53 protein-coding genes, 2 tRNA genes and 1 pseudogene (2 of these 56 only partly in view) are annotated in these 56,438 nt (G+C 63.9%); 29 read left to right on the top strand and 27 right to left on the bottom strand.

Going from position 1 to position 56,438, the window contains the following annotated elements:
* The 5 genes from tsaE to trxA form a co-directional block, all read left to right on the top strand.
* Positions 1 to 192, top strand: the 3' portion of a protein-coding gene (tsaE, locus tag E8Q40_RS01625) for a tRNA (adenosine(37)-N6)-threonylcarbamoyltransferase complex ATPase subunit type 1 TsaE (RefSeq protein WP_137042747.1). The gene continues 1,359 nt to the left of window position 1, outside the view; 192 of the gene's 1,551 nt are visible here — the last part of the coding sequence; the start codon falls outside the window, past its left edge; the stop codon is at positions 190 to 192.
* Complete coding sequence (locus E8Q40_RS01620; RefSeq protein ID WP_137042746.1) at positions 189 to 914, top strand: nucleotidyltransferase family protein; 726 nt, start codon at positions 189 to 191, stop codon at positions 912 to 914. Before tsaE ends, E8Q40_RS01620 begins: the two co-directional genes overlap by 4 nt.
* A 53-nt stretch (positions 915 to 967) precedes the next feature.
* Entirely contained in the window at positions 968 to 4,021 is a 3,054-nt protein-coding gene (gene addB, locus E8Q40_RS01615; RefSeq protein ID WP_137042745.1) for a double-strand break repair protein AddB, read from the top strand.
* Positions 4,018 to 7,482 (top strand): double-strand break repair helicase AddA, encoded by a 3,465-nt coding sequence (gene addA / locus E8Q40_RS01610; protein WP_137042744.1) that lies wholly within the window; start codon positions 4,018 to 4,020, stop codon positions 7,480 to 7,482. The genes addB and addA overlap by 4 nt, the downstream gene beginning before the upstream one ends.
* A gap of 88 nt (positions 7,483 to 7,570) precedes the next feature.
* Positions 7,571 to 7,891 (top strand): thioredoxin, encoded by a 321-nt coding sequence (gene trxA, locus E8Q40_RS01605; protein WP_137042743.1) that lies wholly within the window; start codon positions 7,571 to 7,573, stop codon positions 7,889 to 7,891.
* A 241-nt stretch (positions 7,892 to 8,132) separates the two neighbouring features.
* On the opposite strand, the gene E8Q40_RS01600 is transcribed toward trxA, so the two are convergent.
* From E8Q40_RS01600 to aroA, 11 genes are all read right to left on the bottom strand, one after another.
* Positions 8,133 to 9,455, bottom strand: a complete 1,323-nt coding sequence (locus E8Q40_RS01600; RefSeq protein ID WP_246662978.1) for a folylpolyglutamate synthase/dihydrofolate synthase family protein — start codon at positions 9,453 to 9,455, stop codon at positions 8,133 to 8,135.
* A gap of 122 nt (positions 9,456 to 9,577) precedes the next feature.
* Entirely contained in the window at positions 9,578 to 10,462 is an 885-nt protein-coding gene (gene accD, locus E8Q40_RS01595; RefSeq protein ID WP_137042741.1) for an acetyl-CoA carboxylase, carboxyltransferase subunit beta, read from the bottom strand.
* 156 nt (positions 10,463 to 10,618) lie between these two features.
* The gene (trpA, locus tag E8Q40_RS01590) at positions 10,619 to 11,458 is read right to left on the bottom strand and encodes a tryptophan synthase subunit alpha (RefSeq protein WP_137042740.1); all 840 of its coding nucleotides are present in this window, start codon (positions 11,456 to 11,458) and stop codon (positions 10,619 to 10,621) included.
* The gene (trpB, locus tag E8Q40_RS01585; RefSeq protein ID WP_137042739.1) at positions 11,455 to 12,678 is read right to left on the bottom strand and encodes a tryptophan synthase subunit beta; all 1,224 of its coding nucleotides are present in this window, start codon (positions 12,676 to 12,678) and stop codon (positions 11,455 to 11,457) included. Before trpB ends, trpA begins: the two co-directional genes overlap by 4 nt.
* Positions 12,675 to 13,343, bottom strand: a complete 669-nt coding sequence (locus tag E8Q40_RS01580) for a phosphoribosylanthranilate isomerase (protein ID WP_137042738.1) — start codon at positions 13,341 to 13,343, stop codon at positions 12,675 to 12,677. Before E8Q40_RS01580 ends, trpB begins: the two co-directional genes overlap by 4 nt.
* A gap of 56 nt (positions 13,344 to 13,399) precedes the next feature.
* The gene (locus E8Q40_RS01575; protein WP_137042737.1) at positions 13,400 to 13,813 is read right to left on the bottom strand and encodes a lipopolysaccharide assembly protein LapA domain-containing protein; all 414 of its coding nucleotides are present in this window, start codon (positions 13,811 to 13,813) and stop codon (positions 13,400 to 13,402) included.
* A gap of 161 nt (positions 13,814 to 13,974) precedes the next feature.
* Positions 13,975 to 14,292: an integration host factor subunit beta gene (gene ihfB / locus E8Q40_RS01570; RefSeq protein WP_137042736.1), complete on the bottom strand. Its 318-nt coding sequence runs from the start codon at positions 14,290 to 14,292 to the stop codon at positions 13,975 to 13,977.
* 25 nt (positions 14,293 to 14,317) lie between these two features.
* Complete coding sequence (sppA, locus tag E8Q40_RS01565; protein WP_137042735.1) at positions 14,318 to 15,292, bottom strand: signal peptide peptidase SppA; 975 nt, start codon at positions 15,290 to 15,292, stop codon at positions 14,318 to 14,320.
* A gap of 129 nt (positions 15,293 to 15,421) precedes the next feature.
* Positions 15,422 to 17,134, bottom strand: a complete 1,713-nt coding sequence (rpsA, locus tag E8Q40_RS01560; RefSeq protein WP_137042734.1) for a 30S ribosomal protein S1 — start codon at positions 17,132 to 17,134, stop codon at positions 15,422 to 15,424.
* A 394-nt stretch (positions 17,135 to 17,528) separates the two neighbouring features.
* Positions 17,529 to 18,152, bottom strand: coding sequence for a (d)CMP kinase (gene cmk, locus E8Q40_RS01555; protein WP_137042733.1), 624 nt, complete (start codon positions 18,150 to 18,152; stop codon positions 17,529 to 17,531).
* A complete protein-coding gene (aroA, locus tag E8Q40_RS01550) occupies positions 18,149 to 19,489 on the bottom strand; it encodes a 3-phosphoshikimate 1-carboxyvinyltransferase (RefSeq protein WP_137042732.1) in 1,341 nt (446 codons plus the stop codon). Before aroA ends, cmk begins: the two co-directional genes overlap by 4 nt.
* Positions 19,490 to 19,690: 201 nt before the next feature.
* Here aroA and E8Q40_RS01545 point away from each other — a divergent pair, with 201 nt between their 5' ends.
* From E8Q40_RS01545 to E8Q40_RS01510, 8 genes are all read left to right on the top strand, one after another.
* Positions 19,691 to 20,098: a TIGR02300 family protein gene (locus E8Q40_RS01545; RefSeq protein WP_137042731.1), complete on the top strand. Its 408-nt coding sequence runs from the start codon at positions 19,691 to 19,693 to the stop codon at positions 20,096 to 20,098.
* Between the two features lie 84 nt (positions 20,099 to 20,182).
* Positions 20,183 to 20,258, top strand: a tRNA-Ala gene (locus E8Q40_RS01540).
* 185 nt (positions 20,259 to 20,443) lie between these two features.
* A complete protein-coding gene (locus E8Q40_RS01535; RefSeq protein ID WP_137042730.1) occupies positions 20,444 to 22,054 on the top strand; it encodes an ABC transporter substrate-binding protein in 1,611 nt (536 codons plus the stop codon).
* A 49-nt stretch (positions 22,055 to 22,103) separates the two neighbouring features.
* A complete protein-coding gene (locus tag E8Q40_RS01530; RefSeq protein ID WP_137042729.1) occupies positions 22,104 to 23,114 on the top strand; it encodes an ABC transporter permease subunit in 1,011 nt (336 codons plus the stop codon).
* Entirely contained in the window at positions 23,111 to 24,022 is a 912-nt protein-coding gene (locus E8Q40_RS01525; protein ID WP_137042728.1) for an ABC transporter permease subunit, read from the top strand. Before E8Q40_RS01530 ends, E8Q40_RS01525 begins: the two co-directional genes overlap by 4 nt.
* Positions 24,023 to 24,027: 5 nt before the next feature.
* Entirely contained in the window at positions 24,028 to 25,053 is a 1,026-nt protein-coding gene (locus E8Q40_RS01520; RefSeq protein WP_137046533.1) for an ABC transporter ATP-binding protein, read from the top strand.
* Positions 25,050 to 26,021, top strand: coding sequence for a dipeptide ABC transporter ATP-binding protein (locus E8Q40_RS01515; protein WP_137042727.1), 972 nt, complete (start codon positions 25,050 to 25,052; stop codon positions 26,019 to 26,021). Before E8Q40_RS01520 ends, E8Q40_RS01515 begins: the two co-directional genes overlap by 4 nt.
* A 39-nt stretch (positions 26,022 to 26,060) precedes the next feature.
* Entirely contained in the window at positions 26,061 to 27,032 is a 972-nt protein-coding gene (locus E8Q40_RS01510) for an amidohydrolase family protein (RefSeq protein ID WP_137046532.1), read from the top strand.
* On the opposite strand, the gene E8Q40_RS22160 is transcribed toward E8Q40_RS01510, so the two are convergent.
* Positions 27,033 to 28,313: a cell wall hydrolase gene (locus E8Q40_RS22160; RefSeq protein WP_246662977.1), complete on the bottom strand. Its 1,281-nt coding sequence runs from the start codon at positions 28,311 to 28,313 to the stop codon at positions 27,033 to 27,035.
* Between the two features lie 685 nt (positions 28,314 to 28,998).
* On the opposite strand from E8Q40_RS22160, the gene E8Q40_RS01500 reads away from it, so the two are divergent.
* Both E8Q40_RS01500 and E8Q40_RS01495 read left to right on the top strand, forming a co-directional pair.
* Positions 28,999 to 29,424, top strand: coding sequence for an Hsp20 family protein (locus tag E8Q40_RS01500; protein ID WP_115516154.1), 426 nt, complete (start codon positions 28,999 to 29,001; stop codon positions 29,422 to 29,424).
* A gap of 70 nt (positions 29,425 to 29,494) precedes the next feature.
* Positions 29,495 to 29,773, top strand: coding sequence for a DUF1150 domain-containing protein (locus E8Q40_RS01495; RefSeq protein WP_137042726.1), 279 nt, complete (start codon positions 29,495 to 29,497; stop codon positions 29,771 to 29,773).
* A 69-nt stretch (positions 29,774 to 29,842) separates the two neighbouring features.
* Here E8Q40_RS01495 and E8Q40_RS01490 read toward each other — a convergent pair whose 3' ends face one another.
* The 9 genes and pseudogenes from E8Q40_RS01490 to E8Q40_RS01450 all read right to left on the bottom strand — a co-directional run bounded on the left by E8Q40_RS01490 (position 29,843) and on the right by E8Q40_RS01450 (position 36,592).
* Positions 29,843 to 30,118: an endonuclease domain-containing protein gene (locus tag E8Q40_RS01490; RefSeq protein WP_370455222.1), complete on the bottom strand. Its 276-nt coding sequence runs from the start codon at positions 30,116 to 30,118 to the stop codon at positions 29,843 to 29,845.
* A gap of 140 nt (positions 30,119 to 30,258) precedes the next feature.
* The gene (ptsN, locus tag E8Q40_RS01485) at positions 30,259 to 30,720 is read right to left on the bottom strand and encodes a PTS IIA-like nitrogen regulatory protein PtsN (RefSeq protein ID WP_137042724.1); all 462 of its coding nucleotides are present in this window, start codon (positions 30,718 to 30,720) and stop codon (positions 30,259 to 30,261) included.
* Positions 30,721 to 30,876: 156 nt separating this feature from the next.
* Positions 30,877 to 31,179 (bottom strand): annotated as a pseudogene (gene hpf, locus E8Q40_RS01480) (ribosome hibernation-promoting factor, HPF/YfiA family); the annotation flags it as partial.
* A 216-nt stretch (positions 31,180 to 31,395) separates the two neighbouring features.
* Positions 31,396 to 32,970, bottom strand: a complete 1,575-nt coding sequence (rpoN, locus tag E8Q40_RS01475; RefSeq protein ID WP_137042722.1) for an RNA polymerase factor sigma-54 — start codon at positions 32,968 to 32,970, stop codon at positions 31,396 to 31,398.
* Between the two features lie 138 nt (positions 32,971 to 33,108).
* Positions 33,109 to 34,011, bottom strand: a complete 903-nt coding sequence (gene lptB / locus E8Q40_RS01470; RefSeq protein WP_137042721.1) for an LPS export ABC transporter ATP-binding protein — start codon at positions 34,009 to 34,011, stop codon at positions 33,109 to 33,111.
* 169 nt (positions 34,012 to 34,180) lie between these two features.
* Positions 34,181 to 34,882, bottom strand: a complete 702-nt coding sequence (locus E8Q40_RS01465) for an LptA/OstA family protein (RefSeq protein ID WP_137042720.1) — start codon at positions 34,880 to 34,882, stop codon at positions 34,181 to 34,183.
* Positions 34,879 to 35,592 (bottom strand): LPS export ABC transporter periplasmic protein LptC, encoded by a 714-nt coding sequence (gene lptC, locus E8Q40_RS01460; RefSeq protein ID WP_137042719.1) that lies wholly within the window; start codon positions 35,590 to 35,592, stop codon positions 34,879 to 34,881. Before lptC ends, E8Q40_RS01465 begins: the two co-directional genes overlap by 4 nt.
* Before the next feature lie 141 nt (positions 35,593 to 35,733).
* Entirely contained in the window at positions 35,734 to 36,360 is a 627-nt protein-coding gene (locus tag E8Q40_RS01455) for a ribonuclease D (RefSeq protein ID WP_137042718.1), read from the bottom strand.
* 147 nt (positions 36,361 to 36,507) lie between these two features.
* Positions 36,508 to 36,592 (bottom strand) — tRNA-Leu (locus E8Q40_RS01450).
* A gap of 173 nt (positions 36,593 to 36,765) precedes the next feature.
* On the opposite strand from E8Q40_RS01450, the gene E8Q40_RS01445 reads away from it, so the two are divergent.
* Entirely contained in the window at positions 36,766 to 37,743 is a 978-nt protein-coding gene (locus tag E8Q40_RS01445) for a complex I NDUFA9 subunit family protein (RefSeq protein WP_137042717.1), read from the top strand.
* 78 nt (positions 37,744 to 37,821) lie between these two features.
* On the top strand, positions 37,822 to 38,985 hold the full coding sequence (locus E8Q40_RS01440; protein WP_137042716.1) for an alpha-hydroxy acid oxidase: 1,164 nt from the start codon (positions 37,822 to 37,824) through the stop codon (positions 38,983 to 38,985).
* Positions 38,986 to 39,085: 100 nt separating this feature from the next.
* On the opposite strand, the gene E8Q40_RS01430 is transcribed toward E8Q40_RS01440, so the two are convergent.
* Positions 39,086 to 39,925, bottom strand: a complete 840-nt coding sequence (locus tag E8Q40_RS01430; RefSeq protein WP_137042714.1) for an undecaprenyl-diphosphate phosphatase — start codon at positions 39,923 to 39,925, stop codon at positions 39,086 to 39,088.
* A 232-nt stretch (positions 39,926 to 40,157) separates the two neighbouring features.
* On the opposite strand from E8Q40_RS01430, the gene E8Q40_RS01425 reads away from it, so the two are divergent.
* Both E8Q40_RS01425 and queG read left to right on the top strand, forming a co-directional pair.
* Positions 40,158 to 40,850, top strand: a complete 693-nt coding sequence (locus E8Q40_RS01425; protein WP_137042713.1) for a glutathione S-transferase family protein — start codon at positions 40,158 to 40,160, stop codon at positions 40,848 to 40,850.
* Positions 40,851 to 41,023: 173 nt separating this feature from the next.
* Positions 41,024 to 42,133 carry a tRNA epoxyqueuosine(34) reductase QueG gene (gene queG / locus E8Q40_RS01420; protein WP_246663136.1) on the top strand — a complete coding sequence of 370 codons (1,110 nt, stop codon included), beginning with the start codon at positions 41,024 to 41,026 and terminating at the stop codon, positions 42,131 to 42,133.
* A 135-nt stretch (positions 42,134 to 42,268) separates the two neighbouring features.
* On the opposite strand, the gene E8Q40_RS01415 is transcribed toward queG, so the two are convergent.
* Complete coding sequence (locus E8Q40_RS01415) at positions 42,269 to 43,063, bottom strand: carboxylesterase (RefSeq protein WP_137042712.1); 795 nt, start codon at positions 43,061 to 43,063, stop codon at positions 42,269 to 42,271.
* A gap of 45 nt (positions 43,064 to 43,108) precedes the next feature.
* Here E8Q40_RS01415 and E8Q40_RS01410 point away from each other — a divergent pair, with 45 nt between their 5' ends.
* From E8Q40_RS01410 to infC, 3 genes are all read left to right on the top strand, one after another.
* A complete protein-coding gene (locus E8Q40_RS01410; protein ID WP_168197713.1) occupies positions 43,109 to 44,365 on the top strand; it encodes a glycosyltransferase in 1,257 nt (418 codons plus the stop codon).
* Positions 44,366 to 44,398: 33 nt separating this feature from the next.
* Entirely contained in the window at positions 44,399 to 45,688 is a 1,290-nt protein-coding gene (locus E8Q40_RS01405; protein ID WP_246662976.1) for a glycosyltransferase, read from the top strand.
* A 181-nt stretch (positions 45,689 to 45,869) separates the two neighbouring features.
* Positions 45,870 to 46,412, top strand: coding sequence for a translation initiation factor IF-3 (infC, locus tag E8Q40_RS01400; protein ID WP_205995767.1), 543 nt, complete (start codon positions 45,870 to 45,872; stop codon positions 46,410 to 46,412).
* Between the two features lie 187 nt (positions 46,413 to 46,599).
* Here the strand turns inward: infC and E8Q40_RS01395 are convergent, their stop codons facing one another.
* Positions 46,600 to 46,965, bottom strand: coding sequence for a hypothetical protein (locus E8Q40_RS01395; RefSeq protein WP_137042709.1), 366 nt, complete (start codon positions 46,963 to 46,965; stop codon positions 46,600 to 46,602).
* A 124-nt stretch (positions 46,966 to 47,089) separates the two neighbouring features.
* Complete coding sequence (locus E8Q40_RS01390; RefSeq protein ID WP_137042708.1) at positions 47,090 to 48,052, bottom strand: class I SAM-dependent methyltransferase; 963 nt, start codon at positions 48,050 to 48,052, stop codon at positions 47,090 to 47,092.
* A 373-nt stretch (positions 48,053 to 48,425) separates the two neighbouring features.
* Here E8Q40_RS01390 and rpmI point away from each other — a divergent pair, with 373 nt between their 5' ends.
* The 5 genes from rpmI (at position 48,426) to pheT (ending at position 53,214) form a co-directional block, all read left to right on the top strand.
* A complete protein-coding gene (gene rpmI, locus E8Q40_RS01385) occupies positions 48,426 to 48,626 on the top strand; it encodes a 50S ribosomal protein L35 (RefSeq protein WP_137042707.1) in 201 nt (66 codons plus the stop codon).
* A 59-nt stretch (positions 48,627 to 48,685) separates the two neighbouring features.
* A complete protein-coding gene (gene rplT, locus E8Q40_RS01380; RefSeq protein WP_137042706.1) occupies positions 48,686 to 49,060 on the top strand; it encodes a 50S ribosomal protein L20 in 375 nt (124 codons plus the stop codon).
* A 157-nt stretch (positions 49,061 to 49,217) separates the two neighbouring features.
* Positions 49,218 to 50,300, top strand: coding sequence for a phenylalanine--tRNA ligase subunit alpha (gene pheS, locus E8Q40_RS01375; RefSeq protein ID WP_137042705.1), 1,083 nt, complete (start codon positions 49,218 to 49,220; stop codon positions 50,298 to 50,300).
* Positions 50,300 to 50,809 (top strand): hypothetical protein, encoded by a 510-nt coding sequence (locus E8Q40_RS01370; protein WP_137042704.1) that lies wholly within the window; start codon positions 50,300 to 50,302, stop codon positions 50,807 to 50,809. Before pheS ends, E8Q40_RS01370 begins: the two co-directional genes overlap by 1 nt.
* Positions 50,806 to 53,214, top strand: a complete 2,409-nt coding sequence (pheT, locus tag E8Q40_RS01365; protein WP_137042703.1) for a phenylalanine--tRNA ligase subunit beta — start codon at positions 50,806 to 50,808, stop codon at positions 53,212 to 53,214. The genes E8Q40_RS01370 and pheT overlap by 4 nt, the downstream gene beginning before the upstream one ends.
* Before the next feature lie 114 nt (positions 53,215 to 53,328).
* Here the strand turns inward: pheT and E8Q40_RS01360 are convergent, their stop codons facing one another.
* The gene (locus E8Q40_RS01360; RefSeq protein ID WP_137042702.1) at positions 53,329 to 54,012 is read right to left on the bottom strand and encodes an adenine nucleotide alpha hydrolase; all 684 of its coding nucleotides are present in this window, start codon (positions 54,010 to 54,012) and stop codon (positions 53,329 to 53,331) included.
* A gap of 246 nt (positions 54,013 to 54,258) precedes the next feature.
* Here E8Q40_RS01360 and E8Q40_RS01355 point away from each other — a divergent pair, with 246 nt between their 5' ends.
* Together E8Q40_RS01355 and E8Q40_RS01350 are read left to right on the top strand one after the other, a co-directional pair.
* Complete coding sequence (locus E8Q40_RS01355) at positions 54,259 to 55,065, top strand: YiiX/YebB-like N1pC/P60 family cysteine hydrolase (protein WP_137042701.1); 807 nt, start codon at positions 54,259 to 54,261, stop codon at positions 55,063 to 55,065.
* 104 nt (positions 55,066 to 55,169) lie between these two features.
* On the top strand, positions 55,170 to 55,898 hold the full coding sequence (locus tag E8Q40_RS01350) for a sulfate transporter family protein (protein WP_137042700.1): 729 nt from the start codon (positions 55,170 to 55,172) through the stop codon (positions 55,896 to 55,898).
* Between the two features lie 78 nt (positions 55,899 to 55,976).
* On the opposite strand, the gene nth is transcribed toward E8Q40_RS01350, so the two are convergent.
* On the bottom strand, positions 55,977 to 56,438 hold the 3' portion of the coding sequence (nth, locus tag E8Q40_RS01345; protein ID WP_246662975.1) for an endonuclease III. It continues 336 nt past the right edge of the window; only the last 462 of its 798 coding nucleotides appear in the window; the start codon falls outside the window, past its right edge; the stop codon is at positions 55,977 to 55,979.

The following is a 56,438-nucleotide window of genomic DNA, read 5'->3' as shown; positions in this document are numbered from 1 at the left end:
CGTGCCTCCAAGATCCTCGGCATCTTCGCCCGCCTCAACAAGCGCGACGGCAAGCCGCAATATTTGCGTCATCTGCCGCGCGTATGGACCTATCTGCAGCGCGCGCTGGCGCATCCGGCGCTGGCGCCGCTCGCCGAATGGTATGGCGTCCACATCCCCCCTCCGCCGGGTTTCCAGACAGGAACGCCATGAGCATCGACACGCCGCACAGCGCCATGGTGCTCGCCGCCGGCTTCGGCCAGCGCATGCGGCCGCTGACCGCGATCATGCCGAAACCGCTGGTCCAGGTCGCCGGCAAGGCGCTGCTCGATCATGTGCTCGATCGCCTCAAAGACGCCGGCGTCAAACAAGCCATCGTCAATGTGCATTATCTCGGCGAGCAGATCATCGCGCATGTTGCTTCGCGCACCGCGCCGAAGATCGTCATTTCCGATGAGCGCGGCGGACTGCTCGACACGGGCGGCGGCGTGGTCAAGGCGCTGCCGCTCATCGGCGACGGCCCGTTCTTCCACATCAACTCCGACACCATCTGGCTCGACGGCGTGCAGCCGAACCTGACGCGGCTCGCCGAGCACTTCGATGCCGCCACGATGGACGCACTGCTGTTGCTGGCCCCGACGGCGGAGAGCATCGGCTATGACGGCCGCGGCGATTTCATGATGGCGCCCGACGGCCGCCTCGCCTGGCCGGAAGAGCGCACGGTGGCGCCGTTCGTCTTCGCGGGCGCCGCGATCCTGTCGCCGCGATTGTTCGACGGCGCGCCGCAGGGCGCCTTCTCGCTGACGAAACTGTTCGACAAGGCGATCGAGAACGGCCGGCTTTACGGCCTGCGCCTCGAGGGCCTGTGGATGCATGTCGGCACGCCCGATGCGATTGCGTTGGCCGAACAGGCGATCGCGGAGAGCACGGGGTAGGTTTATTCTGTCGTCTCCGCGATAGCGGCGACGACTTCCTATATACTCCCCGCATGAAGCCCAATCTCTTCACCATCCCTGCGTCGGCGCCGTTCCTCGAGGTGCTGATCGACGCGCTGCTCGCCGGGCGGCTGGTCAAGGGTTATCCGGCCTCGCGCGACCCCATCGAGATCGCGCGTGCGACACTCTATCTGCCGACGCAGCGCGCCTGCCGCGTAGCCCGCGACGTGTTTCTTGACCGGCTCGGGCTTGAGGCCGCCATCCTGCCGCGCATCGTGCCGCTCGGCGGCATCGACGAGGACGACATCGCTTTCGCCGAAACCGCCAAGGCTGAATTGCCCGAGCAGGCGCTCGCCATCCCCGAAGCGATGAGTGGCCTGTCGCGGCTGCTGCCGCTCTCGGCGCTGATCCTCAAATGGGCGACCACCATCGCGCCGAAGGATCGGGGACATGTGCCGCTCGTCGCCAGCAATCCGGTGACGGCGTTTCGTCTGGCGCAGGATCTGGCGCGGTTGATGGACGACATGACGACGCGGCAGGTGCCGTGGGACGCGCTCGACAAGCTCGTACCCGACGAACACGACAAATACTGGGACCTGACGCTCGGCTTCCTCAAATTCATCCGCAAACAATGGCCGGCCATTCTTGCCGGCGGCAACCGCATCGAACCGGCGGAACGCCGCGACTTGCTCATCAAGGCCGAGACCGAGCGCCTCGCCAATGCCAGCGACCCGATCATCGCTGCCGGCTCGACCGGCTCGATCCCGGCGACGGCGACCTTGCTCGATACGATTTCGAAGCTGCCGCATGGCGCCGTTGTGCTGCCCGGCCTCGACACCGATCTCGACGACAAAAGCTGGGAGGCGATCCTCAGCGACAACGACGCCGCGCATGGCCATCCCCAATTTGCTTTGGCCTCGCTGATCAAGCGCATTGGCATTGTGCGCTCGGACATCACGGCACTCGCCACGCCGTCGCCGCATGGCCGCGAGCGCGTCACGTCGGAAGCCTTGCGTCCGGCGCTGGCGAGCCAGCTCTGGCAGGCGTTGCCGAACGACACTGAATTTGCCGCGCGCGCTGACGCCGCCGTTAAAGACCTTGCCGTCATCGAAGCCGCCAATGCCGAGGAAGAGGCGCTCGCCATCGCCGTCACCTTGCGCGAGGCGATGGAGACCCAAGGCAAGACAGCCGCGCTGGTGACGCCCGATGTCGCGCTCGGCCGCCGCGTCGCCGCGCTGCTGGCGCGCTGGAACGTGCCGGTCGATGACTCGCGCGGCCAGTCGCTGGCCGATCTGCCCGAAGGCGTGTTCGCGCGGCTGGTGGCGGACGTGGTGCGCCACAAATTCGCGCCGATCCCGCTGCTCGCTTTGCTCAAGCATCCTTCTAGCCCGTTCGATGCTCATGCGGTGAGCGTGCTGGAGCGCGCCGTGCTGCGCGGCACACGGCCCAAAGAAGGCATCACGGGCCTTACCGGCGCGCTCACCGATATCTGCGCCCAGATCGAACTCGGCCGCGCCGGCAAGGCCTCCGGCCTGCACCGCTCCGATCCGCGGCTGGCGTTGAGCGATGCCGATCTCGATGCCGCCGCCGCCTTGATCGAAACGCTTCAGCGCCAATTGGCGCCGCTCGAGAAGCAGGAAGGCGCACAGCCGATCGGCGTTTTCGCCGCGAAGCACGCCGAGGCGCTTGTCGCACTCGGCGGCATGACTCGCGAACTCGAAAAAACGTTCGACGAACTGACCACAGCCGAAGCGCTCGACGTCACCGCTTCCGATTACGCCGAATTGTTTCACCTCGCCATCGCCGACCGCACCATTCATCGCACGCCGGCCGATGCGCGCATCCGCATCTTCGGCCTGCTCGAGGCGCGTCTGCAGCATGTCGATCGCCTGGTGCTCGGCGGGCTGGTCGAATCCGTCTGGCCGCCGGAAGCAAAGGCCGATGCCTGGCTGTCGCGGCCGATGCGGCGGCAGCTTGGCCTCGACCTGCCGGAACGGCGCATCGGCCTGTCGGCGCATGACTTCGCGCAGGCGCTCGGCGCGCGCGAGGTGATTCTGTCGCGGCCAGCCAAGCTCGGCGGCGAGCCGACGGTGGCTTCGCGCTTCGTGCAGCGCTTGGCCGCCGTGCTTGGCGAAGCGCGCTGGAAGGAAGCGCAGAAGACCGGCGCGCATTATGTCGCGCTGGCGCGCACGCTCGACGAGGCCGCGACCATCACACCGGCGCAGCGCCCGGCGCCGAAGCCGCCTTTCGAGGCAAGGCCGCGCCGCCTCAGCGTCACCGAGATCGAAGACCTGCTGCGCGATCCCTATACGATTTATGCGCGGCATGTGCTGAAGCTGCAGCCGCTCGACGCCATCGACGCGCCGATCGATGCCGCCGCGCGCGGCACCTTCATTCACGACTCGCTTGCCGAGCTGGACCAGACCCATAAAGACAAGCTGCCGGCCGATGCGCTGTCGGCTTTGCTCGCCATCGGCAAGCGCCACTTCGCGCCGCTGGAGAATTTCCCCGAGGCGAAGGCGTTCTGGTGGCCGCGTTTCGAGCGAATCGCGGCGTGGTTCGTCGGCTTCGACGCCAAACGCCGCGCCGGCGCGCAAGCGCTCTCGATTGAAGTGGGCGGCAGCATCCCGATCACGTTCGGCAATGACACCTTCACGCTGACCGTGCGCGCCGACCGCATCGAATGCCTCGCCGACGGCCGCTACGCCATCATCGATTACAAGACCGGCGCGCCGCCATCCGACAATCAGGTCAGCGCCGGCCTGTCGCCGCAGCTCACGCTGGAAGCCGCGATCCTCAAGGACGGCGGTTTCAAGGATATTCCGGCGGGCGGCTCGGTGAGTGAACTGCTCTATGTGCGCCTGAGCGGCGGCGTCGAAGCCGGCGAAGAACGCTCCGTCAAGTTCAAGGACAGCACGCCGGACATGAAGGCCGATGAGGCGCTGGCCGAACTGACCAAGGTGCTGGCGCAGTTCGCCGATCCGAACAGCCCCTACCTCTCGCTCCGCCATCCGATGTGGAAAAACCACTACGGCACCTACGACCATCTCGCCCGCATCAAGGAATGGTCGCTGACTGCCGGCCTCGACGAGGAGGCCGGCGAATGAGCAAGCCGCTCACCATTCCGCCGGACGTCATTGCGCTGCAGACCTCGGCGTCTGATCCCGCGCAATCCGCCTGGGTATCGGCCAATGCCGGCTCGGGCAAGACCCATGTGCTGGCGCAGCGCGTTATCCGCCTGCTGCTAAACGGCACCGATCCGGCGCGCATTCTCTGCATCACCTTCACCAAGGCCGCCGCCGCCAACATGGCGAACCGGGTGTTCGACGTGCTGCGCGGCTGGACCGTGCTCGACGACACCGCGCTGGACGCCGCGATCACCCGGACCGGCGTGAAAACGATCACGCCGTCTTTGCGCCTGCGTGCGCGGCAGTTGTTCGCGCTGGCGCTCGATACGCCGGGCGGGCTCAAGGTGCAGACCATCCACGCTTTCTGTACCCAGTTGCTGCATCTGTTTCCGTTCGAGGCCAATGTGCCGGCGCGCTTCGAGGTGCTGGACGAGGCGACCGAGCATCAGTTGCTGCACGACCTCACCATGAAGGTGCTGCTCGAAGCCGCGCAGAAGCCGGAAACGCCGCTGGGCCGCGCGCTTAAAAAAGCCGTGCTCGCCGCCGCCGACCAGACCTTTCAGGACATGGTACGCAACGCCATCCGCGAGCGCGACGACCTCACGCGCTGGATCGCGGCTGCAGGCGGCATCGACGCTGCGGCGACGCAACTGTCACAGGCGCTCGGCCTTCAAGCAGGTGACACCGCCGAGGCGGTCGATACAGCCTTGTTCGCGGAGAGCCTGTTCATCCAGTCGGAATGGCCGTCGGTCGCCGCCGTGCTGGAGACTGGTAGCAAGACCGATAAAGACCAGGGCGGTCGCTTCCGCGCGCTGGCCGCGCTCGACGCGGTCGCCCGCATCGAAACCTATCTCGACATCTTCTGCACCGGCACGCGCGACAAGACGCGCGAACGCATCGCCACCAGCGGCGTGCAGAAGGCGCATCCCGATTTGTGCGAACGCCTGATGCGCGAGCGCGACCGCGTCTGGGCGCTGCTGACCAAGAAACGCGCCGTCGAAGCGCGCGATCGCAGCATGGCGCTGTTCGCCATCGCTTATGCCGTGATCGGCGGCTTCGAGAAGGAGAAGAACCGGCGCGGCCTGCTGGACTACGACGACCTGATCGACAAGACGCTCGAACTGCTCACCGAGCAGAGTGCCGCCTGGGTGCATTACAAGCTCGACAGCGGCATTCATCACGTCCTGATCGACGAGGCGCAGGACACCAGCCCAAAGCAATGGGCCATTGTTAAGGCCCTCGTGTCCGAATTCTTCGCCGGCAAGGGCGCGCATGAGCGCACACGCACCATCTTCGCCGTCGGCGACGAGAAGCAGTCGATATTCTCATTCCAGGGCGCGGAACCGAGAGAGTTCGCCGACAGCCGCGATTATTTCAAGAGGCTGCACGAACGCGCTGAACTCAGATTTGAAGGGATTGCCTTCAAAGCCTCGTTCCGCTCCGGCGCCAATGTATTAGGCGCGGTCGATACGGTGTTCGCCAGCGCCGCGGCCTTTGCCGGCCTCAGCGCCGATAATGTCGGCCCCATTCATCAATCCTTACCCGACAAGGCGCCAGGCCTCGTCGAATTGTGGGATCTCACCGAAGCGGATCTGATCGAGAAGAAGCCGGCCTGGCAGGCGCCGTTCGATCTGCAGACCGCGCGCAGCGCGCCGGCCAAGCTCGCCGAGCGCATTGCCAACACCATCGCGGCGTGGCGGCGGCAAAGCGTGTCGCCGAAGGACGTGCTCATTCTGGTGCGTCAGCGCGGGCCGCTGTTCGAAGCCGTGATCCGCGCGCTGAAGCAAGCCGACATTCCGGTCGCCGGCGCCGATCGTCTTGTCCTCACCGAACATATCGCGGTGATGGACTTGATGGTGCTGGCCGATGCGCTGCTGTTGCCGGACGACGATCTCGCGCTCGCCACCATTCTCAAGAGTCCGCTGTTCGGTTTGACCGACATCGCGCTGGAACAGCTTGCCTGGGATCGCAAGGGTAAGAGTCTTTATGCTTCGTTGCGCACGCAGCGGCCGGAGCTGGCAACGCAATTCGATCTGCTGCGCGGCAAGGCGCGCGAGCTCTCGCCCTTCGCCTTCTATGCCTGGCTGCTTGGCGCCCATAACGGCCGCAAGCAATTCCTGGCGCGGCTCGGGCATGAGGCGTCCGACGCGCTCGATGAATTCCTCAATCTCGCGCTCGATTACGAATCGCGCGAAACGCCGACCTTGCAGGGCTTCGTCGCCTGGCTGCGCGCCGCCGAAGCGGAGGTGAAGCGCGACATGGAAATGGAGCGCGACGAGGTGCGCGTCATGACCGTGCACGGCGCCAAGGGTCTCGAAGCGCGCTTCGTCATTCTTGCCGATACGACGACGAAGCCCGAAGGCGCCATTCCGCCGAAGCTCCTGACGCTCACGCCGGACAAGGCTGTGCCCGGCGCGGCCACGCCGATGGTGTGGTCGGGCCGCAAGGCCAATGACAGCGCCGCCATGGCCGCGGCGCGCGAGGCCAAACTGCGCGAGGCCACCGACGAATATCGCCGGCTGCTCTATGTGGCGATGACGCGCGCCGCCGAACGGCTCGTCGTCTGCGGCATCAAGGGCGACCGCAAGATTCCCGATGGCTGCTGGTATCAGCTCGTCGACCATGCACTTGGCGAGATCACCGTGCGCGAGAACGCCGACGACACGGTTGGCGATGGCGAGGGCACGGTACGACGTTTTCGCAAGATCGATCCCTATGCAGCGGCGGAAGCCGAGGCAGCGCCGCGCGCGGCGTCGCCGGAGAAATCCGAGCCGGCGATCATCGTCCCCGACTGGCTCAAGCACGAAGCGCCGCGCGATGCCATGATTCGCATCATCACGCCGTCGGGCTTCGACGAAAGCGCGCGGCGGCCGCTGCCGGTCAACGGGCAGAACAAGGCGCAGAACATGGCGATGCTGCGCGGCTCGCTGACGCACCGGTTGCTGCAATCGCTGCCGGGCATTCCGCCCGAGCGGCGACTCACGGCAGCGCAGGATTACGTTGCGCGCGAGGGCAAGAAGCTCGCCGCCGCCGACCACGCGCCGCTGATCGCCGACGTCATGCGCGTGCTTGACGATGCCCGCTTCGGCGCCCTGTTCGGTCCCGGTAGCCGCGCCGAGGTGCCGATCGTCGGCCTGGTCGAGATCGACGGCGAAACCCGCCGGGTCAATGGCCAGGTCGACCGCCTCGTCGTCACCGCCGACTGGGTGCTGATCGCGGACTACAAGACGAATCGCCCCGCGCCGCGGTCCCTGCCCGAGGTGCCGCCCCAATACGTCCGGCAATTGGCGTTGTACCGGGCCGTGCTAACGAAATTGTACCCCGGAAAAGCTGTCCGCTGCGCCCTGATCTGGACCGAAGCCCTTGATCTGATGGAGCTTTCCGCGGAGGCGCTGACCCATGCCCTGTCGGTGGTCACCTCTCCGCGATCAGTACCTTGACGCCCCGAGGGGGCGTTCATAGGTTCCGGTCCTCGCAATTTTTCGGCGCGATTTCCGTCGTCGCCGGTAACAGTCAAAGGGGCTCGTCATGGCCGTCGGCAAGACTACGGATGCAAGCTTCGACACGGACGTTCTCAAGTCGTCCGAGCCGGTGGTCGTGGATTTCTGGGCGGAATGGTGCGGCCCTTGCCGCATGATCGCGCCCGCTCTCGAAGAAATTTCCGGCGCAATCGGCGACAAGGTGAAGATCGTCAAGCTGAACGTCGACGAGAACCCGAACATCGCCGCCAAGTATGGCATCATGTCGATCCCGACCTTGTTGCTGTTCAAGAACGGCGAGATCGCCGATCGTCAGGTCGGTGCCGCGCCGAAGCAGAAGCTGCAGCAGTGGATCAGCGCCGCGGTTTGATTTCCGCGCACGCTAGGTTTGAATTGAAGACGGCCGGGTAACTCCCGGCCGTTTTTGTTTGTCTTGCTTTCTTCCCCTCTCCCCTTGTGGGAGAGGGTGCCTGAGCGAACGGAGTGAGCGAAGGCGGGTGAGGGGTCAGCGCTAACGGATGCCGGACCCCTCACCCGGCTCGCACCTACGGTGCTCGCCACCCTCTCCCTCAAGGGGAGAGGGGAAAGCGAGTATGCCGCACTCGTGGAAATTACACCGGCTCCGTGCCGTTCTCGCGCAACACCTCACCGGCCAAATAAAGCGAGCCGGTGATGAGGATGCGCGGTGGCGCATCGAAATCGAGCTTGCGCACTGTCTCCAGCGCCTCATCGATACTGCCGCGCGCCAGCGCCGGTAGGCCGGCGCCCTTGGCCGCCTCGGCGACATCCGCGGCGCTCAGGCCCTTGTCGGCGCCGGGCACCGGCACCGTGATCATGTGGCGCGCGAGCCCGGTGAAATTGCGCAGGAAACCGGCGGCATCCTTGGTCGCCAGCATGCCCACGATCATCACCAGCGGCCGCGACACGCGCTCCTCGATATCGGCGAGTGCCGCAGCGATGGTGCGGCCGCCATCCGGATTATGCCCGCCGTCAAGCCAGAGTTCGGCGCCTTGCGGAATAAGATCGACCAGACGCCCGGTGCTCAGGCGCTGCAAACGTGCCGGCCAGTCGGCTTTGGCAATACCAGTCTCGTATGCGGCCGGTGGAATCTTCAGCAAAGGCACGGCGCGCAGAGCCGCGATGGCCAGCCCCGCATTCTCGAACTGATGACGGCCGAACAGTTTCGGCGCCGGCAGATCGAGCAGACCGTTGTCGTCCTGATAAACCAGCCGGCCGCGTTCCTCGGTTGCGGTCCAGCTCTCGCCGGCAATGCGGATCGGCGCTTTCATGCGCGCCGCCTGCCGTTCGATCACGGCCAATGCGTCGCGCTGCTGCGCGGCGACCACCACCGGTACGCTTTGCTTGATGATGCCGGCTTTCTCGAAAGCAATCTTTTCAAGCGTGTCGCCAAGGAAGTCGAGATGATCGAGCGACACCGGCGTAATGACGCTGACCAACGGCTTGTCGATGACATTGGTGGCGTCGAGACGGCCACCGAGTCCGACCTCGAGCAGCAGCACGTCGGCCGGATGGCGCGAGAACAGCAGCATGCCGGCGGCGGTGGTGATCTCGAACACCGTGATCGGCGCTTCGCCGTTGGCGCGCTCGCATTCCTCCAGCGCCGCCGACAATTCGACGTCATTGACCAGCGCACCCTCGCCGCCTTTCCGGCCGAGACGGAAACGCTCGTTGAAATGCACCAGATGCGGCGAGGTGTAGACATGCACCGACAGCCCGGCCGCCTCGAGAATGGCGCGCAGGAAGGCGATGGTCGAACCCTTGCCGTTGGTGCCGGCGACATGGATGACCGGCGGCAGCTTGCGCTCCGGATGATCCAGCGCCGCGAGCAGCCGCTCCAGCCGCTCGAGCGACAGATCGATGCGCTTGGGATGCAGCGCGGTCAGCCGCGCGAGAATGGAGTCGACGGGGTTCATATCTCTATCTGTCATGCCCGCGAAAGCGGGCATCCAGTAAACACCAGCTTTCGATGGAAGGCACCAGGATTACTGGATCGTCCGCTTTCGCGGACGATGACATCCTAAATTGGAACAGCAAATCACGCCGCCGGCAATTGCTTGTCCGCGGGAACAAAGGCCGGCTGCTTGGTGAGCAGGCGACACAGATTGGCGAGCGTTGCGCGCAACTGGTGGCGGTGCACGACCATGTCGACCATGCCGTGTTCGGCGAGATATTCGGAGCGCTGGAAGCCGGCCGGCAGTTTCTCGCGGATGGTCTGCTCGATGACGCGCGGACCGGCAAAGCCGATCAGCGCGCCGGGCTCGGCGATATGCACATCGCCCAGCATCGCATAAGACGCGGTGACGCCGCCGGTGGTCGGGTTGGTGAGAACGACGATGTAAGGCTTCTTCGCCTCGCGCAGCAACTGCACCGCCACCGTCGTGCGCGGCAATTGCATCAGCGACAGGATGCCTTCCTGCATGCGAGCGCCGCCGGATGCCGCGAACATGACGAAGGGCGTCTCGCGCCTGATCGCGGTTTCGAGACCCGCGATGATCGCCTCGCCGGCGGCCATGCCGAGCGAGCCGCCCATGAAATCGAAGTCCTGCACGCCGATGGTCACCATCTGACCTTCGAGACGGCCGATGCCGAGCTTCACCGCGTCCTGATAACCGGTCTTGGTGCGCGCGTCCTTGAGGCGATCGGCGTAGCGGCGCTCGTCGCGGAATTTGAGCGGATCGACCTGCACCTCGGGTAGCGCGATGTCTTCGTACTCACCGCCGTCGAACATCGTCGCCAGGCGCTTCGGCGCCGAGATACGCATGTGATAGCCGGACGAGGGAATGACGAACTGGTTCTGCTCGACGTCCTTGTAGAACACGAGCTGACCGGTCTCCGGGCACTTGATCCAGAGATTGTCCGGCGTCTCGCGGCGCAGGAAGCTGCGGATCTTCGGCCGTACGACGTTGTTGATCCAGTTCATTGAAAAGCTCGCATTTTGCTCCGGCGTCATCATCCGCGAAAGCGGATGATCCAGTATCCGCCGGATGTAAGCCGTGTTTATCTACAGTGCCACTATGAACTTTCTGTGGTTACTGGATTGCCCGCTTTTGCGGGCAATGACGCATCGTTTGCGGCACTACTCCGCCGCTACTTTACCCGCCGACCGCACGCCCTTGGCGATGTCGGCGACCAGATCGGCCACCGCCTTGACCGTCGCCGCGCTGCCTTTGCCGTTGGCATCGAGAGTCTGGCGCAGCGCGTCGATCAGCGCCGAGCCGACCACGACGCCGTCGGCGCCGGCCGCAATGGCGCGGGCACTTTCGGCGTTCTTGACGCCGAAGCCGACCGCCACCGGCAGTTTGGTATGTTTCTTGATACGGCCGACCGCGGCCGAGACCTTACCCGCATCCGGCGCGGCCGAGCCGGTAATGCCGGTGATCGACACGTAATAGACAAAGCCCGAGGTGTTGTTCAGCACCGCCGGCAAACGCTTGTCGTCGGTGGTCGGCGTCGCCAGACGAATGAAATTGAGACCGGCCTTCAAGGCCGGCAGACACAACTCTTCGTCTTCCTCCGGCGGCAGATCGACGACAATCAAGCCATCGACGCCGGCCTCTTTCGCATCGACGAGGAATTTGTCGACGCCGTAGATGTAGATGGGATTGTAGTAGCCCATCAGCACGATCGGCGTCTTGGCCTCGCCCTTGCGGAATTCGCGCACCATCTGCAGCGTCTTCTTCAGCGTCTGACCGCCCGTGAGCGCGCGCACGCCGGCGGCCTGGATCGACGGGCCATCGGCCATCGGATCGGTGAACGGCATGCCGAGTTCGATCACATCGGCGCCGGCCTGCGGCAACGCCTTGATGATCGCCATCGACGTTTCGTAGTCCGGATCGCCGGACATCACGAAGGTCACGAGCGCTGCGCGGCCTTCGCTCTTAAGGTCGGCGAAACGCTTTTCGATACGGGTCGTCATTTCTTCCTCGCCTCCAGCCAGGCCTGCACGCTGGCGAGATCCTTGTCGCCGCGGCCGGACATGTTGACCACCATCAGGTGATCCTTCGGCAGCTTCGGCGCGAGATCGAACACACGCGCCAGCGCATGGGCCGGCTCCAGTGCCGGAATGATGCCCTCGAGCTGGCTGCATAGCTGGAACGCCGCGACCGCTTCCTCATCGGTCGCCGACAAGAATTTCACGCGGCCCATGTCATTGAGCCAGGCGTGCTCGGGGCCGATGCCCGGATAATCGAGACCGGCGGAAATCGAATGCGCTTCGGTGATCTGGCCGTCGTCATCCATCAGCAGATAAGTGCGGTTACCGTGCAGCACGCCGGGCCGGCCGCCGGTGACAGAAGCGGCATGCTGGCCCGACGGAATGCCGTGGCCGGCCGCCTCGACGCCGTAAATTGCAACCGAGCGATCGTCGAGGAAGGGATGAAAAAGCCCCATGGCATTGGAGCCGCCGCCGATGCAGGCGACGAGCGAATCCGGCAGGCGGCCCTCGAGTTCCTGCATCTGCGCGCGCGTTTCGTTGCCGATGATGCACTGGAAATCGCGCACCATCGCCGGATAGGGATGCGGGCCGGCGACCGTACCGATGCAATAGAACGTATCGCTGACATTGGTGACCCAGTCACGCAGCGCCTCGTTCATCGCGTCCTTGAGCGTGCTCGATCCTGACGTGACCGGCCGCACTTCGGCACCCAGCATCTTCATGCGCAGCACGTTGGGCTGCTGCCGCTCGACGTCCACCGCGCCCATATAGACGATGCACGGCAGGCCGAATTTGGCGCACAAGGTCGCCGTGGCGACGCCGTGCATGCCCGCGCCGGTCTCAGCGATGATGCGCTTCTTGCCCATGCGCTGCGCCAGCATGATCTGGCCGGTGACGTTGTTCACCTTGTGCGCGCCGGTGTGGTTGAGGTCTTCGCGCTTGAAATAGATCTTGGCGCCGCCGAATTTCTTCGTGAGCCGTTCGGCGAAATACAAAGGCGACGGACGGCCGACATAATGCGCCAGATAGGAGTCCATCTCCTTCTGGAACGCCGGATCGGCTTTGGCCTCGTTATAGGCCTTCTCCAGATCGAGGATCAGCGGCATCAAGGTCTCGGCGACGAAGCGGCCGCCATAGATGCCGAAGTGGCCGCGCTCGTCGGGCCCGGTGCGGAAGGAATTGGGCTGCTGCTGTACGGTCATGCACTCACCTTTTCGAGCGCGGCATCGGCCGCGCGCGCCGCGCGAATGAAAGCGCGAATTCTGTCGGGGTCTTTCTCGCCGGGCGCGCGTTCGACACCGGACGACACATCGACGCCGGGCGCACGCGTGATGCGCAAGGCGTCGGCGACGTTACCGGCATCGAGGCCGCCCGACAGCATGTAGGGCACGGCGACCTTGAGGCCGGCGAGCAAGGTCCAGTCAAAGGTCTTGCCCAGGCCGCCCGGTCGCGTCGCATCCTGCGGCGCGCGGGCATCGAACAGCAAGCGGTCGGCGGCCTTGGCGTATTCGTGGATCGGCGACAAATCGGCGCGGCTTGCGATCGGCAGCGCCTTCATCACCGGCAGGCCGAAGCGCGAACGCACCACGGCGACGCGTTCGGGCGTTTCGTTGCCGTGGAGCTGCAGCATATCCGGCTTGAGCGCCGCAACGATGGCGGCGATGGCATCGTTCGAGGCATCGACGGTCAACGCCACTTTCTGGACGCGGCCCTGCGCGCGGGCACCGAGCAGGCGCGCCGCCTCGAGACCGAGCGAGCGCGGGCTCGGCGGAAAAAACACGAAACCGGCCTGATCGGCGCCGGATTCGATCGCCACATCAAGGGTTTCGGGGGTGCGCAGGCCGCAGATTTTGATCGTCAGTGCCATCTCGGAGCGGGGTTCTACAAGCTTATTCCCGCGCCGTCCAAGGGCTTAGCGAGGGGTCATGCGCCGTTCGGCGGGGCCAGCGCCGGGGCCTCGGTCCGACGGGTCTCGAGGCCTTTGGCGACCTCGCGGGCGGCCGCCTCGGCGGAAGCGGCGCGCTGGGTCTCGGTGACCAGCCGCTCGCGGGCGGCCGAGAGTTCCTGCAGCAGCCGGCGGTTCTCGCCATCGAGCCGGCGCGCCACCCGCCGCCATTTGGCCTGGCGCAGCCAGGCCGCCGCGCCGCCGACGATGACGCCGAGAATGACCAGGACGAAGATCAGGACGAAGAGCGGCACCGTCGCTGCATAGGCCGGATTCGCCGCGGAGAACGGATCGAATGCCACAGTCACGGCATGCCGGTTCGCCACCGCGAAGGCGATGATCAATGCCGCCAGCGGCACGACGATGATGAGGATGGCGATCTTGCGGAGCATGGCGCGTTATAGCGCAGGAGCGTCGCTGCTGTCATACCCCGCGAAAGCGGGGTATCCAGCTCTTCGAACAACAGCGACCTTCAGTTGGATAACAAGAGCTGGATCGCCCGCTTTCGCGGGCGATGACACGGGACAAATTCAACTGGTCGGACGATCAGCCCTCAATCCACGTCGTCGTCGGGAATGTCGGCGCCGCCCTCGCCCTTGTTGAGGCGCTCGCGCATTTCCTTGCCGGTCTTGAAGAACGGCACCGACTTCTGCTCGACCGAAACATGGGCGCCGGTGCGCGGGTTGCGGCCGGTGCGGGCCGGCCGGTGCTTGACCGAAAAGGCGCCAAAACCGCGCAATTCGACGCGATCTCCCTGCGCCATGGCGCTGGTGATCTCGTTGAGGATGGCGTTGACGATGTTCTCGACGTCGCGCTGGTAGAGATGGGGATTCTGGGCCGCGATGCGTTGCACCAGCTCCGATTTGATCATGGACGCCGCCTCTACCTTCGCTATGTCAATTGGCAGGCGAAGGGTGCCAAAGCGCTAAGAGCCCGTCAAGATTGAGTCTTTCGACCGCGGCAGCGCCGGACCAGGCCTGGACCTGCTCGCTGAGGCTTTTCAGCCCGACCTGCTGAAAGCCATAGGCGGCGACGTGCAGGAAAGACAGTTCCCGGAACCGCGGCTCCAGCGAGAAGTCCTTGACCGGGGTCGAGGCCGGTATCTTCTTTTCCTTCTCCAGCCAAGCCAGCGCGGTCTTCTCGTTGCCGAGCTGATCCACCAGCTTGAGCGGCACACCCTGCCGGCCGGTGAAGACGCGGCCGTCCGCGACCTTGGTCAGTTCGGCGTCGTTCAGCTTGCGACGGTCCTTCACCAGCCCTTTGAACCAGGCATAGGAGTCGAGCACGATGGCCTCGATGGCGGCGCGCGCCTCCGGGCTGGTCGGTTCAAAGCCATTCGGCGCGGCCTTCAGCGGCGAAGACTTTACCTCCTCGACCTTGATACCGAGCGTCTTCAGCACTTCGGTGAAATTGGGGTATTGGAACAGGACGCCGATCGAGCCGACCAGCGACGTGTCGTGGGCGATGATGTGGTCCGACGCGAGCGCGGCAATATAGGCGCCCGAGGCGGCGAGACCATCCACCACCACGACCATCGGCTTCTTGGACTGAAGTGTGCGCAGCGCGTCGTAGAGCTGCTCGGAACCGGCGGTGGTGCCGCCCGGTGAGTCGAGATGGACGATCACCGCCTTGGCGCGCGACTTGCCGAGGCGCTCCAGCGCTTCGACGCGATCCTGATTACCACGGATCAGGCCCTGTATCTTGATACGGGCGATCGAGTCATCGCCCGGCTTGATACCGCTGCCAGGCATCACCATGGCTGCGCCGATGCCGACCGCGACAAGCACGATCAGTAGCGCGGCGACGCGCCAGAAGGTCAGTTTGCGCCGCAGCCGGCGGCGATCGACGATGGCATCGGCATCGAGCGACATTCGGACATCCTTATATCAAGCCCAGCCCGCCGCCCTTTTACCTGACGGATCGGTGACCCGCCAAAGAAAAACCCCGGAGCTTGCGCCCCGGGGTTCGATGGTTGACGGCCGGTAACCGGCGAACGTCGTTTAGTCTTCCGACTTCTCGGTCTCGCGCTGCTTGAGCGCGGCGCCGAGAATGTCGCCAAGCGACGCGCCCGAATCGGCCGAGCCATACTGCGCCATGGCTTCCTTCTCCTCGGCGACTTCCAGCGCCTTGATGGAGATGCCGATCTTGTGGGTCTTGCGGTCGAACTGGGTGACGCGGGCGTCAACCTTCTGACCGACCGAGAAGCGTTCCGGCCGCTGATCGGCGCGCTCACGCGCGAGATCGGCACGGCGGATGAAGGCGACGAGATCGGTATCGACGATTTTCACATCGATGCCGCCTTCCTTGATCTCGGTGACTTCGCAGGTCACGACCGAGCCCTTCTTGAGCTCGCCCGCGGCGCCCGAGGCCATCGGATCGCCGGCCAGCTGCTTGATGCCCAGCGAGATACGCTCCTTCTCGACGTCGACGTCGAGAACCTGAGCGCGGACCATGTCGCCCTTGTTGTACTCGTCGATCACCTGCTCGCCCGGACGTTTCCAGTCCAGATCCGAGAGATGGACCATGCCGTCGACGTCGCCGTCGAGGCCCAGGAACAGGCCGAATTCGGTCTTGTTCTTGACTTCGCCTTCGACGATCGAGCCCGGCGGGTGCGTCTCGACGAACACTTCCCACGGATTGCGCATGGTCTGCTTGAGACCGAGCGAAATGCGGCGCTTGACCGGATCGACTTCGAGGATCTGCACTTCGACTTCCTGCGAGGTCGAGACGATCTTGCCGGGGTGAACGTTCTTCTTCGTCCAGGACATTTCCGAGACGTGGATCAGGCCTTCGATACCCGGCTCCAGTTCGACGAACGCGCCGTAGTCGGTGATGTTGGTGACGCGGCCCTTGAACTTGGCCTGGATCGGGTACTTGGCCTCGATGCCCTGCCACGGATCGTCCAGCAGCTGCTTCATGCCGAGCGAGATGCGGTGCGTCTCGTGGTTGATCTTGATGATCTTGACCTTCACCTGCTGACCGATGTTGAGCACTTCGGTCGGGTGATTGACTCTACGCCACGCGATGTCGGTGACGTGCAGCAGGCCGTCGATGCCGCCGAGATCAACGAACGCACCGTAATCGGTGATGTTCTTGACCACGCCGTCGATGACCTGACCCTCTTCGAGGTTCTGCACCAGCTCCTGGCGCTGTTCGGCGCGGGTCTCTTCGAGGACGGTGCGGCGCGACACGACGATGTTGCCGCGGCGGCGATCCATCTTGAGAATCTGGAACTGCTGCGCATTGTTCATCAGCGGGGTGACGTCGCGGATCGGACGGATGTCCACCTGCGAGCGCGGCAGGAACGCCACGGCGCCGTCGAGGTCGACGGTGAAGCCGCCCTTGACCTGATTGAAGATGACGCCCGACACCTTCTCGCCGTTGTTGAAGCTCTTCTCGAGCTTGCCCCAGCTTTCCTCACGGCGCGCTTTGTCGCGCGACAGCACGGCTTCACCCAGCGCGTTCTCGACGCGCTCAAGATAAACCTCGACCTCGTCGCCGACCTTCAGTTCGGCGGTACGGCCCGGCGCGGCGAACTCACGCAGCGCAACGCGGCCTTCGGTCTTGGCGCCGACGTCGATGACGGCCATGTCCTTTTCGATACCGACGATCTTGCCGGTAACCACGGTCCCTTCCTGGGGGCTGCCCTGGTTGAAGGACTCTTCGAGCATCGCGGCGAAATCTTCACGCGTGGGTGCAGCAGCTGTAGCCATGTAGTCTCCTGTTTGCCTGCGCCGGTGTTTGAAAATGGCGTTCCGCCCGAACGGGCCGAATGTCTGGCACGACGTTCGGCGACTATCCGCCAAGAAGACGGACAGCCGGCGCTCATGCCGTACGGTCGGAACGACGGATCGATGTTCGGGGCGCGCTTAACGCCGAAACACGAGCGGGGCTTTTGTCCTCCAACAGCGAGGGGCGGTTTGGTGTCGCTCCTCGGCCCGCTCGGGTTGCTTCAACGCCTGAATTGAAGCGGCCCGGATGCGCGCGGATATAGCGAAGGCGGACGCACCCGGCAAGTCATAAGCGCTTCAATTGCTTGAGAAATCGACCCGGCGGGCCAGGTCCGGCCCCAAGGGGGCTGGGGCATAACGCCGTGATTCCAGCAACTTAGCCGCGGCGCGCCTCGACGATGGTAATCGCCGCGGCGACCGCCTCCTCGACGCCCATGGCCGTGGTGTCGAGCAGCACGGCGTCGTCGGCCTGCTTCAAGGGCGAGGCGGCGCGCGAGGAATCGCGTTCGTCGCGCTTGCGGATGTCGGCGAGCACGGTGGCATCGTCGATGGATTGGCCGGCGGCGCGATATTCCTTGCCGCGACGCGACGCCCGCACTTCGGGGCTTGCGGTGACGAAAATCTTCACATCGGCGTCCGGGCAGATGACCGTTCCGATATCACGGCCGTCGAGCACGGCGCCTGGCTCTTCCGCGGCGAAGGCGCGCTGATAATCCACCAGCGCCGCGCGCACTTCCGGGATCGCCGAAACATGCGACGCCGCTTCGCCGGCCTCGGCACCCTTCAGCGTCGCTTCATCGAAACGGGTGAGGTCGAGCGATTGCGCGGCAGCGATGGCGGCCTCTCTGTCGTCAGGCGACTTGCCGGCATCGAGCACGGTCTTGCCGACGGCGCGATAGAGCAAACCGGTGTCGAGATGGCGCAGGCCGTAATGCGCGGCGAGGCGCTTGCCGATGGTACCCTTGCCGGACGCGGCCGGCCCGTCGATGGCGATGATCACGACAAGTCCGCCCCCAGTCCCTTCATCAGATCGACGAAGCCCGGGAAGCTGGTGGCAATGAAGGCCGAATCGTCAATGCGGACGGGCTCTTTTGACGCCAGGCCCATCATCAAAGCCGACATGGCGATGCGGTGATCCATGTGCGTCTTCACCTCGCCGCCACCGGGCACGCCGCCCGCGCCCATGCCGTGAACGATCAAATCGTCGTCCTCAATCTCGACCGTAACACCGTTGACCCGCAGCATATCGGCGGTCGCTTCCAGGCGATCGCTTTCCTTGACGCGCAGTTCCTTGAGCCCGCGCATACGCGTCGTGCCCTCGGCGAAAGCCGCGGCGACCGCGAGGATGAGATATTCGTCGATCATCGACGGCGCGCGCGCCGCCGGTACGTCGACACCCTTGAGCGTAGAGAAGGTCACGCGCAGGTCAGCGACCTCCTCGCCGCCATCGTCGCGTCTGTTCTCTTCCGCGATCTTGGCGCCCATTTCGCGCAAGGTGGTAAACAGTCCGGTACGCAACGGGTTGAGCATCACGCCGTCGAGGATGACCTCCGAGCCCGGCACGATCAGGGCGCCGACCAGCGGAAACGCCGCCGAGGACGGATCGGCGGGCACCGCAATATCCGCGGGCTCAAGCTCGGGCTGTCCCTGCAGCACGATGCGACGGCCATGGTCGCCATGCGGCTTGGAGACGATCTTCGCGCCGAAATGCTTGAGCATCTTTTCGGTGTGGTCGCGCGAGGCCTCCGTCTCGATGACGACGGTTTCGCCGGGCGCGGCGAGACCGGCCAGCAGCACTGCCGACTTGATCTGCGCCGAAGCCACCGGGGTCTCGTATTCGATCGGTAGGGGGTCGGTCGCGCCCTTGAGGGTCAGTGGCAGGCGGCCGCCCTCGGCCTGGTCGAGCACCCGGGCGCCCATTTTGGCGAGCGGATCGAGGATCCGCCGCATCGGGCGCTTTCGCAGCGAGGCATCGCCGTCGAAAACCGCCGTGATCGGACAGCCGGCCACCGCGCCCATCACAAGCCGGCAGCCGGTGCCGGAATTGCCGAAATCGAGCGGCGCTTCCGGCTGAGCAAAGCCGCCCACGCCGACGCCGTGGATACGCCAATTTCCGCTCCCCAGGTTCTCGACTTTGGCGCCCAGCGCCCGCATGGCGCCGGCGGTATTCAGGACGTCCTCGCCCTCCAGGAGGCCGGAAACCTTCGTTTCGCCGACCGTCATGGCGCCCAGAATCAGCGCCCGGTGCGAAATCGACTTGTCGCCGGGCACTCGCAGACGCCCAGTCAGGGGGCCGCTGGCACGGGCGGTCAGAGGGGTGCGGGGGGCCTCGCTCAAGTGACTGGTATCCTTTGAAACTGGTCGGACGACGGACGTGAAAGCGGGGTCCTCGTATCACGCCGGTCCGCGAGGCGTCATCCTCGCCCGGGCTGCCCAATTCCCGACTGTTTGCCGCTATTGACAGGGGCCTCGCAACTAGCCAAGTGAAGCGCCAATCCGACCCATGATTTTCAACGGCATTTCCTAGGACGCTCGCACGTGGCCAAACCCGAACTCGGCACCAAGCGCATCTGCCCGGACACCGGTCGTAAATTTTACGACATGGGCAAGTCGCCGGTGATTTCGCCCTATACGGGCAAGATTGTTCCCATCGTCGCGCCGCCGCAGTCGCGTGCACGGCCGGAGACCGCCCGCCCTGTGGCCGCCGAAGAGGCCGAGACGATCGTTCCGGAGACCGCGGACGCCGAATTCGTCTCGCTCGAGGACGCCGACAACGAGCAGAAGGGCAAGCCCAAGAAGCGGGGCGAAGTCGTCGCCGAAGACGACGAAATCGAGGCCGACGACGAGGGTCTTGACGATGATGCCTTCATCCAGGAAGAGGAAGAAGGCGATGACGACGTCACCGATATCATCGGCGACGGCATCGAGAAGGAAGAGGAACAGTAAGGCTGGCTCAAAATCAGCCTTCGCTGGACTAATCGGACCCTTTGCTTTTTCTTTCGTTTCCGACTAGTCATCTGCTCCCGTTACGGGGCCATAGCTCAGCTGGGAGAGCGCCTGCATGGCATGCAGGAGGTCGGCGGTTCGATCCCGCCTGGCTCCACCAATTTTCCGGACGCCCGCACAGGTCCTTGACCGCCGCCCGGTTCCAATTCTGCATCCGACGATTTCACGAGAAGGTGCGCCACGCGACTGCGTGACGGCATCAAAACGTTGGGCTAGCATTTCCGCTCAGTGGGCTGGGATTAGAGACGCAGAGGGGCGCCTCCCCGGCCATTGAGAGGGATCCCAATGCCACACATCCGCAGCCTGTCCGCGCTCGCTATCACGGCGGCGCTCTTTGCCACGCCCGCTCTTTTTGCCACGCCTTTGTCCGCCAAGACGCTCGTTTATTGCTCGGAGGGCAGCCCGGAAAACTTCTATCCCGGCATCAACACCACCGGCACGTCGTTCGATGCGAACAGCCAGATTTACAGCCGTATCGTCGATTTCGAGCGTGGCACGACCAAGGTGGTCCCCGGTCTCGCCGAGAAATGGGATATCTCCGCCGACGGCACCGTCTACACTTTCCATCTGCGCAAGGGCGTGAAGTGGCATTCCAACGCCAACTTCAAACCGACGCGCGACATGAATGCCGACGACATCATCTTCGCCATCGAGCGGCAGTGGAAACCGGAGCACCCCTACTTCAAGGTGACGAGCTCGAACCACTCCTACTTCAACGACATGGGCATGCCGAAGCTGCTCAAGTCGGTCGAGAAGGTCGACGACTACACCGTCAAGATTACGCTCAACATGCCGGAGGCGCCGTTCCTCTCCGACCTCGCCATGGAATATGCCGGCATCCAGTCGAAGGAATATGCCGACGCGATGCTCAAAGCCGGCACGCCGGAGAAGGTCGACCAGGAGCCGATCGGCTCGGGCCCGTTCTATCTGGTGCAGTACCAGAAGGACGCCATCATCCGCTACAAGGCGTTTCCGCAGTTCTGGGGCGGCAAGGCCAAGATCGACGATCTGATCTTCTCGATCACGCCGGATGCCTCGGTGCGCTGGGCCAAGCTGCAGAAGGGCGAATGCCATGTCATGCCCTATCCGAACCCCGCCGATCTCGACGCCATCCGCAAGGATCCGAATGTCACCGTGCTCGAACAGCCCGGCCTGAACATCGGCTATCTCGCCTACAACACCACCAAGAAGCCTTTCGACGACGTGCGCGTGCGCAAGGCGCTCAACATGGCGATGAACAAGAAAGCCATCGTCGAGGCGGTGTTCCTGTCGAGCGGCGTGCCGGCGACCAACCCGATCCCGCCGACCATGTGGTCGTACAACAAGAACGTGAAGGACGATCCGTACAATCCGGAGGCGGCCAAGAAGCTGCTCGCCGAAGCCGGCTATCCCAACGGCTTCGAGACCGATCTCTGGGCCATGCCGGTGCAGCGTCCGTATAATCCGAACGCCAAGCGTATCGCCGAACTGATGCAGGCCGACCTCGCCAAGATCGGCGTTAAGGCCGAGATCAAGAGCTTCGAATGGGGCGAATACCGCAAGCGCGCTCAGGCCGGCGAACACATGATGGCGCAACTCGGCTGGACCGGCGACAACGGCGATCCGGACAACTTCCTCAACACCCTGCTCGGCTGCTCATCGGCCAAAGGTAACGGCTCGAACATCGCCAAGTTCTGCTACCAGCCCTTCGAGGATCTGGTGATCAAGGCGAAGTCGGTCAGCGATCAGGCCGAACGCACCAAGCTCTATGAACAGGCCCAGGTCGTGTTCAAGGAGCAGGCGCCGTGGTTCACCATCGCGCACTCGGTGCAGCTCAAGCCGGTGCGCAAGGAAGTGGTCGACTTCAAACTGTCGCCCTTCGGCCGCCATACCTTCTACGGCGTCGATATCAAGTAAGCGAAAGAAACGGGGCGCCCTTTAACATGGGCGCCCTGTTTCCATTTCCATGCTTCGATTTATTCTAACCCGCGTCAGCCTGGTGATTCCGACCTTCATCGGCATCACCCTGCTCGTCTTTGTCCTCATCCGGCTCATCCCCGGCGATCCGATCGAGACCATGGCCGGCGAGCGCGGCATCGATGCCGCCGAGCACGCACGTCTGCGGGCTGAATACGGCTTCGACCGGCCCGTGATCGTGCAGTACGGCCTTTATCTCGCGCGCCTCGCGCAGGGCGATCTCGGCCGCTCCATCGTCTCGCACAAACCGGTGATCGAGGAATTCGCCAGCCTGTTTCCGGCCACCGTCGAACTCTCGCTTTGTGCCATCGCCTTCGCACTGCTGGTCGGCATCCCGGCTGGCATCCTCGCCGCCGTGCGCCGCAATTCCATCTTCGACCAGGGCATCATGGCTGTGTCGCTGACCGGCTATTCCATGCCGATTTTCTGGTGGGGCCTGCTGCTGATCCTCCTGTTCTCGGTGCAGCTCGGCTGGACGCCGGTGTCTGGCCGCATCGCCGTGCTGTACTTCGTCGAACAGAAAACAGGCTTCCTGCTGATCGACACGTTGCTCGCCGGCGACTTCGACGCCTTCCGCTCCGCGGTCTCGCATCTCATTCTGCCGGCGATCGTGCTTGGCACCGTACCGCTCGCGGTGTTCGCGCGCATGACACGCTCGGCCATGCTCGAAGTGCTGGGCGAGGATTACATCCGCACGGCGCGCGCCAAGGGTTTGTCGAACATGCGCGTCGTCACCGTACATGCCTTCCGCAATGCGCTGATCCCGATCGTCACCGTCATCGGCCTGCAGGTCGGAGTGCTGTTCACCGGCGCCATCCTGACCGAAACGATCTTCTCTTGGCCGGGCGTCGGCTCCTGGCTGATCAACGGCATCGCGCGGCGTGATTATCCGGTGCTGCAAGGCGGCACGCTGATCATTGGTGCCATCATCATGACGGTCAATCTTCTGGTCGACATGGCTTACGGCCTGATCAATCCGCGCATCAGGCATCAGCGATGAGCGAGACCGCCGCACCCGGGACTGTTGCGCGCAAGGCTCCGGCGGGCCCGCCGCATCCGTTTGTCGAATTCGTCTCCTATTTCGCCGCCAACCGCGGCGCCGTCATCGGGCTCGCCACCATTGTTGTATTGGTCTTGCTCGGCGCGCTGGCCGAAGTTTTCGCGCCCTACTCGCCGATCACGACCAACCCGCAGGCTTTCCTGAAACCGCCGGCATGGCAGGCCGGCGGCACGACCGCGCATTGGCTCGGCACCGACGCAATCGGCCGCGACATGCTTTCGCGGCTCATCTACGGCGCGCGGCTGTCACTGCTTATCGGCATCGCCGTGGTGGCGCTGTCGGTGACCGTCGGCACCATTCTCGGCCTGATCGCCGGATTTTTCCGCGGCATCGTCGAGATCGCCATCATGAGGCTGATGGACATTCTCCTGACGCTGCCGACCTTGCTGCTCGCTATCATCATTGTCGCCATTCTCGGACCCGGCATCATCAATGCGCTGATCGCGGTCGCCATCGTTCTGCTGCCGCATTATGTGCGCATCGTGCGCGCGACCGTGATCGCCGAAACGGCGAAGGATTACGTCACCGCGGCGAAGCTGACCGGCGCCGGCAACCTGCGCCTCATCGTCAAGGAAATCCTGCCGAACTGCGCCGCGCCTTTGATCGTGCAGGCCACGCTCGGCATCTCGACCGCCATTCTCGATGCCGCGGCGCTCGGCTTCATCGGGCTCGGCGCGCAGCCGCCGACGCCGGAATGGGGCACCATGCTCGCCGACGCCCGCGAATTCGTGCTGCGCGCCTGGTGGGTCGTCACCTTCCCCGGCATCATGATCCTGATCACCGTTTTGGCCTTCAACCTGCTCGGCGATGGCCTGCGCGATGCCCTCGATCCGAAACTCAAGCGGTGACGATGATGGCCGCAATCGAGATCGAAAACCTCATCGTCGAATTCCCGTCGTCGCAGGGCCTGCTGCGCGCCGTCGACGGCGTGTCGCTCCAGGTCGAGGTGGGCGAAGTGCTCGGCATTGTCGGCGAATCCGGCTCCGGCAAGAGCGTCGCCATGCTCGCCGCGATGGGGTTGGTGCCCTATCCCGGCATCGTACGCGCCGACAAACTGAGGGTCTGCGGACAGGACATTCTCGCTTTAAGCGAGGCGCAGCGCCGCGCCATCGTCGGCAAGGACATGTCGATGATCTTCCAGGAGCCGGCGACCAGCCTGAATCCCTGCTACACGGTCGGTTTCCAGATCATGGAAACCTTGCGGCTGCACGAGAAGATGGACCGCAAGACGGCACGCAAGCGCTCCATCGAACTGCTCGAGCAAGTCGGCATCCCGGCGCCGGAATCGCGCCTCGATTCTTATCCGCACCAGCTTTCCGGCGGCATGAACCAGCGCGTCATGATCGCCATGGCCATTGCCTGCAATCCGAAGCTTCTGATCGCGGACGAGCCGACCACAGCGCTCGACGTCACCATCCAGGCACAGATCCTCGACCTCCTGATGAGCCTGCAGCGCGAACGCGGCATGGCGCTCATTCTCATCACGCACAATATGGGCGTGGTGTCGGAGACGGCACAGCGCGTTGCCGTGATGTATTCCGGCCAGATGATGGAGCAGAACGCAACGGAGCGCCTGTTCGCCGACCCGCAGCATCCCTACACGGCGGCGCTCATGGCGGCGCGGCCCGAGAGCCGCGTCGGCGACCGGCTTGCGACCATTCCCGGCACCGTGCCGAGCCTGTACGAACGTCCGTCCGGCTGCCTGTTCGGTCCGCGCTGCCAGTATGCAACGCCGCGCTGCTTCGCCGACCGGCCCGAGCTGCGGGTCTGGAACGGCGGCGGCGTGCGCTGCCACTATCCGCTCGGCGATGCCGAACGTGACGCCAGGATCGCATCCGACCGCGCCCAGGAAAACGCGAAGGTGGAGGCCGCCGAATGAGCGCGCTCATCGCCGCCAAGGACCTGGTGCAGGTCTACAAAACAAAATCCGGATATTTCAATCCGCCGCAGGAACTGCGCGCCGTCGGCGGCGTGTCCTTCGAGATCGAGGCGGGCAAGACTTTGGCGGTGGTCGGCGAGTCCGGCTGCGGAAAGTCGACGCTGGCGCGCATGGTGACGATGATCGAGCCGCCAACATCGGGCGATCTCGCCATTGACGGCAGCAATGCGCTGAACGCCTCGACGGACGTCCGGCGCCATTTGCGACGCGCCGTGCAGTTCGTGTTCCAGAACCCCTACGGCTCGCTCAATCCGCGCCGCAAAATCGGCGCCATCCTCGAAGAGCCGCTGATCATCAATACCAAACTGAGCGCGAAGGAGCGGACGGACAAGGTCATCGACATGCTGCGCCGTGTCGGCCTCGGTCCCGATCACGCACGGCGCTATCCGCACATGTTCTCCGGCGGCCAGCGCCAGCGCATCGCCATTGCCCGCGCCCTGATGCTCAATCCGAAGATCGTGGTCGCCGACGAGCCGGTATCGGCGCTCGACGTGTCGGTGCAAGCGCAGGTTCTCAACCTGATGATCGATCTGCAGCAGCAGTTCGGTCTCGCTTACATGTTCATTTCACACGATCTCGCCGTGGTGCGTTTCATCGCCCATGATGTGCTGGTGATGTACCTCGGCATCGCCGTCGAGCATGGTCCGAAGGACGCGATCTTCGACAAACCGCTGCATCCCTATACGCGCGCGCTGATCGCAGCGACGCCGTCGCTCGGCGGCAAAAGGCCGGCGCGGCATGTCGTCAAAGGCGAAGTGCCCTCGCCGCTCGATATGCCGAAAGGCTGCGTGTTCGCCGCGCGCTGTCCGCATGTCACCGATCTGTGCCGCGCAGAGCGACCGCCGCTGCGGCCGGTGGCGCAACGCCTCGTCGCCTGTCACTATGCCGAGCAGTTTCTGAACGGCTGACGGCAAGGGCTTTCAAGACAAGACATGCTCGGTAAGGAAATGCACGGCAAGATCGCGCTCGAAGAACATTTCGCCATTGACGAGACACTCGGAGAACCCCACGCCTTCGCGCCGGTCTGGCCGGAGTTGTCACGACGCCTGCTCAACATCGACTCCTGCCTCGCCGACATGGACGCGCACGGCATCGAGATGATGGTGATGTCGCTGAACGCGCCGGCCGTGCAGGCCATTCCCGACACCGCAACGGCGATCACCGTCGCACGCAAGGCCAATGACGCGCTCGCCGCGGTCATTGCAAAGCACCCGAAGCGCTTTGCCGGCTTTGCCGCCCTGCCGATGCAGGACCCGGAAGCCGCGGCAGCCGAACTGACCCGCTGCGTCAAGGAACTCGGTTTCGTCGGCGCGCTGGTCAATGGCTTCTCGCAAGTCGGCAGCGCCGACAACGCCACCTATTACGACCAGCCGGAATATCGCCCGTTCTGGCATACGGTCGAGGCCCTCGACGTGCCGTTCTATCTACACCCGCGCAATCCGCTGCCGGCGCATGCGCCGCAGTATCAGGGGCACCCGTGGATGCTGGGGCCGAACTGGGCCTTCGGCGCCGAGACCGCGATCCACGCATTGCGCCTGATCGGTTCAGGCCTGTTCGACACGCATCCGAAGCTGAAGATCATCCTCGGCCATCTCGGCGAGGGCCTTCCAGCGCTGCTGTGGCGCATCGACAATCGCAATGGCTGGATGAAGCTGCCGCATCGCTATGCCGCGCAGCGCAGTGTCGGCGATTATTTCCGGAAAAATTTCTACATCACGACCGCTGGGAATTTTCATACACCGGCGCTGCAGAACGTCATGGCCGAAGTCGGCCTCGACCATGTGTTGTTCTCGGTCGACTGGCCGTTCGAGGACATCGGCCAGGGCAGCGGATGGCTCGATGCCGCGCCGCTCTCCGACGCCCAGCGCGCGCAGATCGCCCGCGATAACGCGATCAGACTGCTGAAGCTGAGGATTTAGTTACTTCTTCTTGCTGTCGTCCTTGGCCAGCACCGTTTTGCCCCACACCGGCATCTCGGCGCCATTGCCCCAAGCGTAGGGCCGATAGAACGAGTGCAGGCCGAAGCGCACCAGCTTCTTCATCTCGCGATTCCAGATCGGGTTCACGTACGCGGCGTGGTAGTGCGTCGACTTGGCGACCTCCGGCACGTAGATCTGACCGTCGAGCGTCTGCTTGGCGATGCGGTTGGCGCGCGCCCAGTGACCGCGTTCGGTGATCGTCTTGCGCTTGCCATCGCAGGCGAAAGTGAACTGGCACGACAAGTGACGGTGGGCGTTCTGGTAGACCACCGAGCAGACATCGTTCGGATAGAACGGCGAGAACACGCGGTTCATCACGACCTGCGCAACGGCCATCTGGCCGCGCACCGGTTCGCTGCGCGCTTCCCAATAGATCGCGTTGGCGAGGCAGCGCTGCGCCTTGGCGTACTCCTTGTCGTCGAGATTGAGCCGCTGCGCCGGCGACGGCGGCGGTACGCCCGGCGCCGGGACCGGCATCGGGACCATGTTAAGCGGCGGCAGCGAGACCGGCATCGGCTGAGCGGCCATCGAGCTCATCGGCATCTCACCGCTGTTGAGACTGGCAAGGCGAACCGGCGGCGCGTCGTCATTGTCATACGCAGCGAGCATGGCATGCGCCTGCGGCGCCGGGACGTTGGCGTAGTCCGGCTTCGCTGCGACGGCAGGCGTCGGTGGGCTTGCCGGCGTCAGCGAAGCCAGCGTGACCATGCCGGCGCGCATGTCGCGATCCGGCTGCAGCATCGCAAGTTCGACGGCGTCGGCGTGCTTCACGTCCGCGAGCGCGGCAACCGCTGCATTGTTGACGCTTCGCGCGGCGGGACGCTGCGGCGTGTTCGCCCTGGCGGTTTCAGTCTTCACCGGCTCCGGCTTGTTGAGAGCGAGACGCTGCCGCTCGGCGGCAACGGGCGTCAGCCTCGCGGGATCGTTGAGCGTCGCCGCGGGACGCAACTGCGCGACCGGCTTCGGTGCCGGCACATCACGCGGAATGGCGACAACGACTGCCGAGCGATCGTCATAAATCGAGATTTGGCGGATGCCGGCAAGGATGCGGCCCGGCACCTCATCGTAATGCAGGCGGGCGTCACGGATCAGCGCGGAGACATTCGTCAGCGCATTGGCATTGACGAGATCGAGCGCGGCGATGCCGATGGCTACGATGGCCAAAGCGATACTGACGGTCTTGCCGCGACTAAACAGCCGCTCCTCGAAGGTGGGACCCAAGTCATCGTTATCTATGCTGCGCGCTAACACGGGTTACGCTCCGCTCACATGACCGAACAAACAAGTGCGGCCGGACGAAGCGATCTTATCGGGATAAAAAGGAACTGAGACGCTTCTTAAGAAAATTTTAGTCAAACACGGCAAACAGGCGTGATTAATTTAACCACGCTGGACGCGGGTGATTTAACGAAATTTCGTTAAATCGAAATCCGTTCGTAATGGCGTTGTCATCGAACGTCGCTTTGCGCGACAATTTATAAATCACGCGACGCCGACGCTGATTATGAAACATGTGCGATCACTCAGCCGCGCGCCGGCTGCATGCGATCGTGACGCACGCAGGAGCCACCGGAGGTTGCCGCCACTCTGGCGCGGCGACCGCCAGCGGAGCAGACAGGATCGTCCATGGGCCGGACGGGGGTGTGCAGGGTAAGACACCGGCGCCGGCTGGCCGGGAGCGACCGGCAGGGGAAAATCCGGTGGCTGCGGAGGCAAAGAATCCCCTTTGGAGCAGATTTCCCTTGTTCTTGAACCTTTAACCGGCCCTGCCCATATTAGCTGCAGTCAGGGTGGCGGTCGCTTCCCCGACGGAAATGCCGAACCCGGGCGGATCCCGGGTCCGGACCAGGGGCGCCCGAAAGGGGCCTCGCCGCAAAGTCGCTTCACAGCGAGGACTTTGGATACCATGTCTCGAGTGCCGTCACTCTCCAGCCCGTTCCTGCTTGGCTTCGATGAAATCGAGCGCGTGCTCGACCGCGTCGCCAAGGGGGCCGATGGCTACCCGCCCTACAACATCGAGCGTCTGCCGCGCGAGGACAACAACCCCGAGCGCCTTCGCATCACGCTGGCCGTTGCAGGGTTCACCCGCGACCAGCTCGACGTTTCCGTCGAGGAAAGCCAACTGGTCATCCGCGGGCGGCAGCAGGACGACAAGACCCGTCAGTACCTCCACCGCGGCATCGCCGCGCGCCAGTTCCAGCGCACCTTCGTGCTGGCCGACGGCATGGAGGTGATGGGCGCCGACCTGAAGCACGGGTTGCTGTCGGTCGATCTGGTCCGGCCGCAGCCGGAGCGGGTCGTACGATCGATCGCGATCAACGATCTGGAATGATGACGGAACTTTGAAGCAACGAAACAGGACTCGACCGCGTTAAGCGTTCAATGGGAAAGGATCGAGGGCCATGACTCAACACAAGCTGGCTGACACCAACACCACCAACGAGGCGGCAATCACGCAGGATGCGCTGGCGCATCTGGGCGACGGGCGGCTGGCTTATGTGAAGCCCATCCGTTCGGAAGATGTCGCCAACATGTTTCCGCAGGCGCCGCAGATCGCGCCCGGCCTAACTTTGTTCGCGCTGCATGCCGCGGACGGCACGCCGATCATGCTGACCGACACGCGCGAGAGCGCGCTGGCCAGCGCCTGGAGCAACGAGCTCGAAGCTGTCAGCGTGCATTGAGCACCCTTTTCCCTCTCCCCGCTTGCGGGGAGAGGGTGGCTTGCGCAGCAAGCCGGGTGAGGGGCAACGTCACTCTCTCAGCGCGCCGAGAATTGTTTCAAGAACACCATTTTTGTTCTGCAACACGTCGTTATTCCAAAAGCGAAGCACACGATAACCGGCCTCAATCAATTTCCGGTCACGCTCTCGGTCCTTTGAATTTTCTGAATGTTGCCCGCCATCGACTTCGACGATCAGCCGTTTATCGCGGCACACGAAGTCAACGATAAATGGTTCGATAGCTTCCTGCCGGACGAACTTGAAACCCGACAAGCGGCGATCGCGCAACGACAGCCACAGGATCATCTCTGCGTCCGTCGATTGACGCCGCAACCGTCTCTCAGACGAAACCTTTTTCCGATTTGGCCCCCGCATGGGAACCGCCCCTCACCCGGCCCGCATAAGATGCGGGCCACCCTCTCCCCGCTTTGCGGGGAGAGGGAAGACTAAGCCGCGCTGCTCTGCGGCATGGCCAGCACGGCGTATAGCGCGTCGGTGTCGCTCGACTCGCGCAGCTTCCGCGCGGTCTCGGGATCGCGCAGCATACGCGCGACGCGCGCCAGGGCCTTGAGGTGATCGGCGCCCGCGGCTTCCGGCGCCAGCAGCAGGAAAATGAGATCCACCGGCTGCGAGTCGAGCGCCTCGAAGTCGATCGGCCGCTCCAGCCGCGCGAACAATCCGAACAGACGCCCGAGCTTCGGCAGCTTGCCATGCGGAATGGCGATGCCATTGCCGACCGCGGTCGAGCCGAGCTTCTCCCGTTGCAGCAGGATCTCGAAGATCGCGCGCTCGCTTTGCCCGGTCAATTCGGCCGCACGCGCGGCAAGTTCCTGCAGCGCTTGCTTCTTGCCGTTGACCTTGAGCGCCGGAATGATCGCGGCCGGCGCTACTATATCGGTAAGCGTCATGGTCATGTCCGGGTGACGGAAATGGCGGCGGGCGTTTGTTCGGGTTGTTTGAGGGGTGAAGGCGGCGGACCATAAGAGCCGCATCGGGCGCCGTCAATGGGCCGCAAGCGATTGGAATCGCTGTGACTTATTAGATTGTATGACACGTCAGCCGCCGCGGCGGGCCTGATTGTCCTTCCGGCGGCGCTTATAGCGGCGAAGTCGTTTCTCGATATTGGTCGCCGCTTCATCGGCACTTCCATACGCATCGACGGCCACTCCACGCGCTTCGAGCAAGGCACCGGAATCCAGATGCAAGACGCATTCCGTTCGAAAGCCGAAGCCGTCACGGCCGACGGTGGCGTGACCGGAATAACCACCGCGGAAATATTTAGAGGTCGCTTCCTCGACCCTGTCCGTAATGCGCTGCTGCAGCGACGTGCCGATGCTGATGTTCTTCCCCGAGACGCGTAAAGGCATGACTGGCCTCCTTGTCTTTGGTCTTATTGGGACTGCTTGGCTCTTCGTAGTCTCCGTGTAGTCTACGTCAACCGGCGTCGGGCGGTGCCGGTCGTGATCCCAGCAGCCTCAATCATATCATGTGGGAATCGTTCCGCAGGTCAATGGCCGTCCGTGCAACTTTCGGCGTGTACGCCACGTTAATCTCGTCGTCCGCCCTCCGATCGCGCAGGCCGGTCATGCATTCGCGGCAAGTTTCTCACGCCGGCGCTGCACCGAGGACGGAATGCGCATGGCTTCGCGGTATTTGGCGACGGTGCGGCGCGCAATATCGATGCCGGCACCACGCAATTTCTCGACGATGGTGTCATCGGACAAAACGTCACTGGGACATTCTGCATCAATCAGCGTGCGAATGCGATGGCGTACAGCTTCCGCCGAATGCGCCTCGCCCCCGTCCGCGGATGCGATCGACGACGTGAAGAAATATTTCAATTCGAAAATACCGCGGCTGGTCGCCATGTATTTGTTGGCGGTGACACGCGACACCGTCGACTCATGCATGCCGATGGCATCGGCGACGGTCTTGAGATTAAGCGGCCGCAGATGTTGCACGCCCTTGGCGAAGAAGCCGTCCTGCTGGCGCACGATCTCACTCGAGACCTTGAGGATGGTCTTGGCGCGCTGATCGAGCGCGCGCACCAGCCATGTCGCGGTCTGCAGGCAATCGGCGAGATAGGCCTTGTCCTTATCGCTGCGCGCCGTCTTCGACACCTGGGTGTGATACTTTTGCGCGATGAGAACCTTCGGCAGCGTGTCCGAATTGAGTTCCACCAGCCAGGTTCCGTCGGGTGCCGCGCGCACGAAGACGTCGGGCACAATCGGTTGCACCAATGTCGAACCGAAAGCGAGGCCGGGTTTCGGATTGAGACTACGTATCTCACCGATCATGTCGGCGAGATCCTCATCGTCGACACCGCAAAGGCGGCGCAGCGTCGCGAGATCGCGCTTGGCCAGCAACGGCAGGTTCTCGACCAGCTTCTGCATCGCCGGATCGAAGCGATCGCGCTCTTTCAGTTGCAGCGACAGGCATTCGGTGAGATTGCGGGCGCAGATGCCGGGCGGATCGAGCGTTTGCAGAATCGACAACACCGCTTCGACATCGGCGACAGAGCAGCCGAGCTTGTCGGCGACGGACTCCAGATCGCCGATAAGGTAGCCCGTCTCGTCGACCATATCGATGAGGTACTGACCGATCAGGCGCTGCCTATGATCGCCGATCGCCAGCGCCATCTGTTCGGCGAGATGATCCCCGAGCGTCACCTCGGCGGAGACGAAGGCCTCGAGATTGTAGTCACTGTCGTCGGCACCCCCGCCCGAGCCGGACCATTCCGAATAGGCCGGCGGCGGGGCTTCGGCCGGCGCGGATTTTTCCCCACCGTCATCAGGAAAAACATTTTCGAGTTCAGTCCCGAGGCCCTGCTCGATCGACGAACGGCTGGTCTCAAGATCGGCGCCGATCCAGTCCTGGGCACCGTCCAATCCGGATTCCTGTCCACCGTCGTGGCCGCCGTCGCCCACGCTATCGCTGAAGTCGCCGGCGTCGCCGCCGCCAGTGCCGTGCTCAGTAGCCTCGGCCGGGCCGTCCTCGGCGGTGCCGCGCTCGAGCAGCGGATTCTTTTCGAGTTCGTTTTCGACATAGGCCTGAAGATCGAGACTCGACAGTTGCAGCAGCTTGATGGCTTGCATCAGCTGCGGTGTCATCACCAGCGCTTGCGTCTGGCGGAACTCAAGTCGTTGTGACAACGCCATCTATGGGGTTTCCCGGCGGAAACTGGTCCGATTCTTGCTTGTCAGGCTATACCAGTTTTTCCGTGTAGGGAAGCCGGCATTCCGCACCGCGGCATTGCCTATTTTCTGGGCGCTACCGGTTCGGGGCCTCTGGCCCAATCACATCCTGAACTCTTCACCCAGGTACAGGCGGCGGACGTCCGGGTTATTCACGATATCCTCCGGGCGGCCCTCCATCAGGACTTCACCTGAATAGATGATGTAGGCGCGGTCGGTCAGACCCAGCGTCTCGCGCACGTTGTGGTCGGTGATGAGTACACCGATACCGCGGTTGGTCAGGTGTCGGACAAGTTGTTGGATATCGCCGACAGCGATCGGGTCGATGCCGGCGAAAGGCTCGTCGAGCAGCATGTAGCTCGGCCGTGTCGCCAGTGCGCGCGCAATCTCGACGCGGCGGCGCTCACCGCCCGACAGAGCGATGGTCGGGGTCTTGCGCAGGCGCGTGATGTTGAACTCCTCGAGCAGTGCCTTGAGATCGGCATCGCGGCGGCGGCGGTCCGGCTCAACCACTTCCAGCACGGCGCGGATATTCTCTTCGACATTGAGGCCGCGGAAAATCGATGCTTCCTGCGGCAGATAACCGACGCCGAGCCGGGCGCGCTGATACATCGGCAGCGGCGTCACGTCATAGCCGTCGAGTTCGATACGGCCACGATCGGCCTTGATCAGGCCGGTGATCATATAAAACACGGTAGTCTTGCCGGCCCCATTGGGTCCGAGCAGACCGACCGCTTCGCCGCGGCGGACATAGAGCGTCACGCCCTTGACCACCATGCGGCTGCCGAAACTCTTCTCCACGCTGTGCGCGGCGAGGTAATGCCGCGCCGCCTGGCGCGCGCCGCTGCGCTGCGCCTGCTGCTGGGGGTGTTGTTGCTGACGGGCTTGCTGGGGCGCGGGCTGACCGGGATGCTGGGGTTGCCGCACCACAGGCGCATTCGCCGGTGCCGGCGAAGCGGCGCGGCGCGCAGGCTGCCGGCGGCGAAACAGCGAGATGATGTTCACCCGGTGACCCCGCGGAGCATGAGAAGGCCGGAGCGGGAAGCCGCGGCCGAAAACAAAGACTGCCGCGAGAATCCTACCTGATTCCCGGCCTCGAAATACTCGGATCGGCGCTCCGGACTCATGACTTGCGGCCTACCGGTTGCGGAAAACGGGGTCAAATGCGACCGGCTCAATTGGGTGGCCGCAATTGCAGCGGGCCCTGAGACCCCTTGGGCGCTTCGCGGGGCGTGGCCGGCGCAGGCTTCGTTGGCGCGGCTTCGCCATTGCCACTCGGCAAGAACAGGCCCTGCACGCGTCCTCGGCTGTTCTTGCCGGATTCAACGCGCGACACGCCTGTGGTCAAATCGACCATCAGCTTATCACCACGCAGCACGTTCTTGCCCTGAGTCATGATGACATTGCCGGTAAGCGTCACCGTATTGGTCTTCATATCGAAGATGCCGGTCTCGCCCGTGGCCGTCTGGTCCTTTTGCGTGACGACGACATCGCCGCGCGCTTCGAGCCGCTTGATCTTCTGGCTGCCGCCGGGGCCAGCCGTCGCCGCCTGCATCGGCTTGCCTCCGGACTGCGTGCCGGATGAGGCGCCGCCCTCCTGTTCGTAGAACACGACCAGGTCGCGGCTGCGCATATTGGTGTCGCCCTGCTTCACCCGCACGTCGCCCGAGAAGGTCGCGACCTTCTCCTTGTCGCGAACCTCGAGAGTATTGGATTCGATATGCACCGGCTCGTCTCGGTTCTGCGAGAAGCCCTGCAGCGCGTTGGGCGGGCCCTTGTTCTGCTGCGCTTGTCCCTGCGCTTGCGCGGCCGCAACGGCGAGCACCAGCGCGGACACGACGAGAGTCACAGAACCCAAGTATCGAAGCGACATCATCGTGCGGGAATCTTCTCTTTGGGCAACGGCTGACCATTGAGCATCACCGTCATGGCGACACCCTTCTCGAAGCGGATGACGTCGCCCGAATCGTTGATCTGCATCCGGTTGGCATTGAGGATGCCTTGTAACATCTCGAGTTCGACAGGCTTCTCCGATACGACATTCCCGGTCCGCACGTCGACCAAAGCCTCGGTCAGACGGCCCTTGTACCCGGTGTCCGACGACAGAAAGATCTGCTGCTCGAGCAGAAGCGTTTCCTTCTTGGTGTTGTAGAGCCCGGTGAGCGCCGTCATCTTCATCGTGCTCTTGTCTTCCATCTGCACCTTGGCGTCGATATTACGAAGCTCGACGAAGTCCGGCTTGGTGAGATCCTGCGCAGCCGCCTCGGCGACGAATTCATAAGCGCGCTGATCCTTCGTGAAGCCCGATAGCCGCGGCTTTTCCATCGTGATCTTGGTGCCGGAAACGACCAGATTGTCGAGATTGACCGGCAGCGCCTTCAGCATCCGCGCCGGATTGAAATAGGAAACAAGAAACGCACCGATCAGAGCAACGACGATCGTCGCCGGAATGGCGACCCGCAAGAATCGCACCATGCGGCTGTGGCCGCGCGCATTGCGAAATGCGCGATCGTTCTGCGACTGGCTTCTTACCCAGTGCGCGCGCGCCGTCTCGGCATCGACTTTGGCCGCGATAACCCGGTTCATGCTGGACGCCGTCCGCGCTCCTTGGTTGATCCGTTAGAAAAATTCGGCCCCCGATCGCGCCGCAAGCTGCCGTTAGATTATGGCTCCTGCACGGCGGAAAAAAGCAATTCGGACACGTGAACGCTGCAAAAAACGACGTTTTCAGCCCGGCTTGACCGAATGCGAGAAGATATCTTCGTCTTCCCAGCCGGCGAGATCGAGCTTCACCCGCTCGGGCAGGAAGCCGAAGCAGGCCTGCGCCAGCGCCGTGCGCCCCTCGCGCGCCAGCATGACGTCGAGCTTGTCGCGCAGCGCATGAAGATGCAGCACGTCGCTGGCCGCATAGGTCACCTGGGCGTCGGAGAGTTCCGGCGCGCCCCAGTCGGACGACTGCTGCTGTTTGGACAGATCGACGCCGAGCAGTTCGCGCGTCAGATCCTTCAGGCTGTGCTTGTCGGTGTAGGTACGCACCAGCCGCGACGCGATCTTGGTGCAATAGACCGGCTGCGCCATGACGCCGAAGGCGTTGAACATCACGCCGATGTCGAAGCGGCCGTAATGAAAGATTTTCAGGATCGATGGATCGCTGAGCAGCTTTTCGATGTTCGGCGCGTTTTTCTGTCCGGCCGCGATCTGCACGACATCGGCGGAGCCGTCGCCGGGCGACAATTGGACGACGCAGAGCCGGTCGCGGTTGACGTCGAGCCCGAGCGTTTCGGTATCGATGGCCACCGCGCCCTTGTAGGCGTCGAGGTTGGGCAGGTCGCCGCGATGCAGTCGGACGGTCATGCGTAGTTCCGGTTGTTCAGGCGCGTGCCATGAAAAAGGGCCAGCCGCCGAATCGCTATCTTACGCCGGACAAACGACGAAAGAGCCGCATTTTCAAGCGCCAAATCCAGCAACTTGAGGCGCCGAACCGTCAAAAATGCTTTGGAATGGTGCCCAGGAGAGGACTCGAACCTCCACGGTGTTACCCGCTAGTACCTGAAACTAGTGCGTCTACCAATTCCGCCACCTGGGCAGGGGCCGGGGTCTAGTAAGGAGCATGGTCCGGCTTGTCAATTGACGCCTTCGGTGGCGCCTGCCGGCCTCGCGCGGCTCCCCTTACGACCGCGGGCTTGAAGCGGCTTCCAACCGGCCTATAAAGACTGAAAGTAAGGCCTATATCCACTTAGCCCGGACGCGAGCGCCGACATGACCGCCAAAAGCAACGACGACACCCTGGTCACGATTTACGGCGGCTCCGGCTTTCTCGGCCGCCATCTGGTCCGGGCCTTGGCAAAACGGGGTTATCGTATTCGGGTGGCGGTGCGCCGGCCGGAACTAGGCTTCCACCTCCAGCCGCTCGGCAAGGTCGGCCAGATCCATGCCGTCCAGGCCAATATCCGCGACGCCCGCTCGGTCGAAGCAGCGGCCCGGGGCGCCTCGGTGCTGATCAATCTGGTCGGTATCCTCCAGGAAGGCGGCCGCCAGCGCTTCGATGCAGTTCACGCCGAGGGCGCCGAGCGCGTGGCGCTTGCCGCCAAGGCGGTGGGCGCCCGCATGGTCCACGTCTCCGCGATCGGCGCCGACGAGAATTCGGAGGTCGGCTATGCCCGCTCCAAGGGCGCGGCCGAGCGTCTCGTCCGCGCCGCGCAGCCGGACGCCATCATCATGCGGCCGTCGATCCTGTTCGGGCCGGAAGACGACTTCTTCAACCGCTTCGCCGCGCTCGCCCGCATGTCGCCCGTGCTGCCGCTGATCGGCGGCGGCCACACAAAATTCCAGCCGGTCTTCGTCGGCGACGTCGCTGCCGCCATCGCCGATGCCGTCGATGGCCGCCTCAATGCCGGCACGACCTACGAACTCGGCGGCCCGAACGTCTACACGTTCAAAGAACTGATGCAGTACATCCTGACCACCATCGGGCGCCGGCGCCTGCTGGTGCCGCTGCCGTTCTTCGCCGCCAAGATCAAGGCGCTTTTCCTGCAGTTCGCGCCGTCGCCGCTGACTCTGACGCCCGGCCAGGTCGACATGCTGCGTACCGACAACGTCGTGTCCGACGCCGCGATCGCCGAGAAGCGCACGCTACCCGGCATCGGCATCTCGCCGGAACCGGTCGAGGCGATTGTGCCGTCCTACCTTTGGCGCTTCCGCAGGACCGGCCAGTTCAAAAGCCACACGACAGCCTGACCATCTGACGCGATCCCGTTCAGCAAGCCGGACGCAGAGCCGGCAGGGATCGCGACGCAATAACGTACGGGGAGTGAAATGCCGGTCATCACGAATGTCGAAGACTTGCGCCAGTTGGCCAGGCGCAAGGTGCCCAAGGCGATCTTCGAATACATCGACCACGGTTCCTACGACCAGCTCTCGCTCGCCAACAACCGCAACGACCTCAACGCCATCCGATTTCGCCAGCGCGTGATGATCGACGCGGAAACGCGCGATCTGACCACCACCATGCTCGGCGAAAACGTGTCGATGCCGATCGCGATCGCGCCGACGGGGCTTACAGGGCTGATGCACGGCAATGGCGAGATGCTCGCGGCGCGCGCCGCCGAATCAGCCGGCATCCGCTTCACGCTGTCGACGATGTCGATCTGCTCGATCGAGGATGTGCGCTCGGCGATCAAGGGGCCGTTCTGGTTTCAGCTCTATGTGTTCAAGGATTCCGGATTCAACGAGCAGGTGATCGATCGCGCCAAGGCGGCCGGCTGCAGCGCATTGTTCGTCACCGTCGATTTGCCGATGCGCGGCCAACGCCACTGCGATCTCAAGAACGGCCTCACGGTGCCGCCGCGACTCACTGCGCGCAATGCCTTGGACATCATGACCAAGCCGGGCTGGCTCGCCGGCGTGCTGATGGGCAAGCGCAAATCGTTCGGCAATGTCGATTACTACCTCGGCCAGAAGGGCAACATCTGGGCGGCCGGACGCTGGGGCGGCGATAATTTCGACCGCTCGCTGTCGTGGAAGGATCTCGGCTGGATCCGCAAACGCTGGCCCGGCAAGCTGGTCATCAAGGGCGTGCTCGATCCCGAGGACGCGAAGATCGCGGCCGATGAAGGCGCGGATGCTGTTGTGGTGTCGAACCACGGCGGCCGCCAGCTTGACGGCACGCCCGGCACCATCACCGTTCTCCCGCGCATCGCCGACGCCGTCGGCGATCGGCTGGAGATTCTGATGGATGGCGGCATCCGCAGCGGCCAGGACGTGCTCAAGGCGCTGGCGCTCGGCGCCAAAGGCTGCCTGATCGGCCGCGCCTATCTTTACGGCCTTGCCGCAATGGGCGAGGCCGGCGTCACCAAGACGCTCGACCTCATGCGCGAGGAACTGCGCGTCGCCATGTCGCTGACCGGGGTGAAGGATATCGGCGAGATCAGCCGCGCTGTTCTGTACGACGATTACAGCGACAAGCGGCGGAATACGTGACACCTCGTCATGGCCGGGCTTGTCCCGGCCATCCATGCCTTTCTTGCTGCGCTAAGACGTGGATGCCCGGCACAAGGCCGGGCATGACGGAGAGTAACGATTACCAGAAGTACAGCGCGAAAATTCCGAACGTACCGAGCAGGATGCGCCACCACGCGAACAGCGCGAAGGTATGGCGCTTTACGTAGCTCAGCAGGCCTTTCACCGCGATCACGCCGAAGATGAAGGCTAGGACGAAGCCGACGGCAATGGCCGTGACGTGGTCGGTGGTGAGGTCGGCGCGGCTCTTATAGGCCTCATAGGCGAAAGCGCCGACCATGGTCGGCATCGCCAGCCAGAACGAAAATTCGGCCGCAGCGCGGCGGTCTGCGCCAAACAGCATAGCGGCGACGATGGTGGAACCCGAGCGCGACACGCCGGGAATCATGGCAAGGCACTGGCAGACGCCGATACCGAAATACATCGGCAGCGAGAACTCGGTCGCCTCGTAATAACGCGGCTTGAGTTTCACGCGATCGACGATCAACAGCACGAAGCCGCCAACAATCAATGTAATGCAGACGATGCGCACGTCGAACAGATACGCCTTGATATAGCTGCCAAACAGCGCACCGATCACCGCCGCGGGCAGAAATGCGAGCAGCACGCCGATGACAAAACGCGTTGCCTCCCAGCGCGTGAACATGTTGGTCGCCAGCGACCAGAGACGGCCGAAATAGATCGTCAGCAGCGCCAGGATGGCGCCGAGCTGGATGAGAATGACGAACGACTTTCCGAAGGCGTCGTCGCCCCAGCCGATCACCTTTTCCATCAGCAGCAGATGACCGGTCGACGACACCGGCAGGAATTCGGTGAGGCCCTCGACCATGCCGAGGATGGCGGCCTTGATCAGATCGAGAGTGGGGCCGGACAGCAGACCGCTCGCTGCGTCGAGGGACATAAGGTATCGCTCCGGATGCTGGGTACGCTCAGGCAGGACAAAGGGGAACGCGCGCCCGCGCTTTTGGCGCAAAAGCCGGCGCAGAGGCAATTGGAAAAAGGATGGCGCGCGCCATTCTTTACGCCCAATTTGCGCGAAGGAGTTTCGTTATATAGAGCAGTGGTCCGGTTTGTTCGGGCCGCGCCTCGCGTCCCTGCCGCCTTTTTCCGATTCGCCTGCCCCAGGCCCGTTCATGTTGACCCTGCTGCAACAACCGCTCTGCCCGCTGTCCCGCTTTATCCGCCTGATGCTCGCCGAATATGACATCGACGTGCGTCTGGTGGAGGAGCGATTCTGGGAGCGGCGCGAGGAGTTCCTGGTGCTCAATCCGGCCGGCACCATCCCCGTACTGATCACCGACGGCATTCCCCCAGTGCCGGGCGCCGCGATCATCGCCGAGTTCATCGAGGAAACGGTGCAGCCGCCCGAAGGGGTTAACGGTTTGTTACCACCCGAACCGCGCGACCGGGTCGAAGTGCGGCGCCTGACATCCTGGTTCAACGACAAATTCCACGCCGAGGTCTCCGGGCCGTTGGTGACCGAGCGCGTGTTCAAGCGCCACATGACGCTCGAACAGGGCGGCGGCCCGCCGGACACCGCGGCCTTGCGCGCGGCGCGTCACAATATCCGCTATCATCTGGCCTATATCGGCTGGCTGGCGCGCTCGCGGAATTGGCTGGCCGGCGACCGGCTGAGCCTCGCCGATCTCGCGGCGGCGGCGCATCTGTCATCCGTCGATTATCTGGGCGACGTACCGTGGAACGAAGACGAGGCAGCGAGGGTCTGGTACGCGCGCGTGAAATCGCGCCCGTCGTTCCGTCCGCTGCTGGCGGAGACGCTGGCCGGCATTCCACCGGCCAAGCACTACGCCGACCTGGACTTTTGAGCACCAGCGGCGACCCATCTTCACCTCTCCCATTGGGAGAGGTCGACATGCGAAGCATGTCGGGTGAGGGGTTACAAACTATCGAGAGTCAGTATCCCCCTCACCCCAACCCTCTCCCCAAAGGGGAGAGGGGGCTCGCTGAGTTTGCCGCGCCGCTTGCTTCGCTAACCGAAATAAAAGCGACGCTGATCGAACGCGCGCGTGAGCGCGGCTTCGACGTCGCTGGCGTGACGCGACCCGATGCGGTGCCGGAAGCCAAGGCGCGACTCGAGCGCTTCCTCGCCGACGGCGCGCATGGCGACATGGCGTGGCTGGAGACGACCGCCGCGCGCCGCGGCTCGCCGCTGGCGCTGTGGCCCGACGTGCGCTCGGTCATCATGCTCGGCATGAATTACGGGCCGGATCAAAACCCGCTCGACATCTTGCAGCAGCGGCGCCGCGCGGCGATCTCGGTCTATGCCAAAGGCGACGACTATCACGAGCTGATCAAGGCCCGGCTGAAGGAGATCGCACGCTGGCTGGTGGCGAATGCCGGCGGCGACGTGAAGGTGTTCGTCGATACGGCGGCGGTGATGGAGAAGCCGCTCGCCGCCAAGGCCGGGCTCGGCTGGCAGGGCAAGCACACAAATCTAGTTTCGCGCCAATTCGGGTCTTGGTTATTCCTTGGCGCGATTTTCACCACGCTCGAGCTGCCGACAGATGAACCTGTCAGCGACAGTTGCGGTTCGTGTCGCGCCTGCCTTGATGCTTGTCCGACCGCGGCTTTCCCCGAGCCTTATCGGCTCGACGCACGGCGCTGCATTTCTTACCTCACCATCGAACACAAGGGCCCGATCCCGCGCGACCTGCGTGCCGCCATGGGCAACCGCATCTATGGCTGCGACGATTGCCTGGCCGTGTGCCCGTGGAACAAATTCGCGCAGGCCGGCCGCGAGGCAAAACTCGCCGCGCGCGATGCGTTACGCGCGCCGAAGCTCGCCGATCTCGTGCGGCTCGACGATGCGCAATTTCGGGCGTTGTTCACAAAGACCTCAATCAAGCGCACCGGCCGCGACCGCTTCGTGCGCAATGTGCTCTATGCCATCGGCAACTCCGGCGATGCGTCGCTGGCGCCGGAGGCCGAACGCTTACTCGACGATGCATCACCGCTGGTGCGCGGCGCCGCCGTATGGGCGCTATCGCGGCTGAAGTCACGCGAGGAGTTTATGGCGCTGAAGCGCGACGATGAGGATGCGGGTGTGCGTGAGGAGTGGGACGCCGCGCTCGCTTCACCTCTCCCATAGGGAGAGGTCGGCGCACGAAGTGCGCCGGGTGAGGGGTTACAAACTATCGAGAGTCACTTGCCCCCTCACCCCAACCCTCTCCCCCAAGGGGAGAGGGAGCGCGCCGAGCACTTGGCGCTTCATCACCTAATCCCCTCAAAACTCCTTCACCGCCGCGATCAGCCGCTCCAGATCCTCCGGCCGCGACAGGCGATGATCGCCGTCCTTGATCAAAGTCAGCACCACATCCTCGCGTGCAATGCGCGACACCAGCTCGATGGCATGACGCCACGGCACGTCAGGATCCTGCACGCCCTGCAAAATGTGCACCGGGCAACCGGGCTCGATCATGCCGCCCATCATCAGATGTTTGCGGCCGTCCTCGATCAGCGCCTTTGTGATGGGATAGCCGGTCGGGTCGTATTCAGACGGCCGCGTCCAGAAGCCCTTGGTTTCGATCTCGCGCTTGATGTCGTCGGAGAACGCCTTCCACATCAGCGCCTCGGTGAAATCCACGGCCGGCGCGATCAGCACCATGCCGGCAAGCTTCGGTGCATCTTTGAGCTGGCGCAGCTTCGCAGCCAACAAAAGCGCAATCCAGCCGCCCATCGACGAGCCGATCAGCACCTGCGGCCCCTTGGCGAAGCGCGTGACCACCGCCAGACTCTCCTCGAGCCACTGGCCGATCGTTCCATCCTCGAATCGACCGCCTGATTCGCCATGGCCGGAATAGTCGAAGCGCAGGCAGGCGCGGCCCTCGGCCTCCGCCCATGCATCCAATGCTACCGCCTTGGTGCCCTTCATGTCGGACTTGAAACCGCCGAGCCAGACCAGGCCCGGTCTGTCTTTGCCCAGCCCCTTGCTCTCTCGCGCGCGCACGGCAATGGTCCTGTGAGGCGATTCGGCAACAAGATTCGTGATTTGCAGATTCGTGACTGGGATTTCGCTCATGATTCTCGTTGAGGGCGAACAGACCGGTTGAGGATGAGAGACCGCTTGGCCATTCAGTTTTCGCCGCAACCGGCCCCGCAAAGCAAGGGGCTGCAAGCCGTTCCGCAGCCGCGGCAGGACCGGCCGCGCTCGCTGGCCGGCGCCACGATTCTGCAGATGGTTCCGTCGCTTGCCGACGACGCCGTCGGCCAGGCCGCGGTCGAGATCGCGCTGACGCTGCTCAAGGCCGGCGCCCGCGCCATCATCGCCGGCGGCGACGGTCCGCTGGTCGGCGAATTGCGCGCCTTCGGCGGCGAATGGCTGCCGATGACGACCGACACCGTCAACCCGTTGCGCGTGACCGGCAATACGCGCCATCTGCAGCAACTCATCGCCGGCGAACGCATCGACATCATGCACGCGCATTGCGCCGCCGCCGCGCGCAGCGCACTCAACGCCACCGCGCGACAGCCGGTCTACACGGTGACGTCGTTCCCCGACCGGCTGCCGGCCAACTCATCTCTGCAGACCTTCTTGCAGCGGCCGCTGGCGCTCGGCGCGCGCGTCATTGCGCCGTCGAGTTACGTGTCGCGGGCGATGATCGAGCGCTACCGGATTCCGGCCGACCGCATCACCGTTATTCCCCGCGCGGTCGACACCGAGCGATTTTCCCCGACGCTCATCAACGTCGATCGCATCGCCGCCCTGCGGCGGGCCTGGGGTGTGCTGCCGCACATGCGTATTGTCCTGGTGCCCGGACGGCTCGCGCCGTGGAACGGCCAGATGGTCATGGTGGATGCCGCGCGGCTGATGGTGGCGAATGGCAGCCGCAACGTCGCCTTCGTCTTCGTCGGCGACGACCGCGCCAATCCGGCTTATCGCCATTCGCTGATCAAGCGCGCGCGCGAGCACGGCATCGACACTTTGCTGCGCATCGTCGGACATTGCCTCGACATGCCGACGGCGCTCGCCGCCGCCGATGTCGTCGTCGTGCCGTCGCTGGAAGCGCCGCTCACCGGTCGCGCCGCCGCTGAAGCGCAAGCCATGGGCCGCCCTGTCGTGACGACGACGGTCGGCGCGCTGCCGGAGAACGTGCTGGCGCCGCCGCGCATGCGCGAGGATTTGCGCACCGGCTGGATCGTGCGGCCCGGCAACGCCAATGAGCTGGCGCGCGCGACCGTCGCCGCGCTGGCGCTCGACGCCACCACCGCCGAGGCGCTCGGCGCCCGCGCGCGGCAGTTCGCCGAGTTCATGTTCTCGCCATCGAGCGTCGCCGAAGCCATCCGCGGTGTTTACACATCGCTGCTGGCGCGCGATCGCTGACCTCCCTCCTTATTTCGCTTCGGCAAAGGCTTCATGGCTTCCAGCGGCATATCGAGACTTCCAGCGCCCCGCGCGCTGCATTTGGAGGATGCGCTCGCGCCGCCTCCGCCCGCGAACTCGAACAAGGCCGCTGCCAAACCGATCACCGTGCTGATCGTGGTGCCGACGCTCGACGAAGGCGCCGCTGAACATGGCGCGATCGAACTGGTGCGCATTCTCAAATCCGCCGGGCACCACGCTATTGTCGCGGCGCGGTCCGGCCGCCTGATCGGCGAGGTCATGAAGCACGGCGGCGAATTCGTCGCGCTCGATGTCGCCAGCAAGAACCCGCTGGTGATGCTGCGCAATGCGGTGGCGCTGATGCGCATCGCGCGGCGGCGCGACTGCGACGTCATTCATGCGCTCGGCCGCGCCGGCGCCTGGAGCGCGGCGCTCGCGGCGAAGCGCCGCGGCATTGCCTTTGTCACCGGCTGGACCAAGGGCTTCAGCGAAAAGAATCTGTTCAAGCGCTTTTACAATGGCGTCATGGCGCGCGGCGACCGCGTCATTGCCACCTGCGACGACATCGCCAACCTCATCCACCAGCGCTACGGCACGCCATGGCAGCGCCTCGCGGTGGTGCCGACGGGAATCGACTTTGCGGCTTTCGATCCGGGGGCGGTGACGTTGGACCGCGTCGCCGCGGTCCGCCGTGCCTTCGGGGTTCAACCGGAGACCAAGGTGTTCCTGGTTACCGGCCGCATCGTCCGCCGCAAGGGCCACCATATCGTGGTCGGGGCCATCAAGGCGCTCAAGGACCGAGGCCTGACCGATTTCGTCTGCGTCTTCGTCGGCGAGGATCGCGGCCGCACCACCTATCCCGGCGAGCTGTGGGACCTTGTGCTGGCCAATGGGCTGATGGATCACGTCCGCATGGCGGCGCCGGTGCGCGACATGCCGGCCGCTTACGCCGCCGCGTCGGCCGTCGTCTCGGCGGCGGTGCAACTCGAGGGCGTGCAGCGCACCATCCTCGAGGCCCAGGCCATGGCCCGGCCCGTCATCGTGTCCGATCTCGCCGCCGGCCCGGACGTGGTCCTGACCGCGCCGGCGGTGCCGGACAACCGGGCGACCGGTATCCGCTGCCCCGCCGGCGACCCGGAGGCCTTCGCCGCCGCGATGTTCCGCCTCATGTCCATGCCCGAGCAGGCCCGGTTGGCCATGGGCCGGCGTGGCCGCGCCTGGGTGATCGACCATTTCGACGCCTCGATTACCGCCGGGCGCATGCTGGCACTCTATGGCGAACTGGCCGGTCGCCCTGGCCACCAACACAATCGTTTCAATTGAAAATAATGCGACCCAAAATACGGCCCACGCAGCCCTGTGGCGTGAAAAAGCCGCCGGGAACCGCGTTGACTTATCGCGGCTTTATACCGATCTTTAAAAGACGGCGGCGCGGCCCTTTTGGATTTAGACGGGCCGGATGCTATAGTCGCCCATCGTCTCAACAGCAGAGGAGAGAAGTGCCATTCGTCGTCCGATGAAATCCGCGTTGCCCGCCCAGAACAAGGATGGCCCGCGCGTCAATGAAGAGATCCGCTCCCGCGAGGTTCAGCTGATCGATGCCACCGGTGAAAACAAAGGTGTCGTCTCCACCGAAACCGCCATTGGGCTAGCCCAGGCGGCAGGGCTTGATCTCGTCGAGATCGCCCCGAATTCCACCCCGCCTGTCGCCAAGATTCTCGATTACGGCAAATACAAATTCCAGGCGCAGAAGAAGGCGGCGGAAGCCCGCAAGAAGCAGAAAGTCGTCGAGATCAAGGAGATCAAGCTCCGCCCGATGATCGACGATCACGATTACCAGGTGAAGATGCGCTCGATGCAGCGGTTCTTCGAGGAAGGCGACAAGGTCAAGATCACCTTGCGTTTCCGCGGCCGCGAAATGGCGCACCAGGAACTCGGTTACAAGCTTCTTCAGCGGGTTAAGGAAGACACCGACAAGATTTCCAAAGTCGAGTCGGAACCGCGTTTCGAAGGCCGCCAGATGGTCATGCTGCTGGCGCCGCGTTAATTGCGCGGTCTCTGAACTGAAATGAAAAGCGCGCCGGGGAAACCGGCGCGTTTTTTGTTTCGACCGGCCTCATGGTGACGAGCGTCGCCACAGGCGCGTTATCCAACCTATGGCGACGTGTCTCGAACCACATGGTCGCCCCATCTTTCGATGGCTCGCTTCGCGCGCACCTCAAGATGAGGCGGAGCTACCGCTTCTCCGCTTCCCAACGTCCCGCGCAAGTCCCGTTATTGCCGGTCCCCTGCCATGTCCCAGCACCGTTGGCGCCGGACAGTTTGCCGGAGCCGGTCGCGCCCTGTTCGCCGAGCCGAATGTTCACCTTCACGACACCGCTCGTTGCGACAGTGCCCGAGAACTCCACCTGCTCGCGACCGGCATAGCTGACTTTGCCGTCGCCGACCGCGACTTCATAGCGGTAGGCCTGATCGCAATTGCCTTTTTCGGTGATGACCAAAACCGACCATCGTCCGTCATGCGGCGCGGCTTGCGCTGGCGCGCCCGCAGCCATCGTCAGAGCCAATACAAAACCAGCCAGCTTGATCGAACGTGTCACGGTCGGTCGTCCTCCAGAATCGAGTCGACTCTACATCGCAGCAACTGCGAGGGCGCGGTAGCGCGCTGCGCTGGAGCCAGCCGGCTGCCAACGCCACACGCACCGATTGGTTCTCCGCCGTGGTTTAGGCCCGACGTGCTCGGGCCGCCTGGCGCACGGCCTGGCCGTAGCTGCCAAGCACATTGGTACCGACCGACCACAACTTGTTGGCGCCGCTCACCACCGTCACCAGTTCCTGGATGGCTCGCCGCCTGGCTTCCTGCGGCGGACGGGAGACGAACAGGTTGGAGTGATACAGCCCTTCGGTCTCGAAGCCGTCGGTATCAAGCCCACGTGCCTCGACGGCCGTGATCGCCTTTTCCATTTCCTCGCGGCTGGCGAAGCGGCGCTGGACGAAAGTCGCGCCCTCATAGCGCTCGGTGACGAGGCCCTGATCGGCCAACGTCTTGGCAATGCCGTCGAACGGAAACATGCGCAGCACGAAATTGGCGGCCCAAGGCGCCCGGCCTTTGCGCGTCACTTTGGCAATGCGCTGGAAGGTGTTTGAGGTCACGTAGCCGACGCAGCCGGTCGAGACGATGATGTCGACGCCGGCAAGGATCGCCGCCTCTTCCGCGGTCGGGTCGCGGTTTTCCAGATCGATGGCCAGGCCGTGGTCGAGAATGCCGGCGTCTTCGGCGTAGCGGACGGCGTTCTCCGACACGTCCAGGCCGATGACCTTGATGCCCGGATGCCGCGGCCAAGCCCGGTAGAAATGGCGATCAAGATCGAGCACCTCCGCGCTGCTAAGACCCTGCAGCGACGGCGCAGTGTAACGCTGGCGCAGCGCCTCATAATCCAGCGCGTATTTCATCAGGGCGCCGTTGATGGCGTAGGAACAACCGACATCGAGGACCGTAACGGGTTCGGCCTGCGTCTCCTGCCGCGCCCGGATCAGCTGGGCAAAGATCGGCTGCGCCAGATGCGGGATGATATAGTCCAGCTGCCCAAGATACTTGAAGTAATTCCTTGGATCTTCCGATGTATAAAGATCGGTAAAATCGACCTTTGCTTGATTTATCTCAGAATAATTGACCGATATATTCATGTGAATACACCCCCTTTATGCGCGCTCTGCGGCGCCCCAGCCTCCGATATTGTGGATGTACCCGGACCATAACTGATGGGGAGCGGTATCGCAACCTATTAAGACTATGATTCTCCTTGTGAATTGAGATAGTATGAGCTGGATTTACTGTCATTAGGCGCCGCGACTGCGGGCATCCCGCCAAAGGCCCGCCTTCGCCGCGATCCTGTTGATAATCCCCGCTGGCTCTGGCATACACCGCGCTCTCGCCGACCGGCCGACAAGGGCTGCCGTGGCGGCGATACCCGCTCAATTCCGAGCACCGGCTTAAGGCTTGTTGGCCTTGGGCTGATTTTTGGCTGTGGCTTAAGCCACCGGCCTTTAGGAGAGCAAAATGCCCAAACTGAAGACCAAATCGGGCGCCAAAAAGCGCTTCAAAATCACTGCGTCGGGCAAGGTGAAGTACCAGCAGTCCGGCAAACGTCACGGCATGATCAAGCGCACCACCAAGCAGATCCGCGAGCATCGCGGCACCGCTGTGCTGTTCAAGACCGACGGCGACAACATCAAGAAGTATTGGCTGCCGAACGGCTGAGCCGCTTCTCGATCGTCATCCCCTCATACGTTTGCTGATTTAGCTGAAGGAGTTTCACCATGGCCCGCGTTAAACGTGGCGTTACCGCCCACGCCAAGCACAAGAAAGTCTACAAGGCCGCCAAAGGCTTTTACGGCCGCCGCAAGAACACCATCCGCATCGCCAAGCAGGCGGTGGAGAAGGCCGGCCAGTACGCGTTCCGCGACCGCAAGCGCAAGAAGCGCACGTTCCGCGCCCTCTGGATCCAGCGCCTCAACGCCGCCGTGCGTCCGTTCGGCCTGAGCTACTCGAAGTTCATCGACGGCCTCAACAAGTCGGGTCTCGTCATCGACCGCAAGGTTCTCTCGGACCTCGCGATCAACGAGCCGGCTGCCTTTGCGGCGATCGTCGAGAAGGCCAAGGCCGCGCTGCCGGCACAGCAGGCCGCGGCTTAACTCGCTTTACCCTCCCCTGCAGGGGGAGGGTCGCTCGCTGGAGCATTTGCGACAGCGAGCGGGGTGGGGTGCACTCGCCCGACAAGATCACCCCCACCCGGCGTGCTCGCGCACGCCGACCTCCCCCCTCCAGGGGGAGGTGGGCACGGGGTCCTGAATGTCCGACATCGCCAAGCTCGAATCCGAACTTCTCACCGCCATCGGCGCCGCCAAGGATGAAGCGGCGCTTGAAGCCGTCCGCGTCTCCGCGCTCGGCAAAAGCGGCTCGGTGTCGGCGCTCCTGAAAACGCTCGGCGCCATGACGCCGGACGAGCGCAAGGAGAAGGGCCCAGCGATCAACGGCCTCAAGGACCGCGTCGGCGCCGCCATCGCCTCGGCGAAGGAAAGCCTCGCCACTGCCGCACTCGATGCGCGCATTGCTTCCGAGACGGTCGACGTCACGCTGCCGGTGCGCGAACCGCAGGCCGAGACCGGCCGCATTCATCCGATCAGCCAGGTGATTGACGAGCTCACCGCGATCTTCGCCGACATGGGTTTCGCGGTCGCCGAAGGTCCGGATATCGAGACCGACGACTACAACTTCACCAAGCTGAATTTCCCCGAAGGCCATCCGGCCCGGGACATGCACGACACGTTCTATTTCCCGCCGAAGCCGGACGGCTCGCGGCTGCTGCTGCGCACGCATACCTCGCCGGTGCAGGTCCGCACCATGCTCACGAAGCAGCCGCCGATCCGCGTCATCTGCCCCGGCCGCACCTATCGCTCGGACTCAGACCAGACGCACACGCCGATGTTTCATCAGGTCGAGGGCCTGGTCATCGACAAGGGCTCGCATCTCGGCCACCTCAAGTGGATCCTCGAGGAATTCTGCAAGGCGTTCTTCGAAGTCGACAGCGTGAAGATGCGCTTCCGCCCGTCGTTCTTTCCGTTCACCGAACCGTCGATGGAAGTCGACATCCAGTGCCGCCGCGACAAGGGAGAAATCCGCTTTGGCGAAGGCAATGACTGGCTGGAGATTCTCGGCTGCGGCATGGTGCATCCGAATGTGCTGAAGAACTGCGGCCTCGATCCCGATGTGTACCAGGGCTTCGCCTGGGGCATGGGCATCGATCGCATCGCTATGCTGAAATACGGCATCAACGATCTGCGCGCCTTCTTCGAGGCCGACGTGCGTTGGCTCAATCACTATGGCTTCCGCCCGCTCGACTTCCCGACGCTGGCCGGGGGATTGAGCACGTGATGCCGGACACCGAGCCAAAGGGGTTACGCAATCACTCCCGGTTCGACAATCTGATCTTCGCCGTCCTGTCACGGGGATGGCGCACCGATGAGATTGAAAGCTATCCGGATCGCATCGACCGGCACAGTTCGGAGATGCCGACACGCATCGCCGAGTCCTTCGCCAATATCGACAGCAAGGCCACCGGCGTGCTGACCCATGTGTCGCTCATGATCGCGGGTCTTGGACTGGTCGCACCGCTGGTAGCCACCAATGATGTCGAGACCGGAATTGTCGTATTCGAAATCGGCGTCTACCTGCTTATCGCGATCGGTTGCCTCCGCTGCCTGTCAATCGGGCGGGTGAACGACATGGATATCGACAAGAACGGAATGGCATGGATGCGCCATGAGCTATTCCTGCGCCGCGAGCTGTATCGTCTGTGCGTTCGCGCCGCGATCGGTTTCACTCTCATCGTGTTCCTGCTGTTGCCCGTCATGTTCTTCTGGAAGCCGGAGCGAGCGCTATGAAATTCACCCTGTCCTGGCTGAAGGATCACTTCACCACAACGGCCTCGCTCGACGAGATCGTCGAGAAGCTCACCATGATCGGGCTCGAGGTCGAGCACGTCGAGGACAAGGCCAAGGAGTACGAGCCCTTCAAGGTCGTCCAGATCCTCGAGGCCGTGCAGCATCCGAACGCCGACCGCCTGCGCGTGTGCAAGGTCGATAACGGCTCAGGTACGCCGCTGCAGATCGTCTGCGGCGCGCCGAACGCGCGCGCGGGCCTCAAGACCGTGCTCGGCCTGCCCGGCACCTATATTCCGGCCAAGGACTTCACATTGTCGGTCGGCAAGATTCGCGGCGTCGAATCGCAAGGCATGATGATCTCCGGCGCGGAAATCGGCTTCTCCGACGATCACAGCGGCATTATCGAGATGCCGGAGGACGCGCCGATCGGCGCGCCGTTCGCGCAAGTGCTCGGCCTCAACGAGCCGGTCATCGAAATCAATCTGACTCCGAACCGCCCCGACTGCACAAGCGTCAATGGCATCGCGCGCGATCTCGGCGCCACGCTCATCGGCGAGTACATCGAAAACACGCCGCCGCGCATCGAGGGCAAGTTCCCCTGTCCGGTGAAGGTGACGGTCGAGGACCCGATCCTGTGCCCGGGCTTCGGCCTGCGCCTGGTGCGCGGTCTCAAGAACGGCCCGTCGCCGGAATGGATGCAGAAGCGGCTCACCGCCATCGGTCTGCGTCCCATCAACGCGCTGGTCGACATCACCAATTACATCACCTTCGATCGCGGCCGGCCGCTGCATGTGTTCGACGCCAAGAAGGTGAAGGGCAATCTTACGGTTCGCCGCGCGAAAAACGGCGAGACGCTGCTGGCGCTCGACGGGCGCACCTATGAACTCGACAACGCCATGTGCGTCATCGCGGACGAGCGCGCCGTGGAATCGCTGGCCGGCGTCATGGGCGGTGAGGAATCGGGCTGCGACGAGACGACCACCGACGTGTTGATCGAATCGGCGCTGTGGGACGAACTCAACATCGCCCAGACCGGCCGCAAGCTCGGCATCAACACCGATGCGCGCTATCGCTTCGAGCGCGGCGTCGATCCGAACTTCATGGTGCCGGGCCTTGAACTCGCGACCAAGCTGGTCATGGACCTGTGCGGCGGCGAACCGTCCGACATCGTCGTCGTCGGCAACCCGAAGCCGAAGGAAGTCATCATCGATTATCCGGTGAGCGAGCTCGAGCGTCTTGCCGGCATCAAGCTGCCGCTGGTCGAGACCAAGCGCCTGCTGGAGCGCCTTGGCTTCTTCGTGGCCGGGCCGAACGACCGCTTCAAGGTCGCCGTGCCGTCATGGCGGCCGGACGTCCACGGCCGCGCCGATATCGTCGAGGAACTGGTGCGCATCACCGGTGTCGACGCCGTGCCGTCGACACCGTTCCCGCGCGGTGACGATGCGCGCAAGCCGGTGCTGACGCCGATCCAGTCGCGCACCCGCAAGGCCAAGCGTGGCCTGGCGGCGCGCGGTCTCGTCGAAGCCGTGACCTGGTCCTTCGTGCCCAAGCGCGAGGCCGAACTGTTCGGCGGCGGCGCGAGCGAACTGGCGCTCGCCAATCCCATCGCGGCCGAACTTTCCGACATGCGGCCGAGCCTGCTGCCGGGCCTGATCGCCTCGGCGCAGAAGAACGCGGACCGCGGTTATCCTGATGTCGCGCTGTTCGAGGTTGGGCAGATATTCAAGGGCTACAGACCGGAAGATCAGTTCATCGCCGCGAGCGGCGTTCGGCGCGCGCTAGCCAAGCCCGCGGGCGCCGGCCGTCACTGGTCGACCAAGAGCGAGCCGGTCGACGTGTTCGACGCCAAGGCCGACGCGCTGGCTGCGCTCGCCGCCGCTGGCGCGCCGATGCAATCGCTGCAGGTCGTGCCCGGCGGACCGGCCTGGCTGCACCCGGGGCGCTCCGGCACCATCCAGATGGGGCCGCAGAACGTCATCGGCCATTTCGGCGAAATCCATCCGCGCATCCTCTCCGCGCTGAAAATCGACGGCCCGCTGGTCGGCTTCGAGGTGCTGCTCGACAACATCCCGGCAGCCAAAGCCAGGCCGACGCGCGCCAAGCCGCTGCTCGAATTGTCGCCGTTCCAGCCGGTGGATCGCGACTTTGCCTTCGTCGTCGACGCCAAGGTGAAGGCGGGCGACATCGTGCGCGCGGCACAGAACGCCGACAAGAAGCTGATCGCGGGCGTTTCGGTGTTCGATCTCTACGAGGGCAAGGGCATCGAGCCGGGCAAGAAATCGGTGGCCATCGCCGTCACCATCCAGCCCGCCGACAAGACCATGACGGATGCCGAGATCGACGCGCTGGCGCAGAAGATCGTGGCCGAGGTCGGTAAGCGCACCGGTGGGGTGCTAAGGGGGTGATTATTGTCGTCCCCGCGAAAGCGGGGACCCATATCCCCTGCCGTACCGAATAGTGACTACCGTGGCTATGGGTCCCGGGCCTCGCTGCGCTCGCCCGGGACGACAGTGTGTGATTTACACCGCCACCAAATCCGCAAACGCGAATCCATCCCGTTCAACCGTCTCGCCTTTCGTCACCGCGATGCGACGCGTGAACATTGGCCCCGCCGCGACGAAAGAGTGAAACTCGCCGTTCTCGCCGCAGGGGTCGACGCTGTCGGGCAAGTCGGCCAATAGCGCCTCGTCGAAACGGCGGCCCGCGAACGATGCATCGAGTTTGGCGAGATCGACCACCGCCAGATAAGCCTCGACGCCGCCGGCAATCATGTCGCGCGCCAGTGCGTCGGTCGGCCGCTGCCATAGCGGAAACACGCAATTCATGCCGACGGACTTCATTTTCTCTTCGCGCCAGGCGCGCAGGTCGGCGAGAAACAGATCGCCGAAGATGACATGGGTGATGCCGTCAGCTTGTGCGCGCTCGAGCGCCTCCGCCATCGCACGCTCATAGATTTCGTTCGGGCACGGATAGGGAATACGCACCGTCATCGACGGCAGCTCGGCGGCCGCAAGTTGCGCCGCCAGCAACTCCTCGCGCACGCCATGCATCGAGACGCGCTGGAAGCTGTCGGTGACCGTGGTCAGTGCGCCGACGATATCGTAGTCGCCGCTTCGGCGCGCCTCATGCAGCGCCCAGGCGCTGTCCTTGCCGCTCGACCAGGCGATAAGAGCCTTCGGTCTTTTGCCGTTCGTCCGTGACATGCGCGATTGCTAGCACGGCGCGCCGCGTTCCGCACGCAAACATGGTGTGCGAATGCTTACCTTTCACCGCTCAAGAATCTCGAAAATGCCGACGAAACGGGCATTTTCTTGCCTAACGAATCCTTGCGCCGGCCGCCGGCCAATGAACTTTTTCGCAAGCTGTCCTGCCCTAAGCTCCGCAACAAGACGCGCAAAGCGCACCGGGGAACGTCTCGACGAGAGCGCCAGGATGGCGCCGGTGGGGTCATGGGTTGGGTCAGTAACGGCATCGGGCATCTGATCGCCCGTTATCTCGAGAAGCCCGAAACGGGCTATCACGAGTTCGCGCCCGGCCGCGCCGATGCGCTGGCCGCCGTGCTGAAACCCGGCGACGTCGTGCTGATCGAAGGCAACAGCCACATCGCCGGCATCATCAAGTATCTCACGCAATCGACCTGGTCGCATGCCGCCCTTTATGTCGGCCCGATTGGCGATCGAGTATCCCCCACAGGCGAGGCGCTGACTTTGGTCGAAGCCGAACTCGGCGTCGGTGTCGTCGCCGTGCCGCTGTCGAAATACGGCAACGCCCATACGCGCATCTGCCGTCCCGTCGGACTGTCCGATGACGACCGCATTCGCGTCTGCAACTACGCCTGCGAGCGCATCGGCTTCGACTACGACGTCAAGAACATCCTCGATCTGGCGCGCTATCTGTTTCCGCTGCCGGTGCCGCGCCGTTTCCGCCGTCATATGCTGTCGCTCGGCTCCGGCCATCCGACACGCATCATCTGTTCGGCGCTGATCGCGCAGGCGTTCGAGTATGTACGTTATCCGATCCTGCCCAAGGTCACCCGCGCCGAAAGCGAAGCCGAGCGCGCCGAGATTCTCGAAATCCGCCACTCGTCACTTTATGCGCCGCGCGACTTCGATATCTCGCCCTACTTCCAGGTGGTGAAGCCGACCATCGAACGCGGCTTCGACTACAAGACGGTGGCCTGGGCCGACCTGCCGGTCGCCGAAGCGGTGGCGCTGGCGCCGGGCGAGGAAGAGGTTGCCGCAAAGAGCGCGGCCTGATCCTCCTTCAGTGCGGTAAGCTCCTGTCCCCCTCGGGGGGATAGGGAAGCGTGTACGCCGCACCGCACTTGCCCAAATGCTCGCCTGCCCCTACTTCTCCCTCCATGCTCGACGCCGCCTTCAAGGCCTTCTCGCAAATCCTCTCCCCGCCGCTGCGCCGCGTGCTGTGGAAATCTGTCGGCCTGGCCGTGCTAGTGATCGTCATCCTCGGCATCGGCCTGCAACGGCTGCTGGCCTATCTCGCGGACAGCGGCGCCACTTGGGCCGAACAGGCCGCGGCGGCGCCTTATGACGCCTGGGGGTGGCTGGCCTGGTTCCTGTCGATCTTGGCCACGCTCGGCATCGTCACAGGCGCGCTGTTCCTGATGCCGGCAGTCTCTGCCTTCGTCGGCAGCTTCTTCGTCGATGAAGTGGCCGATGCCGTCGAGCGCGAACATTATCCGGCAGACCCGGTCGGCACCGCGCTGCCGCTGATGACGGGCATCGTCGAAGGCATCAAGATCGCGCTTCTGTCGTTGCTCGTCTACGTGGTCGCGCTGCCTTTCGTGCTGTTCGCCGGCTTTGGATTTCTGATCCTATTCGCCGCCAACGCCTACCTTCTCAGCCGCGAATATTTCGATCTCGCCGCGATGCGCTTCCGCCCGTCGGCCGAAGCGGTGGCCTTGCGCAAGGCCAACTCCGGCTATGTCTTCATGGCCGGCATGGTGATCGCGCTGTTCGTGTCGATCCCGATCCTCAATTTCGCCACGCCTGTCTTCGCCATGGCCTTCATGGTGCACATTCACAAAAAGCTGGCAGGCCGGCGTACGGAGCTGATCGAGCCGGTGCGGTAGGCTCTACCCGTCGTCCCCGCGAAGGCGGGGACCCAGCACTTGCTGGATCATCCGCCTACGCGGATGATGACGAGATTGCTACGCGGCAACGGATTTCCCCAGCCACTGGCACAAATCCGCAATCACGCAGCGCTCGCACAATGGCTTGCGCGCGATGCAGGTGTAGCGGCCGTGCAGGATCAGCCAGTGATGCGCATGGCGCTTGTACTCGGGCGGAATGACCGCCTCGAGCTTCATCTCGACATCGTGCACCGTCTTGCCCGGCGCCATGCCGGTGCGGTTGCCGACGCGGAAAATGTGCGTGTCGACCGCGATGGTGTGCTCGCCGAACGCGGTGTTGAGCACGACATTCGCCGTCTTGCGGCCGACGCCGGGCAGTGCCTCCAGTGCCTCGCGCGTTGGCGGCACCTCGCCGCCATGCTCCGACACCAGAATATGCGCCAGCGTCGCCACGTTCTTGGCCTTGGTGCGGAACAAACCGATGGTCTTGATCAGATCGCGAATGCGGTCTTCGCCCAGCGCCGCCATCTTGGCCGGCGT

Source organism: Pseudolabrys sp. FHR47 (assembly GCF_005153485.1).
In the GTDB taxonomy this organism is placed as follows: Bacteria; Pseudomonadota; Alphaproteobacteria; order Rhizobiales; family Xanthobacteraceae; genus Pseudolabrys.
The sequence above is the reverse complement of the archived record's forward strand: the minus strand, read 5'-3'. Positions and strand labels throughout refer to the sequence as shown.

What these genes read in the sequence shown, in the direction of transcription:
- rpoN (WP_137042722.1), bottom strand. Translation starts at nt 32,970, where the DNA reads ATGGCGTTGTCACAACGACTTGAGTTCCGCCAGACGCAAGCGCTGGTG.
- E8Q40_RS01530 (WP_137042729.1), top strand. Translation starts at nt 22,104, where the DNA reads ATGCTTCGATTTATTCTAACCCGCGTCAGCCTGGTGATTCCGACCTTC.
- rpmI (WP_137042707.1), top strand. Translation starts at nt 48,426, where the DNA reads ATGCCCAAACTGAAGACCAAATCGGGCGCCAAAAAGCGCTTCAAAATC.
- E8Q40_RS01465 (WP_137042720.1), bottom strand. Translation starts at nt 34,882, where the DNA reads ATGATGTCGCTTCGATACTTGGGTTCTGTGACTCTCGTCGTGTCCGCG.
- E8Q40_RS01515 (WP_137042727.1), top strand. Translation starts at nt 25,050, where the DNA reads ATGAGCGCGCTCATCGCCGCCAAGGACCTGGTGCAGGTCTACAAAACA.
- E8Q40_RS01425 (WP_137042713.1), top strand. Translation starts at nt 40,158, where the DNA reads ATGTTGACCCTGCTGCAACAACCGCTCTGCCCGCTGTCCCGCTTTATC.
- E8Q40_RS01405 (WP_246662976.1), top strand. Translation starts at nt 44,399, where the DNA reads ATGGCTTCCAGCGGCATATCGAGACTTCCAGCGCCCCGCGCGCTGCAT.
- pheT (WP_137042703.1), top strand. Translation starts at nt 50,806, where the DNA reads ATGAAATTCACCCTGTCCTGGCTGAAGGATCACTTCACCACAACGGCC.
- pheS (WP_137042705.1), top strand. Translation starts at nt 49,218, where the DNA reads ATGTCCGACATCGCCAAGCTCGAATCCGAACTTCTCACCGCCATCGGC.
- E8Q40_RS01415 (WP_137042712.1), bottom strand. Translation starts at nt 43,063, where the DNA reads ATGAGCGAAATCCCAGTCACGAATCTGCAAATCACGAATCTTGTTGCC.
- E8Q40_RS01490 (WP_370455222.1), bottom strand. Translation starts at nt 30,118, where the DNA reads ATGATCCTGTGGCTGTCGTTGCGCGATCGCCGCTTGTCGGGTTTCAAG.
- E8Q40_RS01575 (WP_137042737.1), bottom strand. Translation starts at nt 13,813, where the DNA reads ATGCTCCGCAAGATCGCCATCCTCATCATCGTCGTGCCGCTGGCGGCA.
- ihfB (WP_137042736.1), bottom strand. Translation starts at nt 14,292, where the DNA reads ATGATCAAATCGGAGCTGGTGCAACGCATCGCGGCCCAGAATCCCCAT.
- E8Q40_RS01520 (WP_137046533.1), top strand. Translation starts at nt 24,028, where the DNA reads ATGGCCGCAATCGAGATCGAAAACCTCATCGTCGAATTCCCGTCGTCG.
- trpA (WP_137042740.1), bottom strand. Translation starts at nt 11,458, where the DNA reads ATGACGACCCGTATCGAAAAGCGTTTCGCCGACCTTAAGAGCGAAGGC.
- trpB (WP_137042739.1), bottom strand. Translation starts at nt 12,678, where the DNA reads ATGACCGTACAGCAGCAGCCCAATTCCTTCCGCACCGGGCCCGACGAG.
- E8Q40_RS01580 (WP_137042738.1), bottom strand. Translation starts at nt 13,343, where the DNA reads ATGGCACTGACGATCAAAATCTGCGGCCTGCGCACCCCCGAAACCCTT.
- E8Q40_RS01440 (WP_137042716.1), top strand. Translation starts at nt 37,822, where the DNA reads ATGCCGGTCATCACGAATGTCGAAGACTTGCGCCAGTTGGCCAGGCGC.
- trxA (WP_137042743.1), top strand. Translation starts at nt 7,571, where the DNA reads ATGGCCGTCGGCAAGACTACGGATGCAAGCTTCGACACGGACGTTCTC.
- accD (WP_137042741.1), bottom strand. Translation starts at nt 10,462, where the DNA reads ATGAACTGGATCAACAACGTCGTACGGCCGAAGATCCGCAGCTTCCTG.
- E8Q40_RS01370 (WP_137042704.1), top strand. Translation starts at nt 50,300, where the DNA reads ATGCCGGACACCGAGCCAAAGGGGTTACGCAATCACTCCCGGTTCGAC.
- addB (WP_137042745.1), top strand. Translation starts at nt 968, where the DNA reads ATGAAGCCCAATCTCTTCACCATCCCTGCGTCGGCGCCGTTCCTCGAG.
- E8Q40_RS01445 (WP_137042717.1), top strand. Translation starts at nt 36,766, where the DNA reads ATGACCGCCAAAAGCAACGACGACACCCTGGTCACGATTTACGGCGGC.
- E8Q40_RS01390 (WP_137042708.1), bottom strand. Translation starts at nt 48,052, where the DNA reads ATGAATATATCGGTCAATTATTCTGAGATAAATCAAGCAAAGGTCGAT.
- rplT (WP_137042706.1), top strand. Translation starts at nt 48,686, where the DNA reads ATGGCCCGCGTTAAACGTGGCGTTACCGCCCACGCCAAGCACAAGAAA.
- E8Q40_RS01495 (WP_137042726.1), top strand. Translation starts at nt 29,495, where the DNA reads ATGACTCAACACAAGCTGGCTGACACCAACACCACCAACGAGGCGGCA.
- ptsN (WP_137042724.1), bottom strand. Translation starts at nt 30,720, where the DNA reads ATGACGCTTACCGATATAGTAGCGCCGGCCGCGATCATTCCGGCGCTC.
- lptC (WP_137042719.1), bottom strand. Translation starts at nt 35,592, where the DNA reads ATGAACCGGGTTATCGCGGCCAAAGTCGATGCCGAGACGGCGCGCGCG.
- E8Q40_RS01430 (WP_137042714.1), bottom strand. Translation starts at nt 39,925, where the DNA reads ATGTCCCTCGACGCAGCGAGCGGTCTGCTGTCCGGCCCCACTCTCGAT.
- E8Q40_RS01600 (WP_246662978.1), bottom strand. Translation starts at nt 9,455, where the DNA reads ATGAACCCCGTCGACTCCATTCTCGCGCGGCTGACCGCGCTGCATCCC.
- E8Q40_RS01355 (WP_137042701.1), top strand. Translation starts at nt 54,259, where the DNA reads ATGGGTTGGGTCAGTAACGGCATCGGGCATCTGATCGCCCGTTATCTC.
- E8Q40_RS01455 (WP_137042718.1), bottom strand. Translation starts at nt 36,360, where the DNA reads ATGACCGTCCGACTGCATCGCGGCGACCTGCCCAACCTCGACGCCTAC.
- E8Q40_RS01535 (WP_137042730.1), top strand. Translation starts at nt 20,444, where the DNA reads ATGCCACACATCCGCAGCCTGTCCGCGCTCGCTATCACGGCGGCGCTC.
- E8Q40_RS01525 (WP_137042728.1), top strand. Translation starts at nt 23,111, where the DNA reads ATGAGCGAGACCGCCGCACCCGGGACTGTTGCGCGCAAGGCTCCGGCG.
- E8Q40_RS01360 (WP_137042702.1), bottom strand. Translation starts at nt 54,012, where the DNA reads ATGTCACGGACGAACGGCAAAAGACCGAAGGCTCTTATCGCCTGGTCG.
- E8Q40_RS01620 (WP_137042746.1), top strand. Translation starts at nt 189, where the DNA reads ATGAGCATCGACACGCCGCACAGCGCCATGGTGCTCGCCGCCGGCTTC.
- sppA (WP_137042735.1), bottom strand. Translation starts at nt 15,292, where the DNA reads ATGTCGCTCGATGCCGATGCCATCGTCGATCGCCGCCGGCTGCGGCGC.
- E8Q40_RS01510 (WP_137046532.1), top strand. Translation starts at nt 26,061, where the DNA reads ATGCACGGCAAGATCGCGCTCGAAGAACATTTCGCCATTGACGAGACA.
- addA (WP_137042744.1), top strand. Translation starts at nt 4,018, where the DNA reads ATGAGCAAGCCGCTCACCATTCCGCCGGACGTCATTGCGCTGCAGACC.
- E8Q40_RS01350 (WP_137042700.1), top strand. Translation starts at nt 55,170, where the DNA reads ATGCTCGACGCCGCCTTCAAGGCCTTCTCGCAAATCCTCTCCCCGCCG.
- rpsA (WP_137042734.1), bottom strand. Translation starts at nt 17,134, where the DNA reads ATGGCTACAGCTGCTGCACCCACGCGTGAAGATTTCGCCGCGATGCTC.
- E8Q40_RS01500 (WP_115516154.1), top strand. Translation starts at nt 28,999, where the DNA reads ATGTCTCGAGTGCCGTCACTCTCCAGCCCGTTCCTGCTTGGCTTCGAT.